Source organism: Myceligenerans cantabricum (genome assembly GCF_054777735.1).
This window is the reverse complement of record NZ_BAAHAJ010000013.1, coordinates 115,343-172,076: the sequence shown is the minus strand read 5'-3', so window position 1 is coordinate 172,076 and position 56,734 is coordinate 115,343. Positions and strand designations below refer to the sequence as shown.

The 56,734-nt window shown below is 73.2% G+C and carries 49 protein-coding genes (2 of these 49 cut by a window edge); 26 read left to right on the top strand and 23 right to left on the bottom strand.

Features of this window, described 5'->3' with window-relative positions; all coding sequences use genetic code 11:
* From hemC to hemL, 4 genes are all read left to right on the top strand, one after another.
* A protein-coding gene (gene hemC, locus ACYU96_RS17955) for a hydroxymethylbilane synthase (RefSeq protein WP_460756612.1) crosses the window boundary here: on the top strand, positions 1-507 show its final stretch. Its footprint begins 585 nt before the window's first position; the window shows 507 of its 1,092 coding nt (coding positions 586-1,092); the start codon falls outside the window, past its left edge; the stop codon is at positions 505-507.
* Complete coding sequence (locus ACYU96_RS17950) at positions 504-1,394, top strand: uroporphyrinogen-III synthase (RefSeq protein ID WP_460756610.1); 891 nt, start codon at positions 504-506, stop codon at positions 1,392-1,394. Before hemC ends, ACYU96_RS17950 begins: the two co-directional genes overlap by 4 nt.
* A 91-nt stretch (positions 1,395-1,485) precedes the next feature.
* Positions 1,486-2,430 carry a porphobilinogen synthase gene (gene hemB, locus ACYU96_RS17945; protein WP_460757057.1) on the top strand — a complete coding sequence of 315 codons (945 nt, stop codon included), beginning with the start codon at positions 1,486-1,488 and terminating at the stop codon, positions 2,428-2,430.
* A 24-nt stretch (positions 2,431-2,454) separates the two neighbouring features.
* Positions 2,455-3,816: a glutamate-1-semialdehyde 2,1-aminomutase gene (gene hemL / locus ACYU96_RS17940; protein WP_460756607.1), complete on the top strand. Its 1,362-nt coding sequence runs from the start codon at positions 2,455-2,457 to the stop codon at positions 3,814-3,816.
* A 108-nt stretch (positions 3,817-3,924) separates the two neighbouring features.
* Here hemL and ACYU96_RS17935 read toward each other — a convergent pair whose 3' ends face one another.
* A complete protein-coding gene (locus tag ACYU96_RS17935; RefSeq protein ID WP_460756604.1) occupies positions 3,925-6,615 on the bottom strand; it encodes a pectate lyase family protein in 2,691 nt (896 codons plus the stop codon).
* Positions 6,616-6,822: 207 nt separating this feature from the next.
* Between ACYU96_RS17935 and ACYU96_RS17930 the strand changes: the two genes are divergently transcribed.
* The 3 genes from ACYU96_RS17930 to ACYU96_RS17920 all read left to right on the top strand — a co-directional run bounded on the left by ACYU96_RS17930 (position 6,823) and on the right by ACYU96_RS17920 (position 10,048).
* Positions 6,823-7,188, top strand: a complete 366-nt coding sequence (locus ACYU96_RS17930) for a metal-sensitive transcriptional regulator (protein WP_460756602.1) — start codon at positions 6,823-6,825, stop codon at positions 7,186-7,188.
* 67 nt (positions 7,189-7,255) lie between these two features.
* Positions 7,256-7,564: a heavy-metal-associated domain-containing protein gene (locus ACYU96_RS17925; RefSeq protein WP_460756599.1), complete on the top strand. Its 309-nt coding sequence runs from the start codon at positions 7,256-7,258 to the stop codon at positions 7,562-7,564.
* A 135-nt stretch (positions 7,565-7,699) separates the two neighbouring features.
* Positions 7,700-10,048, top strand: coding sequence for a heavy metal translocating P-type ATPase (locus tag ACYU96_RS17920; protein ID WP_460757055.1), 2,349 nt, complete (start codon positions 7,700-7,702; stop codon positions 10,046-10,048).
* 105 nt (positions 10,049-10,153) lie between these two features.
* Here the strand turns inward: ACYU96_RS17920 and ACYU96_RS17915 are convergent, their stop codons facing one another.
* From ACYU96_RS17915 to ACYU96_RS17900, 4 genes are read right to left on the bottom strand one after another with little or no spacing between them, the layout of a single operon-like run.
* Positions 10,154-10,948: an ABC transporter permease gene (locus ACYU96_RS17915; protein WP_460756597.1), complete on the bottom strand. Its 795-nt coding sequence runs from the start codon at positions 10,946-10,948 to the stop codon at positions 10,154-10,156.
* Positions 10,945-11,865 (bottom strand): ABC transporter ATP-binding protein, encoded by a 921-nt coding sequence (locus tag ACYU96_RS17910; protein ID WP_460756594.1) that lies wholly within the window; start codon positions 11,863-11,865, stop codon positions 10,945-10,947. Before ACYU96_RS17910 ends, ACYU96_RS17915 begins: the two co-directional genes overlap by 4 nt.
* Complete coding sequence (locus ACYU96_RS17905; RefSeq protein ID WP_460756592.1) at positions 11,862-12,167, bottom strand: transcriptional regulator; 306 nt, start codon at positions 12,165-12,167, stop codon at positions 11,862-11,864. The genes ACYU96_RS17910 and ACYU96_RS17905 overlap by 4 nt, the downstream gene beginning before the upstream one ends.
* Positions 12,157-12,822, bottom strand: coding sequence for a hypothetical protein (locus tag ACYU96_RS17900; protein WP_460756589.1), 666 nt, complete (start codon positions 12,820-12,822; stop codon positions 12,157-12,159). The genes ACYU96_RS17905 and ACYU96_RS17900 overlap by 11 nt, the downstream gene beginning before the upstream one ends.
* A 190-nt stretch (positions 12,823-13,012) precedes the next feature.
* On the opposite strand from ACYU96_RS17900, the gene ACYU96_RS17895 reads away from it, so the two are divergent.
* The 3 genes from ACYU96_RS17895 to ACYU96_RS17885 are packed head-to-tail and all read left to right on the top strand — an operon-like array spanning position 13,013 to position 18,099.
* Positions 13,013-14,536, top strand: a complete 1,524-nt coding sequence (locus ACYU96_RS17895; protein WP_460756587.1) for a S10 family peptidase — start codon at positions 13,013-13,015, stop codon at positions 14,534-14,536.
* Positions 14,537-14,546: 10 nt separating this feature from the next.
* Positions 14,547-15,356 carry a CPBP family intramembrane glutamic endopeptidase gene (locus ACYU96_RS17890; protein WP_460756583.1) on the top strand — a complete coding sequence of 270 codons (810 nt, stop codon included), beginning with the start codon at positions 14,547-14,549 and terminating at the stop codon, positions 15,354-15,356.
* Between the two features lie 46 nt (positions 15,357-15,402).
* A complete protein-coding gene (locus ACYU96_RS17885; protein WP_460756580.1) occupies positions 15,403-18,099 on the top strand; it encodes a flippase-like domain-containing protein in 2,697 nt (898 codons plus the stop codon).
* A gap of 96 nt (positions 18,100-18,195) precedes the next feature.
* On the opposite strand, the gene ACYU96_RS17880 is transcribed toward ACYU96_RS17885, so the two are convergent.
* On the bottom strand, positions 18,196-18,477 hold the full coding sequence (locus ACYU96_RS17880; RefSeq protein ID WP_123816084.1) for an HU family DNA-binding protein: 282 nt from the start codon (positions 18,475-18,477) through the stop codon (positions 18,196-18,198).
* A 194-nt stretch (positions 18,478-18,671) separates the two neighbouring features.
* On the bottom strand, positions 18,672-19,529 hold the full coding sequence (locus tag ACYU96_RS17875) for a copper resistance CopC family protein (protein ID WP_460756576.1): 858 nt from the start codon (positions 19,527-19,529) through the stop codon (positions 18,672-18,674).
* A gap of 126 nt (positions 19,530-19,655) precedes the next feature.
* Between ACYU96_RS17875 and ACYU96_RS17870 the strand changes: the two genes are divergently transcribed.
* Positions 19,656-21,014 carry an MFS transporter gene (locus ACYU96_RS17870; protein WP_460756573.1) on the top strand — a complete coding sequence of 453 codons (1,359 nt, stop codon included), beginning with the start codon at positions 19,656-19,658 and terminating at the stop codon, positions 21,012-21,014.
* 6 nt (positions 21,015-21,020) lie between these two features.
* Here ACYU96_RS17870 and ACYU96_RS17865 read toward each other — a convergent pair whose 3' ends face one another.
* Positions 21,021-23,168 carry an NAD(+) synthase gene (locus ACYU96_RS17865; protein ID WP_460756570.1) on the bottom strand — a complete coding sequence of 716 codons (2,148 nt, stop codon included), beginning with the start codon at positions 23,166-23,168 and terminating at the stop codon, positions 21,021-21,023.
* Between the two features lie 237 nt (positions 23,169-23,405).
* Positions 23,406-23,981, bottom strand: a complete 576-nt coding sequence (locus tag ACYU96_RS17860) for a hypothetical protein (RefSeq protein WP_460756567.1) — start codon at positions 23,979-23,981, stop codon at positions 23,406-23,408.
* 81 nt (positions 23,982-24,062) lie between these two features.
* Here ACYU96_RS17860 and ACYU96_RS17855 point away from each other — a divergent pair, with 81 nt between their 5' ends.
* The 5 genes from ACYU96_RS17855 (at position 24,063) to ACYU96_RS17835 (ending at position 28,807) form a co-directional block, all read left to right on the top strand.
* Positions 24,063-25,298 carry an amidohydrolase gene (locus ACYU96_RS17855; RefSeq protein WP_460756565.1) on the top strand — a complete coding sequence of 412 codons (1,236 nt, stop codon included), beginning with the start codon at positions 24,063-24,065 and terminating at the stop codon, positions 25,296-25,298.
* A gap of 187 nt (positions 25,299-25,485) precedes the next feature.
* A complete protein-coding gene (locus ACYU96_RS17850) occupies positions 25,486-27,027 on the top strand; it encodes a sensor histidine kinase (protein ID WP_460756563.1) in 1,542 nt (513 codons plus the stop codon).
* Positions 27,024-27,695, top strand: a complete 672-nt coding sequence (locus tag ACYU96_RS17845; RefSeq protein WP_460756560.1) for a response regulator — start codon at positions 27,024-27,026, stop codon at positions 27,693-27,695. Before ACYU96_RS17850 ends, ACYU96_RS17845 begins: the two co-directional genes overlap by 4 nt.
* A gap of 151 nt (positions 27,696-27,846) precedes the next feature.
* Positions 27,847-28,158: an SHOCT domain-containing protein gene (locus ACYU96_RS17840; RefSeq protein WP_460756558.1), complete on the top strand. Its 312-nt coding sequence runs from the start codon at positions 27,847-27,849 to the stop codon at positions 28,156-28,158.
* Between the two features lie 163 nt (positions 28,159-28,321).
* Positions 28,322-28,807, top strand: coding sequence for a hypothetical protein (locus tag ACYU96_RS17835; RefSeq protein ID WP_460756555.1), 486 nt, complete (start codon positions 28,322-28,324; stop codon positions 28,805-28,807).
* Positions 28,808-28,890: 83 nt separating this feature from the next.
* Here ACYU96_RS17835 and ACYU96_RS17830 read toward each other — a convergent pair whose 3' ends face one another.
* Together ACYU96_RS17830 and ACYU96_RS17825 are read right to left on the bottom strand one after the other, a co-directional pair.
* Positions 28,891-30,945: a penicillin-binding transpeptidase domain-containing protein gene (locus ACYU96_RS17830; RefSeq protein WP_460756553.1), complete on the bottom strand. Its 2,055-nt coding sequence runs from the start codon at positions 30,943-30,945 to the stop codon at positions 28,891-28,893.
* Between the two features lie 102 nt (positions 30,946-31,047).
* The gene (locus tag ACYU96_RS17825) at positions 31,048-31,746 is read right to left on the bottom strand and encodes a hypothetical protein (RefSeq protein WP_460756550.1); all 699 of its coding nucleotides are present in this window, start codon (positions 31,744-31,746) and stop codon (positions 31,048-31,050) included.
* Positions 31,747-31,914: 168 nt separating this feature from the next.
* Here ACYU96_RS17825 and ACYU96_RS17820 point away from each other — a divergent pair, with 168 nt between their 5' ends.
* The 5 genes from ACYU96_RS17820 (at position 31,915) to crcB (ending at position 36,801) form a co-directional block, all read left to right on the top strand.
* The gene (locus ACYU96_RS17820; protein ID WP_460756547.1) at positions 31,915-34,158 is read left to right on the top strand and encodes a SpoIIE family protein phosphatase; all 2,244 of its coding nucleotides are present in this window, start codon (positions 31,915-31,917) and stop codon (positions 34,156-34,158) included.
* A gap of 120 nt (positions 34,159-34,278) precedes the next feature.
* Positions 34,279-35,295: a sigma-70 family RNA polymerase sigma factor gene (locus tag ACYU96_RS17815; RefSeq protein ID WP_460756545.1), complete on the top strand. Its 1,017-nt coding sequence runs from the start codon at positions 34,279-34,281 to the stop codon at positions 35,293-35,295.
* Positions 35,296-35,342: 47 nt separating this feature from the next.
* Positions 35,343-35,819: a universal stress protein gene (locus tag ACYU96_RS17810; protein WP_460757052.1), complete on the top strand. Its 477-nt coding sequence runs from the start codon at positions 35,343-35,345 to the stop codon at positions 35,817-35,819.
* 77 nt (positions 35,820-35,896) lie between these two features.
* Positions 35,897-36,418: a fluoride efflux transporter FluC gene (locus tag ACYU96_RS17805; protein WP_460756542.1), complete on the top strand. Its 522-nt coding sequence runs from the start codon at positions 35,897-35,899 to the stop codon at positions 36,416-36,418.
* The gene (gene crcB / locus ACYU96_RS17800) at positions 36,415-36,801 is read left to right on the top strand and encodes a fluoride efflux transporter CrcB (RefSeq protein ID WP_460756539.1); all 387 of its coding nucleotides are present in this window, start codon (positions 36,415-36,417) and stop codon (positions 36,799-36,801) included. Before ACYU96_RS17805 ends, crcB begins: the two co-directional genes overlap by 4 nt.
* Before the next feature lie 117 nt (positions 36,802-36,918).
* On the opposite strand, the gene ACYU96_RS17795 is transcribed toward crcB, so the two are convergent.
* From ACYU96_RS17795 to ACYU96_RS17785, 3 genes are all read right to left on the bottom strand, one after another.
* Positions 36,919-37,920 carry a glycoside hydrolase family 11 protein gene (locus ACYU96_RS17795; protein WP_460756537.1) on the bottom strand — a complete coding sequence of 334 codons (1,002 nt, stop codon included), beginning with the start codon at positions 37,918-37,920 and terminating at the stop codon, positions 36,919-36,921.
* A gap of 343 nt (positions 37,921-38,263) precedes the next feature.
* Positions 38,264-39,136, bottom strand: coding sequence for an IS3 family transposase (locus ACYU96_RS17790; protein WP_460756534.1), 873 nt, complete (start codon positions 39,134-39,136; stop codon positions 38,264-38,266).
* Entirely contained in the window at positions 39,133-39,273 is a 141-nt protein-coding gene (locus ACYU96_RS17785; protein ID WP_460756531.1) for a hypothetical protein, read from the bottom strand. Before ACYU96_RS17785 ends, ACYU96_RS17790 begins: the two co-directional genes overlap by 4 nt.
* A gap of 443 nt (positions 39,274-39,716) precedes the next feature.
* Here ACYU96_RS17785 and ACYU96_RS17780 point away from each other — a divergent pair, with 443 nt between their 5' ends.
* Positions 39,717-40,721, top strand: a complete 1,005-nt coding sequence (locus ACYU96_RS17780; RefSeq protein WP_460756529.1) for a 5'-3' exonuclease — start codon at positions 39,717-39,719, stop codon at positions 40,719-40,721.
* 6 nt (positions 40,722-40,727) lie between these two features.
* Here ACYU96_RS17780 and ACYU96_RS17775 read toward each other — a convergent pair whose 3' ends face one another.
* The 3 genes from ACYU96_RS17775 to ACYU96_RS17765 form a co-directional block, all read right to left on the bottom strand.
* A complete protein-coding gene (locus ACYU96_RS17775; protein WP_460756526.1) occupies positions 40,728-41,453 on the bottom strand; it encodes a sirohydrochlorin chelatase in 726 nt (241 codons plus the stop codon).
* A 103-nt stretch (positions 41,454-41,556) separates the two neighbouring features.
* On the bottom strand, positions 41,557-44,250 hold the full coding sequence (locus tag ACYU96_RS17770) for a phosphoenolpyruvate carboxylase (RefSeq protein WP_460756524.1): 2,694 nt from the start codon (positions 44,248-44,250) through the stop codon (positions 41,557-41,559).
* A 59-nt stretch (positions 44,251-44,309) separates the two neighbouring features.
* Positions 44,310-45,248: a DNA/RNA non-specific endonuclease gene (locus ACYU96_RS17765; RefSeq protein ID WP_460756522.1), complete on the bottom strand. Its 939-nt coding sequence runs from the start codon at positions 45,246-45,248 to the stop codon at positions 44,310-44,312.
* Positions 45,249-45,326: 78 nt separating this feature from the next.
* Between ACYU96_RS17765 and ACYU96_RS17760 the strand changes: the two genes are divergently transcribed.
* Positions 45,327-46,115, top strand: coding sequence for a deoxyribonuclease IV (locus ACYU96_RS17760; RefSeq protein ID WP_460756519.1), 789 nt, complete (start codon positions 45,327-45,329; stop codon positions 46,113-46,115).
* A 26-nt stretch (positions 46,116-46,141) separates the two neighbouring features.
* On the opposite strand, the gene ACYU96_RS17755 is transcribed toward ACYU96_RS17760, so the two are convergent.
* Positions 46,142-47,428 (bottom strand): hypothetical protein, encoded by a 1,287-nt coding sequence (locus ACYU96_RS17755; RefSeq protein ID WP_460756516.1) that lies wholly within the window; start codon positions 47,426-47,428, stop codon positions 46,142-46,144.
* The gene (locus ACYU96_RS17750; RefSeq protein ID WP_460756513.1) at positions 47,425-48,024 is read right to left on the bottom strand and encodes a sigma-70 family RNA polymerase sigma factor; all 600 of its coding nucleotides are present in this window, start codon (positions 48,022-48,024) and stop codon (positions 47,425-47,427) included. Before ACYU96_RS17750 ends, ACYU96_RS17755 begins: the two co-directional genes overlap by 4 nt.
* A 258-nt stretch (positions 48,025-48,282) precedes the next feature.
* Here ACYU96_RS17750 and ACYU96_RS17745 point away from each other — a divergent pair, with 258 nt between their 5' ends.
* A complete protein-coding gene (locus tag ACYU96_RS17745; RefSeq protein WP_460756511.1) occupies positions 48,283-49,323 on the top strand; it encodes a glycoside hydrolase family protein in 1,041 nt (346 codons plus the stop codon).
* Here ACYU96_RS17745 and ACYU96_RS17740 read toward each other — a convergent pair.
* Positions 49,308-51,020, bottom strand: a complete 1,713-nt coding sequence (locus tag ACYU96_RS17740) for an outer membrane protein assembly factor BamB family protein (RefSeq protein WP_460756508.1) — start codon at positions 51,018-51,020, stop codon at positions 49,308-49,310. The two genes, ACYU96_RS17745 and ACYU96_RS17740, sit on opposite strands and share 16 nt — an antisense overlap.
* A gap of 125 nt (positions 51,021-51,145) precedes the next feature.
* Between ACYU96_RS17740 and ACYU96_RS17735 the strand changes: the two genes are divergently transcribed.
* Together ACYU96_RS17735 and ACYU96_RS17730 are read left to right on the top strand one after the other, a co-directional pair.
* Positions 51,146-52,636 (top strand): hypothetical protein, encoded by a 1,491-nt coding sequence (locus tag ACYU96_RS17735; RefSeq protein WP_460756506.1) that lies wholly within the window; start codon positions 51,146-51,148, stop codon positions 52,634-52,636.
* 98 nt (positions 52,637-52,734) lie between these two features.
* Positions 52,735-54,444: a hypothetical protein gene (locus tag ACYU96_RS17730; protein ID WP_460756503.1), complete on the top strand. Its 1,710-nt coding sequence runs from the start codon at positions 52,735-52,737 to the stop codon at positions 54,442-54,444.
* A gap of 81 nt (positions 54,445-54,525) precedes the next feature.
* Here ACYU96_RS17730 and ACYU96_RS17725 read toward each other — a convergent pair whose 3' ends face one another.
* The 3 genes from ACYU96_RS17725 to ACYU96_RS17715 form a co-directional block, all read right to left on the bottom strand.
* Entirely contained in the window at positions 54,526-56,151 is a 1,626-nt protein-coding gene (locus ACYU96_RS17725) for a hypothetical protein (RefSeq protein ID WP_460756500.1), read from the bottom strand.
* Between the two features lie 30 nt (positions 56,152-56,181).
* Entirely contained in the window at positions 56,182-56,334 is a 153-nt protein-coding gene (locus tag ACYU96_RS17720; protein WP_460756498.1) for a hypothetical protein, read from the bottom strand.
* A 188-nt stretch (positions 56,335-56,522) separates the two neighbouring features.
* Positions 56,523-56,734, bottom strand: partial view of an ABC transporter permease gene (locus ACYU96_RS17715; protein WP_460756495.1) — the 3' portion only. The gene runs 976 nt beyond the window's last position; the window shows 212 of its 1,188 coding nt (coding positions 977-1,188); the start codon falls outside the window, past its right edge — the gene reads right to left on this strand; its stop codon occupies positions 56,523-56,525.

Genomic DNA, 56,734 nt, shown 5'->3' with positions numbered 1-56,734 from the left:
ATCAGCGAGTACGTCCCCGTCGACGCCATGGTGCCCGCCCCCGGGCAGGGTGCCCTGGCCGTCGAGGTGCGGGCGGCCGACGTCGTCCCCGACGCTTCCGGGAACACCCCGGAGCCGGCCCTCGCCGACGCGCTCGCCGACCTCGACCATCCCGCCACCCGCCTGGCGGTGCTGGCGGAACGCTCGGTGCTGGCGCGGCTGGAGGCGGGCTGCGCCGCTCCGGTCGGCGCCTACGCCGTGCTGTCCGACGGCGACCTGCGACTGCGGGCCACGGTCGCGGCCGTCAGCGGGGCGGGCCGCATCACGCGGACCCTGACGGCGGACCTCGGGCCCTATGCCGTCGGCGACCGCGCCTGCGCAGACCCTGAGCTGGACGAGATCGCCCGGGGCCTGGGCGTCCGCATGGCCGAGCAGCTGCTGGAGCTCGGTGCCGACCGGCTCGCCCCGCTGGGGACGACGGCCACGGTCTCCGTCTCCACCGCGGACGGCGCACCGGAGGGTGCGTGACCACGACGAGGTTCTCGATGACCCCGGAGGTGCTCGTCGCCCGTGGCCCCGACCGTGCGGCCGGGCTGCTCGACCGCCTGCGTGAGGCGGGGATCGAGACGGTCGCCGCACCGGTGATCGAGCGGGCGCCTGTCGAGGACCCCGCGGAGGTGGCCGAGCTGGCTGTCGCCCGGGCTGCGCTGTCCCGCGGGGAGTACGCCTGGGTGGTCGTGACCAGCGTCAACGCGGTGGACACGATGCTGGGATCCCGGCGTGCGGCCCCTCCGGGAACTCGCTGGGCGTGCGTCGGCCCGGCGACCCGGCGGGCGATCGAGGCTCACGGGCTCACCGTGGAGCTCGTCCCGGAGGGCCGCCTCACGGCCGCCGGCCTGGCCGCTGCCTTCCCCGACGCACCCGCCCCGGGCGGTCGGGAGATCCCCGCGCGGCCGGGCGAGGACGTGACCGGCCTCCCGGACGCCCCCCGGCCGTCCGTCCGGGTGCTGCTGCCGCTCGGGGACCTCGCCGGCCCCGCGCTGGCCGACGGGCTGCGGGCCAAGGGGTGGGAGCCGCACGTCGTCGTCGCGTACCGCACCGTGGCGCGGGAGCTGCCCCCGGACGTCGTGGCACGTGCGACGACCCGGGGCTACGACGCCGTGGTCGTCGCGTCGGGCTCGGCCGCGCGGCAGGTCGCCGCGCGGCTCGGGCCGCAGCGGGTCGTCGCGATCGGCGACCCGTCCGCGAGCGCCGCACGGGACGCCGGGCACGACGTCGTCGCCGTCGCCGTCGCGCCGACGGACGACGCGCTCGCGACCGCCGTCGCCCACGCGCTCGGGCTGCCGGAGCAGCACGCGCCCGGGGACCTGCCCTCACCGGGCGGCGCACGCCCTGCGCAGGGCACTTCAGCATGAGTGTCGTCCGATCTGCCAACCGCGAAGGAGTGACCCCGTGAGCACCTCCGGGATCGTGTACCGGCCGCGCCGTCTGCGCGCGACGCCGGCGATGCGCCGTCTCGTCGGCGAGACCCGCCTGCATCCGGCGGACCTGGTCCTGCCGCTGTTCGTGAAGGAAGGCCTGCTGGAGCCGCGGCCGATCAGCTCGATGCCGGGCCAGGTGCAGCACACCGAGGAGACGCTCGGTGACGCGGTGGCGCAAGCCGTCGAGGCCGGTCTGGGCGGCGTGATGCTGTTCGGCATCCCGGAGCGGCGCGACGCCACGGGCTCCCAGGGCGACGCCGAGAACGGCATCCTGCAGCGCGCGATCCGGATCGCGCGGCACGCGGTCGCCGGGGCCGACGGCGGCCGCCCCGGCCCGGTGGTCATGGCCGACACCTGCCTCGACGAGTTCACGGACCACGGCCACTGCGGCGTCCTGACGAGCGACGGCCGTGTGGACAACGACGCGACGCTGGAGCGCTACGGGCGCATGGCGGTGGCGCAGGCCCGTGCGGGGGCCGACGTCGTCTCGCCGAGCGGGATGATGGACGGGCAGGTCGCGATGATCCGCGAGGCGCTGGACGAGGCGGGCCACGAGGACACCGTGATCCTTGCCTACAGCGCCAAGTACGCGAGCGCGTACTACGGCCCGTTCCGGGAGGCCGTCGACTCGGCCCTGCAGGGCGACCGCCGCACCTATCAGATGGATCCGGGAAACGCCCGGGAAGGGCTGCGCGAGGCGGACCTCGACCTCGCCGAGGGCGCTGACCTGGTCATGGTGAAGCCGGCGGGCTCGTACCTCGACGTGCTGCGCGCGGTCGCGGACCGCAGCGACGTGCCGGTGGCGGCCTATCAGGTGTCGGGCGAGTACGCGATGATCGAGGCGGCCGCGGCGAACGGCTGGATCGACCGCCGGGCGGCCGCGCTGGAGTCGGTGACGAGCATCCGCCGCGCGGGCGCCGAGCTGATCCTGACCTACTACGCCCTGGACATCGCGGCCTGGCTCCGCTGAACGGGACGAGGAAAGAGGAGTGACGTGAGCGAGATCGAGGCGCAGGCGGCGGGCAGGGACCCGAACCGCTCCGCGTTCCTGCGGGCGCAGGGAGCCATTCCCGGCGGGGTGAGCTCGCCGGTGCGGGCGTACGGGAGCGTGGGCGGGGACCCGCGGTTCCTGGCCTCGGCGCGCGGCCCGTACGTCACCGACGTGGGCGGGTCGGAGTACGTGGACCTGGTCTGCTCGTGGGGACCGGCGCTGCTGGGGCACGCGCACCCGGAGGTCGTGGCGGCGGTGCAGGAGGCCGCGGCGCGGGGCCTGTCGTTCGGGGCGCCGACCCTCGGTGAGGTCGACCTCGCCGAGGAGGTACGGCGGCGTGTCCCGGCCGCCGAGCACGTCCGGCTGGTCTCCACGGGGACCGAGGCGACGATGACGGCGGTGCGCCTGGCGCGCGGCGTGACCGGCCGGCCGCTGATCGTGAAGTTCGCGGGCTGCTACCACGGGCACGTGGACGCGCTGCTGGCGGAGGCCGGCTCCGGCGTCGCGACGCTGGCGCTGCCGGGCTCGGCGGGGGTCACGGAGACCGCGGCCGCGGAGACCCTCGTGCTCCCGTACAACGACCTCGCGGCGGTGGAGTCGGCGTTCGCGCAGCACGGCTCGCAGATCGCGGCGGTCATCACCGAGGCGAGCCCGGCGAACATGGGCGTCGTCCCGCCGGCCGAGGGCTTCAACGAGGGCCTGCGCCGCATCACCCGCGAGCACGGTGCGCTGTTCGTCATGGACGAGGTGCTGACCGGGTTCCGCGTGGGCCCGTCGGGCTGGTGGGGCCTGGAGGACGCGGAGCTGCGGGCCCAGGGGGCCGACGGCTACACCCCGGACCTCTTCACGTTCGGCAAGGTGATCGGCGGCGGCATGCCCGTGGCCGCGCTGGGCGGCCCGGCGTCGATCATGGACCATCTGTCGCCGCTGGGTCCCGTCTACCAGGCCGGCACGCTGTCGGGGAACCCGGTGGCGGTGGCGGCGGGCCTCACGACGCTCCGGCTGGCCGACGAGGCCGTCTACGCGCACGTCGACCGTGTGGCCACCACGCTGGCCGACGCCGTCGGCGACGCCTGCTCCGCGGCCGGGGTCGAGCACGCCGTGCAGCGTGCGGGTTCCCTGTTCAGCGTGTTCTTCGGGCCGCTGGCCGCTGCCTCCGGGGTGCGCGACTACCGGCAGGCCCAGGCGCAGGAGGTGTTCCGCTACACGGCGTTCTTCCACGCCATGCTCGACGCCGGGATCACGCTCCCGCCGTCGGTCTTCGAGGCGTGGTTCGTGTCCGCGGCGCACGACGACGATGCCGTGAACCGCGTCCTGGACGCCCTCCCGGCGGCGGCGCGGGCGGCCGCCGGAGCGACCCCCTGACCGAGCTCCGGACAGACCGGCGGGCCGTGCGCCCGACCCGCACCTCCTGACCGGCAGGGAGATGCGGGGCCACGGCGCACGGCCCGTCGGCGACCGCGGGTGCGAGGGTCAGGAGAGGTCGACGACGGTGCCGCCGAGGGTCACCACCAGGCGGCCGTCGGATGCGAAGGACCAGTCCAGCGACCCGGAGTACTGCGAGCACCGCGAACCGTCGGAACCGGAGTCCCACTGGTTCCCGCCCGCGTCGTTGCCGATGATCCGGTCGTTCGACCCGCTGTCGCACGACGTGTTGTCCCGGAACACCGAGCTGCCTCCGTCGAAGTTGAAGTTGCGCTCCTCGCTGCCGATGCTCAGGTTGTTCTCGATGGTCATCGACCCGAGGTTCCGGTTGTAGGTGAACCCGTGCTTGCCGTTGTCGACGGCGATGCTGCGCCGCACGGTGTGGTCCACCCCGATGTCCTCGCCGCCGAGCTTGTAGCCGTTGCGGTCGCCGTTGCCGGCCTGCGAGCCGTCGGACAGGGTCCCGTTCTCGTACGAGAGCGAGTCCTCGATGGTGACCGCTCCGATGGGGCCGGTGTCGGTCTTGGTGTACATGTCCCAGCCGTCATCGATGTTGTTGTGGGACACCGTGTAGCGGAAGACGTTGCCCGGCCCCACCGTGAGCTTCGGTGCGAACCCGTCGGCGTCCTCACCGTCGGAGTCGACGTTGTCGTGCGACTCGGAGGACACGACGAGGTTGTTCGAGGGCCACTCGCTGCTGGGCGCTCCGGCGGTGTACCGGGAGAGCTGCAGGCCGGTGTCGCGGTTGTGCCGCGTCACCACCCGCTCGATGACGTTGTCGTCCCCGCCCAGCAGGATCCCGTTGTCTCCGGCGCGCTCGACGATGATGCCGCGCAGGTGCCACCAGTCGCCACCGATGGCGAGCCCGCGGTGGGACGAGTCCTCGCTCTGTGCGGAGAAGTTCAGCACCGGCGTCTCGCCCGGATAGGCGAACAGCTCGGTGCGGTTGCCGGGGAGCCCGTCGTTGCCCGGCTCGATGTGGACCGTCTCCGAGAGCGAGTAGGTCCCGCCACGCAGGTAGATGGTGCCGCCGGGCTCGATCCCGTCGATCGCCGCCGTCAGCGTCGTCGGGTCGCCCTCGGTGCCGGCCGCACCGCTGCTGCCACCCGGTGCGGCGTACAGCGCGTCACCGCTGGGCGGGTCGCCACCGTCGTCGCCGTCGTCACCATCGCCGCCGTCGTCGCCGCTGCCGTCGCCCGGCGTGCCGGCATACGTGCCGAACTCCGCGACGGCCGGGGTCCCGGAGGAGCCCGTGATCACGAAGTCGATCTTGCGCAGCGTCGTGGCCGGGAACGTGATGACGCCCGCGCCCGTCCCGGTCGTCAGGACCGCGCCGTTGTCATGGTTCACGACCTGGTAGGCGCCGATGGTGCCCGCGCTGCCGGCGGCTTCCTGGATGTCGATGGCCGAGACCGTCCGGCTGGAGCTCCACTTGACGGAGATCCGGCCCGTCGAGCCGGTCGGCGACCAGGCCGTGCCCAGGTCGCCGTCGATCACGTCACCGTAGCTGGTCCCGCTCGCCTTGCTCGAGCCGTCCGCACCGGCGCCGATGCTCATGTTCTCGCCGTCAGGCTCACCCGGGTCCCCGGGGTCGCCCGGGTCGGTCGGGTCGCCCGGGTCCGTCGGTTCCGGGTCGGGCTCGGTCGCCGAGCAGCTGCCGTCCGACACCGCGAGGTCGGTGTGCGATCCGGCGGTCGCCGCGAGCAGGTTCGGCACGCACTCCGCGCCGTCCGTCGTGTACGAGTACGGGATGCTCACCGACGTGGTCGACGTCGGGTTCGGCCCGGCCGGGTGGTCGCCGCTGTCCCAGGTGATGTTGTCCCAGATGTTCCCGGAGACCTCCCAGTAGCCCATCTCGTCCGTGTAGAACGTCCCGAGCGGGTTGGCCGAGTCCTGGAAGTAGTTGTTCTCGACCTTCACCTCCGCGCCCAGGCGCGAGTTGATGCCGGACTTGGTGAGGCCCACGAAGTGGTTGTTGTACGTGTGCGCCGTCCCGGCCCGCAGCAAGGGCGTCCGCGAGTCGATGTTCTCGTAGATGTTGTGGTGGTAGGTGACGGGGCCGTTGCCCGTGTCGCTGTCGCTCGAACCCACCAGGCCGCCACGGCCCGAGTTGCGCAGGGTGCTGTAGGACAGCGTGACGTACCGGGTGTCGGCCTTCAGGTCGAAGAGCCCGTCGTAGCCGTCGTCCTCGCCGCCCGAGGCCGCCAGGTCCACGTGGTCCACCCAGACGTTGCTCACGTCGGACTCCATGCCGATCGCGTCGCCGCCGTTCGACGTCGGCGAGCCCGACTTCTTGACGTTCCGGACCGTGAGGTTCTGGATGATGATGTTGCTGGCCTCGCGCACGTGGATGCCGAGCTGGTCGAAGACGGCGCCGCTGCCGACGCCGATCAGCGTGACGTTGCTGATCTGCTTCAGCTCGATCTTGTCCTCGGCCGTGTTGCAGCTGTCGCCGGACACCTTGCTCGTGTTGCCGTGGTTGATCGTGCCCTCGACCTCGATCGTGATGGGCGTGCTGCTGCTCGCCCGCGTGCACAGGGCCTCGTGGATCTGGGTCCCCGTGGTGGCCCGCACCGTCGCGCCCCCGGCGCCCCCGGTGGTCCCGCCGTTCTGGGTCGCGTAGCCGGTAGCGCTCCCAGCGGCCTGCGCCTCCGGCATGAACTGCGTGGCCACGCCGATCGTGGCCGCGAGCGTCACCGTGGCGACCCCGGCGATGATTCGTGCTCCTGGTCGTCTCATGTCTTCCTCACGTCATCGTTGATGTGTGGAACTTCGGCGGCACCCGGACCGGGAACCGCTTTCCGATCAAGATACCGGTTTCTCACGAGGTCGTCCAGGGTCTCGCGGCATCTCGATGACCCGCGGAATTCGGCCGTTTCCCCAGGTGGTCGCCTGGAATCGCGCGAACGGCGCCAGGCCGCTACCCCCATGGGGTATTGTGGTGCCATGACGGAGAACGAGACGCACTGCGGCCCCGGCTCCGCGGTCGCCGTCGAACACGACGAGGAAGGTCTCGGCCCGCACGACGGGCCGCACGGGTACGCCTCCGACAAGGACGCCTACCTCAAGCGCATGCGCCGCATCGAGGGACAGGTGCGCGGCATCGCCAAGATGATCGACAAGGACGCCTACTGCATCGACGTCCTCACACAGGTCTCGGCCGTGACCAAGGCGCTCCAGGCGGTCAGCCTGGCACTCGTGGAGGACCACCTCGGGCACTGCGTCGTCAACGCCGCCAAGGCGTCCGACGACGAGGGCGCCGCCAAGGTCCGCGAGGCGAGCGAGGCGATCGGCCGGCTCATCCGGATGTGACCGCGCCGGGCCGACGGTGTCGTCGGCGAACGACGGACCCGAAGAACACCAGACGAAGGAGACCGACATGACCACCGTGACCACTCTGAGCGTGACCGGCATGACCTGCGGGCACTGCGCGTCGTCCGTGACGAACGAGCTCAAGACCCTCGACGACGTCCAGGACGTGTCCGTCGAGCTGCACGACGGCGGCACCTCCCGGGTGTCCGTCATCTCGAAGCTGCCGCTGACCGAGGCGCCCCTGCGTGACGCCGTCGACGAGGCCGGGTACAGCGTCGAGCACGTCGAGGTGCTGGAGAACGCGGTGGCCGCCGAGTCGAGCGCGCAGGCGCCGGCACGGCAGGCGACCCGCACGCTGCCGGTCGTCGGGAAGTAGGGGGACGGGCGGCGCACCCATGAGGTGCACGCCGCCCTGCGGAGCTCTAGGGAGGGACGGAACGTGACCGTGCACATCGAGCACGAGGGCGGTCGGCAGACCCGGACGGGCGAGGTCGAGCTCGCCGTGGAGGGCATGACCTGCGCGTCGTGCGTGGCGCGCGTCGAGCGCCGGCTCAACAAGGTCGAGGGCGTCGAGGCGACGGTGAACCTGCCGCTGGAGTCCGCGCACGTCGTGCTGTCCGACGACGTCGACGAAGCCGCCCTGCTGGAGGCCGTCGAGTCGGCGGGCTACACGGCCCGCGTGACACGCTCGCGGCGCCAGGGCGGAACCCTGGACGGCGCGACCCGCACCGGTGGCGGCGCGCCGGACCGGAACGTCGACGAGACAGCGGCGGACCGGCCTGCCGATCACTCGAGCACCGACCGGTCGCACGGCGAGGACCTGCTGCGCCGCCTGCGCGTGGCGGCGATCCTCAGCGTCCCGGTCCTCGTGCTGTCGATGATCCCCGCGATCGAGCTCCCCGGGAAGCTGTGGCTCGTCGCCGCCCTCGCGCTCCCGGTCGCGACCTGGTCGGCCTGGCCGTTTCACGCGGCGGCGGCGCGTGCGGCACGGCACGGCACGTCCACCATGGACACGCTCGTCTCGCTCGGCGTGATCGCGGCGACGCTCTGGTCGCTGTGGGAGCTCGTGACGGACGCGCTCGCCCCCACGGCGACGTCGCCGGGTGAGCCGCACGTGTACTTCGAGGTCGCCGCCGTGGTCACGACCTTCCTGCTCGCCGGGCGCTACACCGAGTGGCGCAGCAGGCGCACCGCCGGCGACGCGCTGCGGGCGCTGCTCGCACTGGGCGCGAAGGACGCGGAACGCGTGGAGCTCGGACCGGACGGCGAACCGCTCCGGTCCGCCGACGGCCGCTGGCGCGTCGCCCCCGTCCCGGCGGCCGACCTGCGGGCCGGGGACGTCTTCACCGTCCGCCCGGGGGCGACGGTCGCCACCGACGGCACGGTGGTGGACGGCGTCTCGGCGGTCGACACGTCGCTGGTGACCGGTGAACCCGTGCCCGTGGACGTGACGGTGGACGACGCCGTCGTCGGCGGGACCGTCAACACCTCGGGGCACCTGCTGGTCCGCGCCACGCGGGTCGGTGAGGAGACGACGCTCGCCCGGATCGGCCGGCTGGTGAGCCGGGCGCAGACCGGCAAGGCGCCCGTGGCCCGGCTGGCGGACCGGATCTCCGCGGTGTTCGTGCCGGTCGTGCTGGTCATCGCGGTGCTGACCCTGTCCGGCTGGCTGCTCGCCACCGGCGATCCCGACGCCGCCGTCACGGCCGCGGTCGCGGTGCTGATCATCGCCTGCCCCTGCGCCCTCGGGCTCGCCACGCCGACGGCGATCCTGGTCGGCACCGGTCGCGGCGCCCAGATCGGCGTGCTGGTCCGCGGGCCGGAGGTGCTGGAGAAGACGCGGCGCGTGGACACGGTCGTGCTCGACAAGACAGGCACGGTCACGGAGGGTCGCATGGCCCTGGAGCACGTCCTGGCCCCCGGTGCCCCCGACGAGGAGCGGCGCGAGATGCTGCGGTACGCGGCCGCCGTCGAGGCGCTCAGCGAGCACCCGGTCGCGCACGCCGTCGCCCGGGCCGGCGCACCCCTGGCACCGGGTCCTGAGCACGAGGGCGGGCTCGAGGTCAGCGGCTTCGTCGCGCACCCCGGGGGCGGGGTCGAGGGCCTGGTGCGCAGGTCGCACGTGGGACTCGGCGACGGGCCCGGCCCGGGGGCGGGCCTGAACACACGGCGTGTCGCCGTCGGGCGCCTCACCTGGCTCGAGGGCCAGGGCGTCGCCGTTCCCGCGGACGTGGCGGCCGCCGTCGGACGGGCGGAGGCGACGGGGGCGACGGCGGTCGTGGCCGCGATCGGGGGGACCGCGCGTGGCGTGCTCGTGCTGCGTGACCCGGTGAAGCCGACGTCGGCGGCCGCGATCGACGAGCTCAAGGAGCTCGGCCTGCGGCCGGTCCTGCTGACCGGCGACAACGAGGGAGCGGCCCGGCACGCGGCACGCGACGTCGGGATCTCCGGCGACGACGTGATCGCCCGCGTGCTGCCCGACGAGAAGGCCGCGGTCGTCGCGCGGCTGCAGTCCGAGGGCCGGACGGTGGCCATGGTCGGCGACGGCGTGAACGACGCCGCCGCCCTGGCCACCGCCGACCTGGGACTCGCCATGGGCACCGGGACCGACGTCGCGATGGAGGCGAGCGACATCACGCTGGTGCGCGGCGACCTCCGCTCGGCAGGATCGGCGGTGCGCCTGTCGCGGCGGACGCTGCGGATCATCAAGCAGAACCTGTTCTGGGCCTTCGCCTACAACGTGGCGGCGCTCCCGCTGGCGGCGTCGGGCCTGCTGAACCCCATGATCGCCGGCGCCGCGATGGCGGCGAGCTCGGTCCTGGTGGTCACCAACAGCCTCCGCCTCCGGCGCGCGGGCTGACGGCGGGGCACGGACGGGCCGGGGCGTCGTCGCGGACTTCTGCGCGGACGCCCCGGCCACCGGTGCGGAGCCCGGGCCGTGGCCCACGCCACGGCCCGGCGGGCCTCAGCGGAACTTCCGGCCCTCGTCACGGCGGTACGACCAGACCGCCAGGGCCGCGAACAGGATCGTCCAGCCCGCGAGGACCGGGAGCGCGACCGGGTTCGCCTCGATACCCGTGAGGGCCTGGACCAGCAGGTCACGGCCGGCCCGGGTGGGGGTCGCCATGGAGATGCCGTCGAGCCAGCCCGGAAACATCTGGGGCGGCAGGAACAGGCCGCCGGCGAACGCGAGCGGGAAGAGGATGAGCTGCACCACGGGCAGCGCCGCCTTCGCCGGCAGCGCGTAGCCGACCCCGAGCCCGAGCAGCACGAACGGCACCGCCACGACGAGAATCGTGCCGACACCCAGGACCAGCTGGACGAGCGTCGCTGTCGCCGCGGTGAACAGCACGGCGACCAGGATCAGCGGGACCAGCCCGAACAACGCGAAGATCGCGCCGTTCAGGACGCGGCCCACCATCTGCGGCCCGGGCCCCGTGGGCAAGGAGCGCAGGTACGGGTAGAAGGGGAGCTGGCGATCCTCGGCCACGCCGAGCCCGTACGTGAACAGGCTGGCGGAGCAGACCGCGAACAGCCCGAGTCCGGCAACCGCCATCGTGGCCCACTCCGGGTTGCCGGCCACCTGCTCCTGCGGGACGACGAAGAACGCCATGGACAGCGCGGGGAAGACCATGTTGCCGAGCACGGCGATCGGGATCCGCACCGTCTCGAGGAACTGATACTTCAGGTGCAGCCAGGACAGGGCCCAGAAGGGCCGCATGTTCCGCACGGCGGACCGGGACGGCGTCGACGTGGTCATCGGTTGACTCCTTCGGTGGTGAGGCCGGCGCCCCGCGGTGCGGGTCCCGGCTCCGGGCTCGCGCTGTCCGCGGTGCCCTCGGTGAGCGCGGTGAACGCCTCCTCCAGCGAGGCGTGCCGGATCTCCAGGCCCGTGAACTCGGTTCCCGAGCCCACCAGGTCGCGCACGAACGCGTCCGAGTCTGAGACGACGTGCTCCTGCCGCTGCCCGTCGTGCCCGGCGTAGGAGACCCGGCTGGCACCCACGCGCTCGAGGATCGCCTCCAGGCTGTCGTCCGCCAGGACGCGGCCCTGGTCGACGACGACGACCCGCTCGGCGAGCGCCTGGATCTCCTCCAGGTAGTGCGAGGTGAGCAGCACGGTCACGCCGGAACGGTGGCAGGCGCGGATCGCGTCCCACAGCGCGGTGCGGCCACCCACGTCGAGGCCCGTGGTGGGCTCGTCGAGGAGCACGACGCGCGGCCGGCCGGCCATCGCGAGCGCCACCGCGAGGCGCCGCTTCTGCCCGCCGGACAGCGACCCGGTCTGCCGTCGCGCCAGGTCCTCGATGCCGAACTGGGTGAGCAGCTCCAGGGTCGGCACGGCGTCGGGGTAGTGCCCGCCCACGAAGTCCACGACCTCGCCGACCCGCAGGGTGGCGGGGAGCCCCGTCTCCTGCGGAGTCATGCCGAGGGTGGTGCGTGCCGCGGGGTCGGTCGGGTCCTGGCCGAGCAGGCGCACGGTGCCGGTGTCGGGCCGTCGCAGGCCGCTGACCAGGGAGAGCAGGGTGGACTTCCCGGCACCGTTGGGCCCGAGCAGCCCGACGAGCTCACCCGGCCCCACCTCCAGGGAGACGTGGTCGAGGGCGACGACGTCCCCGAAGGTGCGGGTCACGTCGGTGACGGAGACGACGGCGTGGTCGTGGTGCTCCAGATTCATGCTTCAGCTCCGTTCAGGAGTTCGGCCAGGGCGGTCCGGTAGTCGCGGAACGCCGCGCGGCCGCGGTCGGTCAGCTTGAGGTAGGTGGCGGGGGTGCGCCCCTCGTGGGTCTTGGTGACGTCGACGTACCCGGCGTCCTCGAGCTTGCGGAGGTGGGTGGACAGGTTTCCCGCGGTCATGTCCAGCAGCTTGCGGACCTTGGGGAACGCGACCTCGTCGCCGGGGCCGAGGGTCGCGAGCGTGGCGATGATCCGCAGGCGCGCGGGGGCGTGGATGACTCCGTCGAGGTCGTTATCGGTCATCGCGGGCCCTCCGCCGCCGTGCCCCGACGACGGTGGTCACCGCCCCCATCACGAGGAACCCGCCGCCGCCGAGCAGCGCCATCACGAGATTCGTGCCGGGTAGCCCGACGAACGTCGCGACGCCCGCCGTGACCAACATCCACACGCCGAGCGCGTACAGGCCGTCGTCGTGGAAGACCATGCCGCAGGCGAGGTACATGAGCCCCACGATGAGGCAGGCGATCCCGTTCGCGGCGACGACGACCACCTCCTCGCCGGCGCCCGCGCGGATCAGCCCGGTCATGATCGCCCACATCGCCAGGAAGCCGAGCATCCAGGCCCAGCCGTACATCGCCCCGATCCGCGCCGAGACGCCCCGGGTTCCGGCGGTGCGGCGGATCGAGTGCACCATAGTGAAGGCGATCGCCAGGACGATGGCAGCGGCCAGCGTCCAGCTCGCCCAGATCTCCGGGCGGCTGCCGTCCCGGGAGGTGAACCACATCCCGAGGTAGCCGACCAGCCAGGCCGAGCCCCAGACGAGGTACAGCAGCCGCGCGTCGGGTTCGAGCCCGCTGCGGGTCCGTTCCTGCTGCTCGTCGATCAGCCTGAGGCGCGCGGCGGCGTCGAGCGCCTCCCCACCCCCTGTGTCCGGCGGCACGCCGTGGTCCATCGCCATGATCCGTACTCCCTCCCGCTCGCCAACAAGTTTGCTCTGCAAACCAGTTTGCCCGACCCCACCCTTCCCCCGCAACCGTCACCGCGACTGACTTCCGTTCAACAGGGTCTTGCAGACCTTTCCGGGGCCGATAAATGGATTCGATCCCCTACTGAATTCAGGTCAGCAGGGGGAGGGGTAGGTTTTTGGGGTGAGTGACATTTCCGGTTCCGAGTCCATCAGCACTCCAGAATCCGAGACCTCGGGCACGCACGGGCCGCCGTCGGACAGCGACGGCGCGACGGTGCGGACCGAGCCCTATGACGACCTGGCCACCACCAGCCATACGCTGCACACCCCGGACGGCGACCTCGCCTACACCGCCACCACCGGACGGATCGTGCTGCGGGAGGAGATCACGAAAAACGAGAAGTACGGCGGCCGCAAGCCCAGGGCCGAGATATCGCTGACCTACTACACGCTCGACGACGCGGACGTGACGCAGCGGCCGGTGACGTTCGCCTTCAACGGCGGACCGGGGTCGTCGAGCGTCTGGCTGCACCTCGGGCTGCTCGGGCCGCGGCGCGTCGACTCGGGCGACGTCGGGGCCCTTACCCCGCCGCCGTACGGCCTGGTCGACAACCCCGAGACCCTGCTGCGGGTCAGCGACCTCGTCTTCATCGACCCGGTGTCCACGGGCTGGTCCCGCGCCACCGAGGGCGAGAAGGCCGGGCCGTACCACGGCTTCACGGGCGACCTGGAGTCCGTGGGCGAGGTCATCCGCCTGTGGACGAGCCGGCACGACCGGTGGATGAGCCCGAAGTTCCTCATCGGCGAGTCGTACGGGGGCACCCGCGGCGCGTCCCTGGCGGAGTACCTGCAGCGCCGGTTCGGCATGTTCCTCAACGGCGTCATGCTCATCGCGCCCGCGCTGAACCTGGAGACGCTCTACCATGCGGACGGCTCCGACCTGCCGAACCCGCTCTTCCTGCCGCTCTACGCGGCCACGGCGCACTACCACGGGCTGCACCCCGACCGGTCGGCCGAGGACGTCGTCGCCGACGCGCGCTCCTACGCCGACGAGTACCGCGCGGTGCTCGCCCGCGGCCAGGCCCTGGAAGACGACGCCCGGGCGGCCGCCGTCGCCCGCCTCTCCGCGATCTCCGGGCTCTCCGAGGACTTCCTGGACCGCGCGAACCTCCGTCCCGAGCACACCCGCGCCTACGCGGAGCTGCTCCGGTCCCGGCGGCTCGTGACCGGCCGCCTGGACACGCGGTTCACCGGCCCGGCGGACCACTACGTCCACGAGCAGATGCCGAACGACCCGTTCCTCACCGCGTTCCTCGGGCCGTTCTCCGCCGCGCTGCACCACTACCTGCGCGGCGAGCTCGGGTACGCGAACGACGCCGTGTACGAGATCATGACCGGTGCCGTGCACCCGTGGTCCTACAAGGAGTTCGAGGGCCGGGCGGTCGACGTCGCGGGCAAGCTCTCCGAGGCCATGATCACGAACCCGCACCTGCAGGTCCACGTCGCGATGGGCCGGTACGACGGCGGCGTCCCCGTCGAGGCGATCGAGTACAGCCTCGACCAGATGACGATCCCGCGCGCCGCCCGCGAGCGCATCGAGACCAGGACCTACCCGGCGGGGCACATGATGTACGTGCACCCGGAGTCGCGGCTGGCCCAGTCCGCGGACCTGGCGGCATTCGTGACGCGGGCGTCCCACCGGTGAGGATCGGGGCGTGAGCAACGTGGAGAGCCCCGTGGCGGTCGCCGCGCGCCCGGCCGAGAGCCGGCGCCGGATCGGTGCCGAGATCTGGATCGTGCTGGGCCTGAGCCTGGGCAAGTCGGCCGTCTACTCGGTGGTGAGCATCACGGCGCGGCTGACCGACACCACCCCGCTGGCCGAGCAGACCGCCACGCTCAACGCGAGCCAGTCCGAGCGGCCGTGGCTGGACCTGACGTACCAGGTGCTCGGTATCGGGTTCGCCCTGGTCCCGGTCGCGCTCGCGCTCTACCTGCTGAGCGCGCGCGGCCGGGGCACGCTCGCCCGGATCGGCCTGGACCGGGCGAGGACCGGGCACGACATGGCGTGGGGGCTGGGGCTGGCGGCGCTGATCGGCATCCCGGGGCTCGCGTTCTACGCGCTCGGGCGTGCGCTGGGCATCACCGTGGAGGTCCAGCCCAGCGCGCTGAACGAGCACTGGTGGACGGTGCCGGTGCTCTTGGTGTCCGCGTTGCACAACGGGCTCCTGGAGGAGGTCATCGCGGTCGCGTACCTGTACGAGCGCACGCACGACCTGGGCTGGGGCCGCGTCAGGTTCGTGGTGGCGAGCTCGCTGCTGCGCGGCTCGTACCACCTGTACCAGGGCATCGGCCCGTTCCTGGGGAACGTCGTGATGGGCATCGTGTTCTCGTGGTTCTACACGTCTCGCTGGGGCCGGCGGCGCGTGGTGCCGCTCGTCGTGGCGCACACCCTGCTGGACGTGGTCGCGTTCGTCGGGTATGCGCTGCTTCCTGCGGAATGGCGCGCTGCCTTGGGTGCGGGATAGCCGCATTTCCGCTCGCTTCCCGGGCCACGGTCCTAGACTCCGGAACATGTCCCACGCGACCGACCGGGCCGCCGGCTCCGGCGGTAACGCCGACACCGACCCGTCGGCCCGGACCCGCGCCGGTCCACCGGCGGACGCCCCGGGGGCCCTGGAGGTCCCGGAGAGCCTCGTCCGCGTCGTCGACACCCCGGAGGTCCGCGTCCGCCACCCGCGCGACCTGCTCGGCATCGTGGGCAACGTGCTCGGCGTGGTCCTCGTGCTCGTGATGTCGGTGGCGGCACACGGGACCACAGAGGGCGTCACGGAGGACGTGCGCAACTTCAACGACCTCGTGGCGCAGATCCTGTTCGTGCCCGTCGTGGTGCTCCAGGGCGTGGTGGCCGTGGTGGGACCCGTGGCGGTCCTCACGGAGCTCGGCCTGCGCCGGCTCGGCCGCCAGGTCGTGGAGTCGATCGTGGCCGGCATCAGCGGCCTGCTCATCGGGATCCTGTTCGGCCTGGGCGTGCGCTACCTGGGCAGCGACGAGCTCGTGGCCGGTATGTCGGTCCTGGTGCTCGGCGAGGGCTACCAGCTCATCATCCCGACCTACGCCGTGGCCCTCACCGCGCTGCTCACGGTGGCCGGCCCGGCGACCCGCCGTCGTACCGTGCGGTGGTCGTGGAACCTGCTGTTCGCCGCGCTGCTCATCGTGCTCATCACCGGTCAGGTGTCGTTGCCCGGTGTGCTCGCCGCGCTGTTCCTCGGCCGGACCGTCGGCCAGGCCGTGCAGTACGTTTCCGGGGTGCGGGGCGAGCGGGCCTTCGGCCCGGACCTCGTCGCCGCGGTCCGGCGCGCGGGGTTCCGCCCGCGGTCCCTGGTCCGCATCCGCGACGTGTCCGAGGACGACGTCGACCCCGTCGACGTGGACCCCGTGACGGAGGTGGACGCGGCGGACGACGGCCGGGCCGCCATCGCAGGCGGCGTCCCGGTCAGCGTGCTGAGCGTCCCGCGCACGGTCGGCCGTCCCGGCGACGGGCCGGAGCGAACGGGCTGGGCCGATCCCGCCGACGGACCGGACCCGGCCACGCTCGCCCTGGCCAGGAACAGCGACACGCGGGTGTACGCGCTGCTCACCGAGGACGGCGTGCGCCGTGACGTCGTCGTGCTCGACGGCGACCGGCAGGTGGTCGGCACGCTGACCCGCCTCTGGCGGGCGCTCCGGCTGCGGGGCATCGAAGGGCGCGCGGCGATCTCGCTCAAGGCCGTGGCCGAGCGGCACGCGCTGCTCTCGTACGCCGCGATGGCCGCGGGGGTGCGGACACCACGCCTGCACGGCGTCGGAGTCGCCGACGACTCGGTCGCGCTCGTGCTGGAGCACCCGCAGGGGGCGACGCCGTTCGCGGAGCTGCCCGCGGACGACATCGACTCCGACGTGCTCGACGAGGCCTGGGACCAGCTCGGGCGCGCCCACGGTGCAGGCCTCACCCACCGCGCGCTGACGCCGGACGTCCTGCTCGTGCACCGGGACGACGACGGCGACCCTCACGTGTGGCTCACCGGGTGGGAGCAGGGCGACATCGCCTCGACCCCGCTCTCCCGGCGCCTCGACCTGGTGCAGCTGCTCGCCGTCCTCTCGGTCCGCGTGGGCGCGCGGAGCGCCGTCGCGTCGGCGGTGCGCGCCCTGCCGGACGAGGACATCGCCGCGATCGGCCCCCTGATCCAGTCCATCGCGCTGCCGCGGCCCACCCGCGAGGCGGTGCGCGCGCAGAAGGGGCTGATCGGCGAGCTGCGCGACGCCATCGTGGAGCACCTGCCCGAGGCGGACGTCCAGCCGCAGCGCATCACGCGGTTCGGGGCGCGCACCGTCATCATGCTCACGCTGACGATCGTGGCCGTGGCGATCGTGGTGGGCACCATCAGCTTCGAGCAGATCACCGACGCCGTCCGGGGCGCGAACCCCTGGTGGGTGGGTGTCGCGTACGCGTTCGGTCTCGTCACCTGGTTCGGCGCGGCGCTGACGCTCGTCGCCTTCTCCCCGGCCCGGGTGTCCCTGTTCCGTGCAACGCTGACGCAGGCGGCCGGGTCGTTCGTCGCCCTGGCTGCCCCGGCCGGTATCGGACCGGCCGCGCTGAACCTGCGCCTGCTCACGCAGCGCAAGGTGGCGCTGCCGATGGCCGTCGCGACCGTGGCGCTGGTGCAGGTCTCGCAGTTCGTGGTGACCGTGCTGCTGCTGATCGTGATGTCGGTGTTCACCGGCGAGGGCGTGCTGGTCGAGCTGCCGTCGGCGTCGGTGCTGATCGCGCTGGGCGGCGTGGCCGCGGCAGTCGTCGCGGTCCTGCTGGTGCCGCGGGTGCGGCGGTGGGCGGTGGACTTCGCGCGGCCGCGCGTGCAGCAGGTGTGGCCGCGGCTGGCCTCGATGCTCTCGCACCCCGGACGCCTGGCCATGGGCATCGCGGGGAACCTCGTGATGACCCTGGGCTACGCGCTCACCTTCGACGCCTGCCTGCGAGCGTTCGGCGAGTCGCTCGCGCTGGTCGACGTCGCGCTGGTGTACCTCGTGGGGAACGCGCTCGGCGCGCTGATCCCCACCCCGGGCGGCCTGGGTGGTGTGGAGGGCGCCCTGACGGCCGGGCTCGCGGCGGCGGGGCTCTCCCCGGCGCTGGCCGTGTCCGGCGCGCTGCTGTACCGCGCGGTCACCTACTGGGGACGCATCCCGCTGGGCTGGGTGGCGATGAAGTATCTGGAGCGCAAGGGCGACCTGTGAGGCCGCCGGAGGGCAAGCCGGAGGCCCGGCACCCTCGAGGTGTGCCGGGCCTCCTTCGCCGAGCAACTCAGCATCGCTGAGCAGGTCAGCGTCGCGTCACTTCGCGACAGCCTTCTTCAGGAGCGAGCCCGCGCTGATCTTCACACCGAAGTTCGCGGGGATCTGGATCTCCTCGCCCGTCCGCGGGTTACGACCGGTCCGGGCGGCACGCTCGACACGCTCGGCCGAGAACAGGCCGGTGACCTTGACGGCCTCGCCCTTGCCGAGCGACTCGATCAGCACCTCCTGGAAGGCATCGAGCGCCTTGTCGGCGTCAGCCTTCGTGAGGCCGGACTTGGACGCGATGGCCGAGACGAGCTCGGTCTTGTTGAGCGACATGCGGTTCCCTTCTTCGGACACGAGTCGGCAGTCACGCCGACATCGATGTCCGATCATGCCAGCAGATCGGCAGAAAATCGCGAAGAACCGCATTTCTACCGCGAGTCGTCACGTGACGAAGACCTCACCAACGATTCACGAAGCTCCGCCGGAACTCCCGTGAATCGGCCGGGGAGCGGCTCGTGGCGTGCGTCTCAGTCCCCGCCGCCGCCGCTGCTGCTGCCGCTGTCGCCGCCGCCCGAACCGCCGTCGCTGCCGCCGTCACCGCCGAAAGGGCCCCACTTGCTGCCGTTGTCGCGGTCTCCGTCCGCAGCGCCGCTCACGGCGGAGGCGCCACCGTCATCGCCATGGCCGCGCCCACGCAGGCGCTCGTCGTCCTTCATCTTGCGACGCATGACGACAAGCATCATGATCACGACGGCGATCGCGCCGACCACCGCCAGACCGGTCGGAACCGCCGGAAACTCGCCGGGCGTGTCGGACGCCGCGTCGTCGCCGCCGGCCACCGCATCGGCGTCGGCGGGCGGAGCGTCGGCCGACTCCTCGACCTCGGGCTCCGCGAGCTCCTCCTCGATCGGCTCCGGAGGCTCCACGGCCTCGCCGTCGGCTTCCTCGGGACCGTCGACCGAGAACGTGAAGGCGCCCTCGAGCGGGTGCCCGTCGCCCGAGACGATGTGCCAGGCCACGTCGTAGTCGCCCGCGGGCAGCGTCGCCGGGACCGAGCCGGTCAGGACCGCTCCGTCGGCGGCGAGGTCCTGGAGCGCCAGGTCCGCGCCGTCGTCGCCGGTGAGGACGATCTCGGCACCCGTCTCCAGAGGTTCGCCGGAGAACGTCAGCGTGATCGCCTCGGGCGGGGCGTCGAGCACGTCGCCGTCGACCGGGTCGCTGGACAGGAACTGATCGTGCGCCGCCGCGGGCGGCGCGGTGGCCAGGAACATCGCCGTGAAGGTCAAGCAGGCGGCGAACGCCGCGACGAGCACGGCGACGGCACGGCCGGCCGGGCGTGGGAGGACGGCGACTCGCGGGGTGGCCGCGGCAACAACTTCAGGCATGGTCCGCACCCTACTCCGCGCTCCTGACACCCCCGTGCGGCACCCCGCACACCTCGGCGAGGCCACAGGTGATGTCGGTGGCTGCGTCTACGGTGTGTGAAGTTCCGCCGACCGAGAGCGAGCACCATGACCGAGCAGTCGTCCGCCGCACCACCGCAGAGCCGCCGCAACGTGGCCGCGCTGGTCGCGAGCAACCTCCTGGGCGGGATCGGTGTCGCCTCCGGAGCCGCGGTCGGTGCCCTGCTCGCGGAGCAGCTCGGCGGCACGGCCATGGGCGGCCTCGCGCAGGCGTCGAGCGTGCTCGGCGCGGCCGTGGCCGCCGTCCCGCTGGCGGCCCTGGCGGCCCGGCAGGGCCGGCGGCTGGCCTTGACCTGCGGATATGTTCTGGCGACGGTCGGTGGCCTGCTCATCATCGCCGCGGCCGTCCTGCACCAGGCCATGCTGTTCCTGGTCGCGATGGCACTGTACGGCGTGGCGATCGCCGCGAACCTGCAGTCCCGGTACGCCGCCGCGGACAATGCGAGCGGGGCGGCCCGCGGCCGCACCATGGCGATCGTCATCTGGGCGACGACGATCGGTTCGGTGGCCGGGCCGAATCTCGCCGCACCGGGGGCGGCGCTGGGCCGGCTGATCGCCGTTCCCACGCTGTCCGGTCCGTACGTCTTCGCGGTCGCCGGGTACCTGCTGGCCGGGCTGGTCGTCGGGCTGCTCTACCGCGACCCGGGAACGTCGCCGGTCGCTCCCGGAGCGACCGGATCCGGCCTGGCGGAGGCCGCAGCGGCAGAGGCCGGCACGGCAGGACCGTTCGAGGAGCGAGCCGGGACGGCGCACGCCCCCACCGCCGCGGCCGGGGAACGCCCCGCCACCGCACGAGGCGCGCTCGCCTGGGCCTGGGCTCACGGGCGGGCCCGGTTCGCGGTGGTGGCGATGGCGGTCGCGCACGCCGTGATGATCATGGTGATGGTCATGACGCCGCTGCACATGCAGCACGGCGGGATGTCGCTGGAGCTGGTCGGGATCGTGGTCAGCCTGCACGTGCTGGGTATGTTCGCGCTCAGCCCGGTGTTCGGCTGGCTGGCCGACCGCTGGGGCGCCGTACGGACTGCCGTCCTCGGGCTGGCGATGCAGGCGGTGTCCGTGGCGGTCGGCTTCGCCGCGGCGGTTCTCGCCGACGCGGGCTCGGCCGCGGAGCAGGTGGCGAGCATCGTGACCGCGGTCGCCCTGGTGCTGCTGGGCCTGGGATGGTCGGCTGCGGTCATCGCGACGTCAGCCCTGCTGGCCGGAATCGACGACCAGCGCGTCAGGGTGCCGCTGCAGGGCGCGTGCGACGCCCTGATGAACTACGCGGGCGCGGGCGCCGCCGCGCTCGCCGGGCCGGTGCTGGCCCTCGGCGGCTTCCAGGCCGTCAACGTCGCGGGAGCGATCCTGCTGGTCCCGGCCGTCGTCGCACTCGTCGCACGGGGGCGCACCCGGAGCAGCACGTGAGGCAGTTCAGCCCGCCGGGACGTTGCGCTCCAGCTCGGCCAGCCATGCCGTCGCCCGCGTGTCCGACGGCATCCGCCAGTCGCCGCGGGGGGAGAGCGTGCCGCCGGGCAGCACCTTCGGGCCGTTCGGGATCGCGGACCGCTTGAACTGGTTCGCGAAGAACCGGCGCAGGAAGACGTCCAGCCAGCGCCGGATGGTGACCAGGTCGTAGGCCGTCCGGTCGGCGTCGCGGTAGCCGGGCGGCCAGGCGCCGTCGTCGACGTCGCGCCACGCGTGCCAGGCGAGGAACGCGATGCGGCTCGGCCGCATCCCGTACCGCAGCGTCCAGAACAGCGAGAAGTCCTGCAGCGCGTACGGCCCCACGGACGCCTCCGTGGACTGGGGCGCCTCACCCTCCCGGGTCGGGACGAGCTCCGGCGTGATCTCCTGCTCGAGGATCTCGGCGAGCACCGTGTTGGTCTCCGAGCCCGCAGCCCCGAGCTGCTCCGTGTCGATCGCCCACCGGACGAGGTGCTGGATCAGCGTCTTCGGCACGCCGGTGTTGACCGCGTAGTGCGACATCTGGTCGCCGACGCCGTACGTCGCCCAGCCGAGCGCCAGCTCCGACAGGTCACCGGTGCCGAGGACGATGCCGCCACGGTGGTTCGCGAGCCGGAACAGGTAGTCGGTCCGCAGGCCGGCCTGCACGTTCTCGAAGGTGACGTCGTACTGCTCGGCGCCCGCCGAGTAAGGGTGGTCGAGATCCTTGAGCAGCTGCTCGGCGGCGGGCTTGATGTCGAGCTCCTCGAACGTCACGCCCAGCGACCGTGACAGCCGGGTCGCCCGCTCCTTCGTCGCCGACGACGTCGCGAAGCCCGGCAGGGTGAACGCGTGGACGTCGTCGCGCGGCCGCCCGAGCCGGTCCATCGCCTTGGCCGCCACGACCAGCGCGTGCGTCGAGTCGAGCCCACCGGACACCCCGATGATCACCTTCGGCGAGCCGATCGCCGTGAGCCGCCGCTCCAGACCGCTGACCTGGATGTTGTACGCCTCGTAACAGTCCTGGGCGAGGCGTTCGGCCCGAGAGGGCACGAACGGGAAGCGGTCGACGGTGCGCCGCAGGCCCACATCGCCCGACGGCGGCGCCACGGTGAAGGCGACCTCGCGGAACGTGTCCGGTGACGCGGCGCGCCACGCCGGGGCCACGCCTGCCGTGCTGCCCGCGCCGTCACCCCCTCCGGCCCAGTCCGTACCCAGGCCACGACCGGCGCCGTCCACGATCCCGAGCGCCCCGGCGTTGTCCTCGAACGTCCCCTGCCGGAGCCGTTCCTGCCGGAGCCGGTCCAGGTCGACGTCGACGACCGTACGGCGCGGTCCGTCCGGGAAGCGCTCCGTCTCCCCCAGCAGGTCGCCGCACTCGTAGACCATGGTCTGACCGTCCCAGGACAGGTCGGTGGTGGACTCGCCCTGCCCGGCCGCCGTGTAGACGTAGGCGGCGTTGCAGCGCGCGCTCGCGCTGCGCACCATGAGCCGCCGGTCCTCGGCGCGCGCCACGGTGACGGGGCTGGCACTGAGATTGAGCAGCACGGTCGCGCCCGCCAGGGCGGCACGGGCCGACGGCGGCACGGGGACCCACATGTCCTCGCAGACCTCGACGTGGACGGCGAGGCCTGGCACGTCCTCGGCGCGGAAGAGGAGGTCGGTGCCGAGCGGCACGTCCTGGTCGAGGATCCGGGTCGTACCGCCCCGGACCTCGGAGCCGGGCGCGAAGTGCCGCTTCTCGTAGAACTCACGGTAGTTCGGCAGGAAGGACTTCGGCGCGACCCCGAGGACGCGCCCGCGATGCACGACGACGGCGCAGTTCAGCAGCCGGTTCCCGGACAGCAGCGGCGCGCCGACAACGATCACCGGGGCCAGGTCCGCACCCTCGGTGAGCAGGTGCCGCAGGGCGTCCAGGACGCCGTCGAGCAGCGTGTCCTGCAGCATCAGGTCGTCGATTGCGTAGCCGCTCAGGCACAGCTCGGGGAACACGGCGACGGCAACACCCTCGTCGTGGCAGGCACGCGCCTGCTCCAGGACGGCCGCGGCGTTGGCAGCCGGGTCGGCCGGCGTGACCGGGACGGTGCAGGCCGCGACCCGGGCGAAGCCCTGGGCGTACGCGTTGTAGAAGTCCACGACTCCGAGTCTAGGTTCGGGACTCCCCGGCCGACGCGCTCCGCACCCCGGCCGCCCCGTGGACACCACCGACCCGCCCCCCGACCACGCCATCCCGGCGACCACGCCATCGTGCGCCGTGGGAGCGCAGCCACCACGCACGATGGCGGGTCGCCGTCCGGATCGGGCTGGTGGGCGCGGTGGGGCGGTGGGCGGTGAGGCGGTGGGGCGGTGGGGCGGTGGGGCGGTGGGGCCGGCCTACGGCTGCGCCGGCGCCGGCTTGCGGCGGAAGGAGCGGAAGAACGGGTAGGCGAAGGCCAGCGTCCAGACGAGGAAGAACACGGCGAGGATCACGTTGCCGGCCGGGCTGTAGTCGGCCTTCTCCTCGGCGTCGGTGACCGCCATGACCGTGCCGCCCGGGTCGGCGGCGTCGTACACGACCTCGAACGAGCCTTCGTAGGGGGCGGGCGCGGGCGCCCAGGTCTCCTGGTACGCCGTCTTCGGCGCGCCCTCGGGGGCGTTGAGGTCGAGGGTCTGCGTGCCGTCGGGGAGGCTGACCGACGCGCGCACCTGCGGGTCCATGATCTCCCGCTTGTCGGGGGCGTCGCTCCGGTTCCGTTCGCGGACCGGCGCCTGCCCCTCCGCGGCCGTCGCGGTCACGCGCTCGCCGTCGGAGAGGAGCCCTTCGGCGTTCCTGGCGTCGCGCATCCCGAACGGGACGAGCGCCAGGAGAGTCACCATCAGGACGGCCCCGACCACGAAGAGCAGCCGGATGATGCGCGTGCCCCAGGTGTCCCCGAGGAACGTGCCGAGGTTGGAACGTCGGGATGCCACGTCGAGTCTCCTTCGAGTAAAAAATCCGCCCGGCGGATCCTATCGACTGCGTCCCGCACGGGCTGCGCGATGATGTTTCCCATGACCACTCGCTCCAGCGTCGCCATCACCGGCGCCCACGTCGTCCCTGTCGCCTCCGCACCCATCGAGAGCGGCACCGTGCTGATCCAGGACGGCGTGATCACCGCTGTCGGACCGGACGTCGTGGTTCCTGAGGGCACTCCCACCGTCGACGGGCGCGGGAAGTGGCTCCTTCCCGGCTTCGTCGAGGCGCACGGGCACATCGGCATCCACGAGGAGGGCGTCGGTTGGGCCGGCGACGACACCAACGAGATGACCGATCCGAACGGCGCCGCGCTGCGCGCGCTGGACGCGGTGAACATCGAGGACGAGGGCTTCCGCGACGCCCTCGCCGGCGGTGTGACCAGCGCGGTCATGAAACCGGGGTCCGGCAACCCGATCGGCGGCCAGACCATCGCGATGAAGACCTGGGGCGGCCGGGTCATCGACGAGCAGGTCATCAGCGACTCGGTCTCCGTGAAGTCCGCGCTCGGCGAGAACCCCAAACGCGTCTACGGCGAGAAGAAGACGCTGCCGTCCACCCGCCTCGGCACGGCCGTCGTGATCCGCAAGGCGTTCGTCGACGCGCAGAACTACGTCGCGAAGCGCGACGCCGCCGCTGCCAAGGGCGAACCGTTCGAGCGCGACCTGGGCAAGGAGACCCTCGCCCGCGTGCTCGCGGGCGAGCTCGCCTGGGACCAGCACGCCCACCGGGCCGACGACATCGCCACGGCCATCCGGCTGTCCGAGGAGTTCGGCTACCGCCTCGTGGTCAACCACGGCACCGAGGGCCACCTGATCGCCGACGTCCTCGCCGAGAAGGACATCCCTGTCATCTACGGCCCGATGTTCACCTCGCGCTCCAAGGTCGAGGTCCGCCACCGCACGAACGCGAACATCGCGAAGATGGCCGCGGCCGGCGTCCGCGTCGCGATCACCACCGACCACCCGGTCATCCCCATCGACTTCCTGGTGCACCAGGCGTCGTTCGCGGCCCGCGACGGCCTCCCGCGCGACACCGCGCTCCAGGCGATCACCACGAACCCGGCGTCCTTCCTGGGGCTGGGCGACCGGGTCGGCGCCATCCGGGAAGGGCTCGACGGCGACGTCGTCCTCTGGTCCGGCGACCCGTTCGACTCCGGCCAGCGCGCCGAGCAGGTCTTCATCACCGGGACCGAGGTCTACCGCTGGGACCAGGAGGCCGACGACGGCCGCGGCGACCGCCGCGTCACGGAGCGCACGGCCCGCTTCGCCTGAGAAGCCGGCGCCGGAGCCCGGTGCGGAGGCCGTGCCGGGCACCGGCACGAATCCGTAGCCGGGCGACGTCCCCGGGCCCGCGGCCGGACGCGTGCGCGGCATCCGCGGCGGAGCACCTCCGCGGTACCGGGCAGGACGGCACCCCAGGGTGACGCGTCCGGCCCGGTACCCGGCTAGCGTGGCGAGCATGTCGCTCGACCAGGGACGCCGCCCGCTTCCGGCCACCGGGGACCGCGGGCCGCTGGACCGGCGCCGCGGACGGATCTTCGTCGCGATCGCCCTCCTGGCCGTGACCACGCTGGGCAGCCTGGCCTCCAGGTCGGTCCAGCCCGAGGCCCGGCCGCCAGACGGCGGAACCCTGGCGCTGCTCCTGGTCACGCCGACCGTGATCGTCTTCCTCCTGCCCCGCCGCCCTGCCACCGCAGCGGCAGTCTCGGTCGGCGCCACCGGTGCCTACCTCCTCGCCGGCTACCCGTGGGGCCCGGTGATCGCCGGACCCGTCGTCCTGCTGGGGGCGATCGTCCTCAGCGGCCCCGCACGGCGGGGCCGCCTGATCGCCTGGTCCGGTGCCGCGCTGCTGCTCGGCGCGGTCGTGACCGCGGGGGTCCTCGCGCCACCCGTCTGGCAGGAGTCGGGCTTCGGCGGGCCGGGCCGCTCGGGCGGCTGGGGCCCGCACGGCGGTCCTTCCCGCATCCCGGCCGGCGACGGCGTCGGCGACGCCCCGGCCACCACGGTGGGTCTCTCCCCGGTCGGCCTCGGTGCGGGCACCGCCTGGACCGTCGTCGCGCTCCTCGTGGCGGGCGGCATCCGGGACCGGGCCGCCCGGCGGGCCGCTGCCCGCGCCGCCGAGCGGGAGACCGCCGCCGAGCGGGAGCGCACCGCCGTCACGGCAGAGCGCCTGCACATCGCCCGCGAGCTGCACGACGTCCTCGCCCACTCGCTGTCCGGCATCAACGTGCAGGCGGGCGTCGGCCTGCACCTGCTGGACCGCGACCCGGGCCAGGCCCGCGGCGCCCTCACGTCGATCCGCGACACCAGCCGCGACGCCCTCGCCGAGGTCCGTACCGTCCTCGGGATCGTCCGCAGGGAGCCGGACGAGGAGCCTCCGCCGGCGACCGCGGGCACGAGCCGCGCCGCCGGGAGCGCCGAGACCGGCCGCGACGGGCCACCTGAGGACCCCGGACCGCCGTCGTCCGCCGACGCCGGCGGCCCGCCGCTCGCCCCGACCTGGAACCTGTCAGGGCTGGAGCGGCTCGCCGCGCAGACGCGCGCCGAAGGGCTGACGGTGACGCTGGAGGTCGAGGCACGCGGGCTCCCGGACCCGGTCACGGGTGCGGCGCACCGCGTGGTGCAGGAGGCGCTGACCAACGTCCGGCGCCACGCGGCCGGCGCCACACGCGTCGCCGTCTCGGTACGGCGCAGCGGCACGTCGTGCCTGGTCGTGGTGTCCGACGACGGGCGCGGCGAACCCGGCACCCGCGGTGGCGGGTACGGCCTGCGCGGCATGCGGGAACGGGTCGAGGCGCTCGGGGGCACGCTCGAGACCGGCCCCGACGACGTCGGCTGGCTGGTCCGGGCGTCGTTCCCGCTCCCCGGCGACCGTCCCGGCCACCGGGCGACCGGCGTCGAGACGGCGGGCGGCACCGCACCCGTGCACCACCCGCCGCGGCCCGACACACCTCGGCACCACACACCTCAGCACGACCCGACAGCCGAGGAGACCGAGTGATCGACGTCCTGCTCGCCGACGACCAGGCCCTGGTCCGCGGCGGATTCCGGGCCCTGGTGGACTCCGAGCCGGACATGCACGTCGTGGCCGAGGCCGCGACCGGCGACGCCGCCGTCGCCCTGACGCTGGAGCACCTGCCCGACGTCGTCCTCATGGATATCCGGATGCCCGGCGCCGACGGCCTGGCCGCGACCCGCCGGATCGCCGCGGACCCGCGCGCGGGCGCCGTGCACGTGGTCGTGGTGACCACCTTCGAGCTCGACGAGTACGTCACCGAGGCCATCCGCGCCGGGGCAGCGGGCTTCCTGGTGAAGGACACCGACCCGGCCGACCTGGTGCGGGCGGTGCGGGTCGCGGCGTCGGGGGAGGCGCTGCTGTCGCCGAGCGTGACGCGCCGGCTGCTCGCGCGGGTCGCCGGGGCGGCGCGGGACGTCGAGGCGCCGGCCGGGCTGGACGACCTCACGCCCCGCGAGCGCGAGGTCCTGGTGGAGGTCGCGGGCGGGCTGGCGAACGACGAGATCGCCCGCAAGCTCTACCTGTCGGAGTCCACGGTGAAGACGCACGTGTCGCGGGTGCTCACGAAGCTCGCCGCGCGGGACCGCGCGCAGCTCGTGGTGGTCGCGTACGAGTCCGGCCTGGTCCGCCCGGGCTGGGAAGCCAGGCCCTGACCGCGGTACGCACGGGGTACCCGGGACGGTACGGAGGGCGGACGACGGCGGGCCCCGCGCGGACGACGCTGGTGGTGCGGCCGGAGATCCGGCCGCCGGTGCGGACAGCACCGTGGTTCGCGGCCCAGGGCCGCACACTCCGGAGGTCGACATGATCACGATGACCGAGGTGGCCCAGGTCGCCACTCACATGCCGCACGGCGGCTGGGGCGGCGGCCCCGGCTGGTTCATCATCTTCCCGATCCTGTGGTTCCTGCTCGTCGCGGCGATCGTCTTCATGGTCGCCCGCGGCGCCCGGCGGGGCTTCCGCCAGGGCCCGCCGTGGGCGCGGCAGGGCGCGGGCCCCGACCCGGTGGCGATCCTCGGCGAGCGCTACGCGCGCGGCGAGATCGAGGAGTCGGAGTACCGCAGCCGTCTCGCGGTCCTGCGCCCGTCCACGAACCCGGGCGAGGGCAAGGGCTGACGCGGCGCGTCCACGGACCGTCGCCGGCGCGGCGTCGTGAGCGAACGACGACGCCGCGCCGGGACGTCGGGCCGGGAATCGGCAAGGAACGACCGTGCGGCTGGCATGAACCCGCCATCCAGAAGGTTTGGAGACGTAACACGGTGGGGTGAGAATTTTGCCCATGCGTACCCCCATCATCGCTGCGGCCGTCGCGGGCACACTCCTGCTCAGCGGCTGTTCCGTGTCGGCCGCCTCAGCAGACGGCACGACCAGCACCCCCGAACCCTCTTCCTCCGGCGAGAGCCGCCTGGACCTCGCGGCTCCGGACACCGCGATCGCCCTCTCCCAGGAGTACGACGTCATCGGCGCGTGCGACGCCTTCTTCGGCGGCAACCAGCCGTTGTCGATCAAGGCGCGCACGCTGGCACCGGTCGTCGCCAAGCCGCTCGACCCGGCCACCACGCTGGGCAAGGTGTCCAAGGTGAGCAACCAGATCTCCTCGTTGATCGGTCTCTCCCCGGCCGGCATCTCCAGGCACCTGGAACGGATCCGGACCCCGTTCGACCAGGCGAAGCAGGGCGCCACGGCCCGCCCGCAGGACGTGGTGACCGGGATCGAGGCCTTCAAGGCCGAGTGCGCCCAGGAAGGGTGGACACCCGGCTCCTGACGCGACGGGCCGAACGCCGGGGCCCTCGACCCGGCACCGAGCCCTCGACGCACGCCGTGCGTCGAGGGCTCTGCCGTTCGCCGTCAGCTCCCGGTCAGGAAGTCCCGCATGATCGGGCCTGCCGTCGTCGAACCGAAGTCGCCGTCCTCGACGAACACGGCCACCCCGATGTCGCCCTTGACCGCGACCATCCACACGTTGGTCAGGCCGCCGTTGCCCTCGGCGCTGCCGGTCTTCGCGCCGACCACGCCGGGCACGCCGCTGAGGGCGTCCCTCGCGGACCCCACCTCGACGACCCCGGCCATGAGCTCGCGGAGCGTGGCGGCCTCGTCACCGGTCAGGCTGCTCGGCGACTCCTCCACGTCCTCGGTGTCGTCCGTGACCACGAGCGACGGCGCCACGGTCCGCCCGCCGGCGACGCTCGCCCCGACCGTCGCCATCGCCAGCGGCGAGGCGAGCACCCGCGCCTGCCCGATGAACGACGCCGCGTGGTCCGCGTCGCCGGAGTCGTCAGCGGGGATCTCGCCCAGGTAGCCGCTCGCCCCGAGCCGCGCCCCCTCCAGCCCGAACCCGAGCGACGCCGCGGCGTCGTGCAGGTCCTGCTGCGAGACCAGGTCGTGCTGCCCCACCATCGCGGTGTTGCACGAGTGCGCGAACGCGGTGCGGAACGGCACCTCGCCGGTGGCGCTCTGCGGGTAGCCGTCGACGTTGTCGAACTCCTTGCCCACCACGATCCTGTCCGGGCAGGAGACCTCGGTGTCCGGTGTGAGCCCGTTGCGGAGCATCCCGAGTGCGGAGGCGATCTTGAAGGTGGAGCCCGGCGGGTACTGGCCGAGCATCGCCGTGTTGTACCCCTCGCTCCCCGGCCCGGACGCCGCCGCCAGCACGCCACCGCTCTTGCCGTCGACGGCGACGATCGCGCTCGGCGACCTCTCGTCGGCGTCGGCCAGCACGCGTTCGGCGTGCTCCTGCATGGCCACGTCCAGGGTCAGCCGGACCTGCTCCCCGTCCTGCGCCTCGACCGACCACAGCTCGCGGGGATCGTCGTCGCCCTCAGGATTCTTGGCGGAGACGCGGATGCCCGGCGTGCCGCCGAGCTGCTCGTCGTAGGCGGCCTGCAGGCCGGAGACGCCGACGACGTCCCCGACGGAGATCCGCCCTTCGGAGTTCTCGATGATCTCCGCGGTGGCCTCGCCGGTGGTGCCGAGGATCGGCCGGGCGAAGTCTGCGGTCGGCGCGAGCGCCCGGGTCCCCGGGATGAGCAGGACGCCCGGGGTCGCCTCGAGTGCGTGCACGTTGTACCCCGAGTCGTTCTTGCGCAGCACGATCGCCTGCACGAACGCCTTGGCGCCGGACTGCTCGGTGCGCCGCACGAGGTCGTCGCTCGCCGCGCCGCCGAAGTCCAGCAGGTTCGCCAGCGTCCGCGCCGTCGACTCCCACTCGGACGGCTCCACCCGCGACTTGTCGACGCCGACCGTCAGCACGTCACGCTCCGTCACGATCGTGTCGCCGCCGGCGCCGACGATGTCCGCACGCACGGGATCGACCCGTTCGACGGCCAGCCGCTCCCCGCCCTTCAGCCCGGGTGCGAGGATCGACGGTGCCCAGGCGGCACGCCACGTGCCGGGCTCCTGCCCGTCCGCGCCCGGGTAGATGAACTCGACGTCGGTGGTGTACTCCCAGGCGTCCTTGTCGGTGACCGGCCAGGACCAGGCGTAGGTGGCGGTGAAGGACGCCGTCCCGTCGTCGTTCCGCTCGACCGGCGTCGTCTCCCCGAGGGTGACCTGGGGCCCGTCGGTGGACTCCTTCAGGTTCGCGAAGACCGCGGCGTACTGTTCCTCCGGCACCACCGAGGTGCTGGTGGTCACCGGGACGTCGACGAGCTCACCCGAGGCCAGCGCGGCACCGAACGTCTCGGCGGGCTCGGCCCCGGGCGGAACCGGGGGCTCGCGCAGCAGGAGCCACGCCGACACGCCGAGCGCGGCCAGCGCCAGCACCGACGCGATCCCGATCACGATGCCCGTACGACGCCGCTTCGGCGCCACCACGGGCGGCGGCACGACGTACGACGGGGGTTCGTCGGCGGGCGGCGGGACGGGGTTCGGCTCGGTCTCGTTCGGTCCGTGTGCGGGCTCCACGGTGCGAGGCTAGTGGAGCACCCTGATCAGTTCATGCACCAGCGCCGAAGATTCCCGGGTGAAACCGTGGCACGTGCCGCGCGGGGCCCGCACGTCGCGGCGTCACACCGCCCGGGCCTCCTTGACCACTTCGCGCCACTCGGCCGGGTCCAGCGCGGCGCCGTCGTACGCGGCTCCCGCCCAGCGGCGGGTGTCGTCGACGGTGGCGGCGAGCAGGTTGCGCAGCCGCGCGTCGACGTCGGGCACGAACGCCTCGGAGATCCCCTGGACCGCCGTGGACACGACGCTCGGGGCGGCGTCCCGCACGAAGCGCTTGGGCCGCACCGTGGTGCCCGCACAGAACCGCTCCGCCCACGCGGCCGTCCTCGGGACCGCCTCGAGCGCCTCGGCCGACTCCGGCGCGAGGGTTCCGGGCGGCCGTTCGTCGAGGACGTCGAGCATGCGCTCGGCACCGTAGACGGCGACGGCGAGGGTCTGCTGCCGGTCGGCCGGTGAGATCGGCAGCGCGGTCTGGGCGGCGCGCAGCGCGATACGGACGTCCCATCGCGGGTCGTCGCTGGTCAGGCCGATCACGGACGGGATCAGTGGAGCCAGTTGCGGACGTGCGTTGTCCGAGGTCAGGTCGTTGACTGCCCGCGCGAGCATGGCCACCAGCGGATGGGTGCACGACGGGTGGTCGCTCCATCTCTCTCCCGCGAGGAAGGATGCGAGCTCCATGAAGCAGGCACCCTTCTTGGGGTTCCGGTGCTTGCCGCGTCCGAGCATCGGCAGGATGTCAAAGGTTCCAGCGCTTCCGGTCACGATCCACCCCCACTGTGGTTCGATGCTTCGTCCAGTGTGCGCGCGGTGTGACGTGGATCGCAATACCTAGACAAACGTTCGGCCCGTCGTCGGCCGCTCCGGGCGCGCCATCCTGCGGCTCCACGTGGTCAACAGGCGAGACCGGATGTTTCCCGGAATACTGGAAAGATGCCGACGGACCTCCAGGCTGTGAACGACCTGGCGCACGTCGGCCTCGGTCTCCAGGTCGCCGACGAAGCCTTCGACCGATTCGCCCGGCTGGTGCGCCGTCACCTGGAGGTACCCGCGGCCGCCGTGGCGATCCTGGCCGATGACGACTTCGCTCCCGCCGACGCCGACGGCACCGTGGACCGCGCGGGGAGCTCGACCTCTCCGGGGGACGAGGCCCTCCGCGTCCGGAACGAGCTGGTGCTGCCTGTCGTCAAGGCGGATGCGCCGGTGGTCGTCGAGGACGTGCGTGAGGACCCGGCGTTCCGCGACTGTCCCGTGATGCGGGAGCTGGGGGTCGTCGCGTACGTGGGCTTCCCGGTGCACGACCTGCGACGGCGCCCGATCGGCGCCCTGATCGCGGTGGACGAGCGCCCGCGCGCCTGGTCCGAGGACGCCCTCGCGACCCTCGAGGACCTCGCCGCCGCGTGCAGCGCGGAGGCCCGGCTCCAGGCCGAGCGGCAACGCGCCCGCCGGGTGCAGCACGCGGCGGTCCGCGCGAACCGGCGCAGCCGCTTCCTCCTGTCCCTCAGCGAGGCGTTCGCCGGCGCGCAGTCCGTGAACGACGTCGACGCGATCATCGCCGACATCGGCACCACCGGCGTCGGCGCCCGCTACTGCGGCCTCGCCCTCGTCGACACCGACCGACGCGGGATCACCTACACCTCGCTGGCCCACGTCGAGCCCGGTTTCCCCGCGGCGCACCGGCACGCGAAGCTCTCCGAGGCGCGCCCCGCCTGCGAGGTGGTCCGTACCGGCAAGCCACAGTTCTTCGCGTCGGAGGAGGAGATGGCCGACGCCTTCCCGTCGGTCGCTCCGTACACGGGCCAGGGGATGGGCGCACGCGCCTTCCTCCCGGTGCTCTCGCCGAGCGGCACCGCGTTCGGTATCCGGCCGGGCGGGGTGGTCGGTGTCGTCGTCTTCGTCTGGGAGCGGAACGCACGCAACGACCAGGACATGTTCGCGCTCGGCGCCGCCCTCGCCCAGTACGCGGGAGACGCGCTGGAACGCGCCTGGCTGCTCGACGAGCGCCGCCGGGCCGCGACCACCCTGCAACGCTCCATGCTCAGCCGGCTGCCGCAGATCGCCCGCCTCGACCTCGCCTGCACCTACTCCCCGGCCACCCGGTCGGACCAGGTGGGCGGGGACTGGTACGACGCCGTCCGGCTGGACGACGACGCGTCCATCCTCATGGTCGGCGACGTCACCGGGCACGACATGCACGCCGCCGCCACCATGGGGCAGCTCCGCTCCCTGCTCCGCGCCCTCGCGTGGAGCCACGACGCCACGCCGTCGGAGCTCCTGCGCCTGCTCGACAAGGCCAACGACGGCCTGGGCCTGCACGCGTCCGGCACGGGCGTGCTCGTCCGGCTGGACCGCGTCAACGGCGGGGGCGGCACCTACGAGATGACGTGGTCGAGCGCCGGGCACCCACCGCCCCTCGTGCTCCGCCAGGACGGCCACGTGGAGCGGCTCGACGCGCGCAGCGACATGATGCTCGGCGTCGTCCCGGGCCACCTGCGCACGGACCACGCGACGCTGCTGCGCCCGGGCGAGACCCTCCTGCTGTACACCGACGGGCTCACCGAGCAGCGGTCCGCGTCCGAGGACGAGGCGCTCGCCCGCCTCGAGAAGACCTTCGCCGCGCTGGCGGACACGGCGACCGCCGCTCTCCCGATCACGCTCGTCCGCCGGCTGATCGGGCAGGAGCAGCACGACGACGTCGCCGTGCTCGCCGTGCGCGTGCGGGCCCGGGTGACGGCGAGCAACCGGGCGGAGCCCGGGACCGCACGGGCGGGGCGCAAGATCGCCGACCTGTCGGACCTCGCCCCGGCCCGGCTCTGGATCGACGACATGCTCGAGACCTGTGGCGTCACGCTGGCCCGACGCCGCACGATCACGCTGCTCGCGTCCGAGATCCTGACGAACGCGCTGGACCACGGCACGACGCCGATCACCGCAGAGGTCGACGTGGACGCGAAGCGGGTCCACATCGGCGTGCGCGACGCGTCGCCCGAGCTGCCGCAGCCCCGGTCACCGGCCGCACGGGAGCTCGGCGGGCGCGGGATGCAGCTCCTGGAACGTCTGGCCTCCCGCTGGGGCGTCGAGGAGCACGTCGACGACGGGCCGGACGGCGGTGCCGCGGACAGCCGGCGGGGGCGCGGGCGGGGCAAGACCGTCTGGTTCGAGATCGACCGCGGGTAGGTCGCTGCCGGGCCGCCGCCGGCCGCGCCGGGCCGCGGGATCACGGGGCGGGAGCCGCCCGCACCAACCAGTGGAGCGAATCTCTCGGCAATGTCAGACCCTCGGCGTAGCGTGTGATTCATGGCACAGACGACGGGCGTCGCACTCGGCGCCGGCGAGATCGATCCGGAGCTCATCGCGGGGCTGGAGAAGCACCGCCGCGAGCTGACCGGCTACTGCTACCGCATGCTCGGCGGCGCGTTCGACGCCGAGGACGCGGTCCAGGAGACGCTGCTGCGCGCGTGGCGCTCCTACGACCGTTTCGAAGGACGCTCGTCGCTGCGCACCTGGCTCTACCGGATCGCGGGAAACGTCTGCCTCGACATGCTCGGCTCCGCCCGGGCAAAGCGCGAGAGGCCGATGGGCCTGGGTGCGGCGTCCGCGCCGGTGATGGAGAGCCTCGCGGCCGAGCTGCCCGAGGAACGGTGGATCGAGCCGGTCCCCGACGATCGGGTGCTGCCCGGCCCCGGCGACCCGGCGAACACGGCGATCGCGCGCGAGTCGGTCCGCCTCGCGTTCGTCGCAGCGCTCCAGACGCTGCCGGCGAAGCAGCGCGCCGTGCTGGTGCTGCGCGAGGTGCTGCGCTGGCCGGCCGTGGAGGTCGCGGAGCTGCTGGAGACGTCGGTCGCGTCGGTGAACAGCGCGCTCCAGCGGGCCCGGGCCACGCTGGCGGACCGCGCGCTCGACCTGGACGCGGCGACCAGCGCCCCGCAGACCGAGCGGTCCGAGGCCGAGGGCGCCCTGCTGGAGCGCTACATCGACGCGTTCGAGCGGTACGACATGGACAGCCTCAGCGCGCTGCTCCGCGAGGACGCCGTGATGAACATGCCGCCGTACGCCATGTGGCTGCAGGGCGTGGCGGACATCAAGGCCTGGATGCTCGGCGTCGGCTCGGGCTGCCGCGGCTCCCGGCTCGTGCCCGTGCGCGCGAACGGCTCGCTCGCCTACGGGCAGTACCGGCCCGACCCGGGCGGCGGCTGGTTCCCGTGGGGCCTCGCGGTCCTGGAGAACGACGGCGAGAAGATCACGGGCATCACCACGTTCCGCTCCCCGGAGCGACTGTTCCCGCTGTTCGGCCTTCCGGAGCATCTCGACTAGGGCATCCTGGTGACGCGGGTCACACGGCCCGATAGCCTCGGGGCGTGATGATGAGATCCGTGGTGGTCGGCGTGGACCACCGGCAGCCGGACCTCCCGCGCCGAGCAGCGTCGCTCGTGCAGAGCCTGGGAGGTTCGCTCGTGGAGATCGTCTGCCTGTGGGTGGACGAGACCGCGGTGACCGAGACGAACGGCTTCGTCGTGTCCGTCGACCCAGACATCGTGATGTCCGACGACCAGTACGCCGCCGACGTGCTGGACGGGCTGAACCGGTCGATGGCCGACGTCGGGCTCCCCTGGTCGGCCGTCCGCGGCGCGGGCGACCCGGCACGGGAGCTGTCCCGCGTCGCCGACGAGGTGGACGCCGCGATGATCGTGATCGGCGCCCGCCGGGCGGGGCTGCGGGGCTGGGCGACGAGCGTGGTGGGTGGCACGGTGGCCGGGCACCTCGTCCACGACCAGCGCCGTCCGCTGGTGGTCCTCCCGGAGCAGCACCGGGCGGCGGACGATGCGGGGGACGCGTGAGCGTCACACCCGGACGACGCGAACCCGGCACGGGCACCACAGCGGGGATCGGCGCGCATGCGGCATCGTGGTCCTCGATGAACGGACAGCGCCCTGGGACCTCCCCGGCGCCCCCGCCCGTGGCGGACGGGCGCCGCAGACGGCCTGCCCACCGGCGCCCTGCGCTGATCGGCCTGGTCGCCCTCGGCGGCGGTCTCGGCTCCGCCGCGCGGTACGGCGTCGAGGCCCTCCTCCCTGCCGACGGCGCGACGGGCGGCTGGCCCCTGGCCACGCTCGCGGTCAACCTTCTCGGTGCGTTCGCCCTCGGTCTCGGCCTGGAAGCGCTCGCGCGGCTCGGCAGGGAGACTCCGCTGCGACGCAACGTGCGCCTCGCGGGCGGCACCGGGTTCCTCGGCGGATTCACGACGTACTCGGCCCTCGCGCTGGAGACGGAACGCCTGCTGGCCGGCGGCCAGGCGGGCGTCGCCGTCGCCTACGTGCTGGTCACGCTCGCGCTGGGCGCGACGTGCTGCCTGGCAGGGGTCGTGCTCGGTGACCGGGCCGGAAGCGCCTACCTGCGCCGCGCCGGCGCGACGGCGGGGACGGAGGCAGCAGGATGACCGGCCTGCTCCTCGTGGCAGCCGGCGGCGCGGTCGGAGCCGCCGCGCGGTTCGTGCTGGACGGCGAGATCCGCACCCGCCACCGCGGCGCGTTCCCGTGGGGTACGTTCACGGTGAACGTGCTGGGTTCGCTGCTCATCGGCGTCGTGGCCGGGTTCGTACTGTTCGGCGGGCACGGCGCGGACGCCGTCGAGCCCTGGCGCCTCGCCCTGGCCACCGGGCTGTGCGGCGGATTCACCACCTTCTCCACCGCCATGGTCGAGACGGTGCGCCTTGCCCGGTCGAACCGGGCCCGACAGGCGCTGGTCAGCGCGGTCGGCACACTGGTGGCCACCGTCGCCGCGGTCGCGTGCGGGATCGCCGTCGTCGGCCTGGTCGCCTGACCGCTCCGCACGCCCAGGGCCCCGGGCACCCGACCGGCCCGCACACGCCCCGTGCACGAGGACGGGCGGGCACTCGCGCATCGCGGGCGCCCGCCCGTCGTCACCGGTGACGCATGCTCAGGAGGACGAACAGCTCGCGCTCGGCGTGCTGGTGTTCCCGTTCGAGTAGAGCGTGATCCCGAAGTTGTTGCCGTTCCCGTTGGGTCTGGCGGTCAGGGTGCCGGAGGTGCCGCTGACGCTCGCGTTCCACGAGTTCTGCAGCGACTGGCCGGAGCCCGTGTTGATCGTGACCACCCAGTTGTTCGAGCCGGTCACGTTGAAGGTGGTGTTGAAGCGGTCGCCCCACGACTCGGTGCGGGTCGTGGTGACGTTGCACGACCCGTCGCCTCCGCCACCCGGGTTGCCGCCGCCCCCGCCGCCGGAGCCCTCGGACACCGAGACGTTGGAGCTGCCGCTGGACTGGTAACCCTCGGTCGCCATGATCTGGTAGTAGTGGTTGCCCAGGTTGAGGCCGTTCTGGGCCCACGCGTTCGCGTGGTTCTGGAAGCTGATCGTGCCGCTGGTCCGCTTCGACGTCCGGACGCTCCAGTACTGGTAGAAGGTCGCGGTCCCGTCGATGGACGGCTGGTTGACCCGCTGGGTGCGGTAGATGTCGTAGGTGCCGCCGTCGCTGTTGACCGTGCCGTAGTAGTTGGCGTTGCCCGGCGGCCGCCAGGAGCCCCAGGACTCGATGACGTAGTACTCGACCAGCGGGTTGCGGGTCCAGCCGTACAGGGTGAGGTAGGAGTTGCCGCTGGGGTTGTACTGGGCCGAGTAGTTCACCACCCGGCTGCTGCTGCCCGGGTTCCAGCCCTTGCCGGCCACGAAGTTGTTGGTGCCGTTCCACTGCGTGGAGTAGTTGCCACCCGAACCGAGGTTCATCGAGACCGAGCCCTGCGTGTCGGTCCAGAACGAGTAGAAGTACCCGCCGTGGTTGCCCTCCTCGTTCGTGTCGACGGCCGCGGCGGGGTTGCCCGCGGTCACGACCAGTGCGAGCGCGGCCGCCGCGCTCGCCAGCGCCTGGGCCAGACGGCGACGCCGCCCGGGTCCGGATCTGGTGTTAGTAAACGATTTCGACATCGTCTCGCACTCCCTTGTGCCGCATTGGATGAATCGCGTCCGCCCTTCCGCAGTGGTCAGTTTTCGATCCGCTTGGTGGTCGGGTCAAGAATTCAAACGTTTAGCATGCATGATTCGATAGTTTTAGGTACTTTCGTGAAACGGCCGATCGGTCGGCATGGGCCGCCCGGTGGCAGGCTGGGGACCATGAGCCTGATGCTGCTCGACACCGCGAGCGTCCGCCTACCTGATGGGTGCAGCTATCGGCTGAGCCCGCCGGAGCCGTGTGCGACGGCGGTCGTGGTGCCCCCTCGCGCCGATCCGCGGCCGGTCCGTCGGCGGTCCCCGTCAGAGCTCCCTCTCGTCACGGCTCCATGTCGTCGTGGAGCACCACGCGGGACAGCTCGTCGCCACCGCCAACATCACTCCCCGGCGAACCTCTCGCTGCAATAGGTCTCACCGCTCTGACCACCCGTCCCGATGCCGAACCGGCCAAGGGTCTCTTGGGACTGCACCGTGCCCGCCTCCGATAGGTACTCGACCTGCAACCGAGCGATGATCCGACGTAGTCCGCCTCATCCTCGACGACAGCACTGCCAGCCAGAACGATGCCATCAGGACGCACCAGCGAGACGTCCTGGATCTCGATCGCTGTGTCGCCGCCATTGCTGATCGGGGTGCCGAAGGTGACCGTCGTACCGCCCTCCCCCGTATGACACGCCCCCCACGGAGCATCTCCCATGGCAAGCGCATCACCGACGGCCGGGCTCCCGGTGCAGCCTGAGAGAACAGCAACTGCGAGGGCAGCCCACGTGGCGGCAGGAGGTCTCACCGACGAGCTTCCGGTGGGGGCGTCCGCGGTGAAGTCCCGTTCCAGCAGGTCAGGAACCTTCGGAGCCTTTTTCGCGGGCACGGTGGTGCGGACCTTCTTGCGCAGGTGCACCCCGATGATGCCGTGCTCGCGCATCACCCGGGCCACCCGTTTGACGTTCACCACGACCCCGGCCCCGCGCAGTTCCGCGGTCACCCGCGGGGACCCGTAGGTCCCGTCGAACTCCGCCGTGGTCGCTGCGGCCCTCGCCGCCACGGCGGCGTCAGCAGCCTGCCGCTGCTCGCGACGGGCGGCCCCAGCGAGCCACTTGTAGTAGGAGGACCTGCCGATCTGCAGGACCTGACACAGCCGCTTCACCCCGTAGGCGTCGTGGAACTCGGCGACGAGCTGGAAGCGGCTGCTCACCAGGTCGTCTCGCCCGCGAAATACTTCGCCGCCTTGCGCAGGATCTCCCGCTCGGTCTCCAGCAACGTCTTGTCCGCTCGCAACTGCTTGACCTCGCCGCGCAGCCGCTCCAGCTCCTCGGCCGGCGTCTCGGGCACCCCCCGACCCGGACGTCCCCGCACCACCATCGCCGTCCCAGCCGGCGCCCGGCGCCGTCCTCACCCCGCCGCACGCAACCACGCCGACAGGGTTCCCTCGTGAATTCCCAGGTCAGCAGCGATCTTCTTGATCGTCGCCCCCGGCGTGCAGGAGTACGGCTCAACAGCATCAGCCTCGAACCCCTCCGGTAGAACCTCCGCACCATGACGGCAGACTCGCTTCCTCCGGACCAAACCAGGTCCAGTCTCTCGCGTGTCCACTACTCAGAGGGAAGCCCCGACGACGTGCGCGTGGAGCTGCACTCGCGGGCACACCCTGCGCCGCACGCTCACGCTGGTAGAGGTGCGAACGATGACGACGAGCTCGGAACCCATGGGGTACCTGCTTCCCTGCCGTGCCCCGACATGACGTGCCGGAGCGGATTCGTGGCTAGGGTCGGACCGTGAGCACCCACACGGGCACCAAGTTGCTTTTGCTCGACACCGCGAGCCTGTACTTCCGCGCGTTCTTCGGCGTGCCCGACTCGCTGCGCTCGCCGCGCGGCGAACCTGTCAACGCCGTCCGCGGCCTGCTGGACACCATCGCCTGGCTGATCACCGAGCGCCGGCCGGACCGCATGGTGGCGTGCTGGGACGACGACTGGCGCCCCGCCTTCCGGGTCGCGGCGATCCCCTCCTACAAGGAGCACCGCGTCGCGGACGCGGAGGCGGGCACCGAGGTGGTCCCCGAGGCGCTGGCGCCCCAGGTCCCCGTCATCGTCGACGTGCTCGCCGCGCTGGGGATCGCCCGCGTCGGCTCGCCCGGTTACGAGGCCGACGACGTGATCGGCACCCTCACCGAGCGCGAGGTGACCAGAGCGCGCGCCGCGGTCACCGCCGTCGGCAGCCCGCCGCCCGCGGACGCCCCGACGCGCGTCGACATCGTCACCGGCGACCGCGACCTCTTCCAGCTCGTCGACGACGCTGCCGGCGTCCGGGTGCTGTACCCGGCCCGGGGCGTGCGCGACCCCGACGTGATCGACCAGGCGAAGCTCGCCGAGAAGTACGCGGTGCCCACCGGCCAGGCCTACGCGGACATGGCCACGCTGCGCGGCGACCCGTCCGACGGGCTGCCGGGCGTCCCGGGGATCGGCGAGAAGACCGCCGCCAGGCTGCTCGACCGGTACGGCGACCTCGCCGGTGTCCTCCGCGCCCGGGACGACGCGTCCGACAAGGGCCTCACCGCCACCCAGCGCCGGCGCCTGCTCGACGCCGCCGACTACCTCGACGTCGCCCCGCTCGTGGTCCGGGTGGCCCGCGACGCCCCGATCCCGCACGTCGAGGATGCCCTGCCCACCGAGCCCGCGGACGAGGCGGCCCTGCTGGCCCTCATCGAGCGCTGGGGGCTCCGTTCCAGCGTGAAGCGGGTCGGCGACGCCCTGGCCGCGCACACCTCCCCGGCCGGCTGAGCCCCGTCAGCCCGTGAGGCGCGCCGCCGCGGCGTCGTAGCGGTCGAGGACGATCCGGACCAGCCGCTCGTCCGGCTTCCCCGACGGCGCCAGCGGGGCGGTCGCGACGTCGGCGCCCGACTCCAGGACCCGGTCGTGGAAGTACCCCGGAGCGAGCAGGTAGGAGGCGACGACGACGCGGTGGCCGCCGGGCACGTCCGCGCGGGCCGCCGCGACCGCGGCGGGGACGCGCGGTTCGGCGCCCGCACCGTACGACGGCGTCACCGGGCGGCCCAGCCGTTCCGCGAGGCCCGCCGCGACCTCCTCGACCGCGACGGCCGCCGCCGCGACGGACGAGCCCGCGGCGGCCAGCACCACGACGTCGTCGGGCCGGAGCCCGGCGTCATCGTCGATCTGGGACAGCCGGTCGGCCAGGAGGTCGACCAGGCGCGGGTCCGGGCCGAGCGGGTCCGCGGCCGTCGCCACGTCCGCGTGCGCCGCGACGGCCCGCGCGATGTCGTGCCGCACGTGATAGCCCGTCGACAGCAGCAGCGGGACGACGACGGCGGCCCCGGCGTCGGCCACGGACCCGGCGAGCACGTCGTCGACCTCCGGGGTCTGCACGTCGACGAACGCCTCGCGCACGTCGAGGTCGGGCCGCGCGGCCCGGACACCGTCGAGCAGCGCCCGCACGGCCGCCTGCCCCGCGCCGTCGTCGGTCCCGTGGGATGTCCCCACCAGCACTGGTGTCATGCCCGTCCTCCGTCCTGCCGCTCTGGTCCGTCCGGCGAGCGCACGGGCCGGCGGAGCCGGTAGTGTCCGGCCCCTCCGACCCGTGCGCTCGCCGGAGCGCGGGTCAGCCCGTGTTCTGCAGGCCCGCCGAGACGCCGTTGACCGTCAGGAGCAGCAGGTGCTGCAGGCGGCCGCGGTAGTCACCGTCCACGGTCGCGTCGCCGTCCGTGCCCGTGCGCAGGCCGCGCAGCGCGCGGACCTGCAGGAGCGAGAGGGCGTCCACGTAGGGCGACCGCACCTGGACCGCTCGGCCGAGCACGCGGCGCCCGGCCAGCGGGTAGGCGTTGCCCGAGATCTTCAGCACCCACTCGCGGGTGAGCCGCAGCTCGTGCAGCACCAGTTGCGCGAGGTCGTCACGGTCACCGAGCGCCAGGTACATCTCCGCGATCCGCTCGTCCGTCTTGGCGAGCGACATCTCGACGTTGTCCAGCAGCGTCGCGAACAACGGCCAGCGGGAACGGGCCTCGCGCAGGCGGTCGAGACCGCCGTCGGACTCGCCGAGCTCCCGCAGCGCCGTGCCCAGGCCGTACCAGCCGGCCAGGTTGATGCGGGCCTGCGACCACGAGAACACCCACGGGATGGCGCGGAGGTCGTCAAGGCTGTTCACCGACAGCCCACGCTTCGCCGGCCGGGAGCCGATCGGCAGCATGCCGACCTCCTCCAGCGGCGTGACCTGGGCGAACCACTGCGGGAAGCCGTCGGCCTTGACCAGCTCGTGGAACCTGGTCCGGGAGGCCAGGTCGAGCCGGGCGGCGAGTTCGGTGAACTCGGCAGCGGCTGCCGCGTTGCGCCGCTCCACCGACGGAGCCGAAGCCAGCAGCGTCGCCGCGGCGACCTGCTCGATGTGCCGGGCGGCGATCGTCGGGTCCCCGTAGCGGGCCAGGATGACCTCGCCCTGCTCGGTCAGCTTGAACCGGCCGTCCACCGAGTGCGGCGGCTGCGCGAGCACCGCGCGGTTCGCGGGGCCGCCGCCACGGCCGAGCGCGCCGCCGCGGCCGTGGAACAGCGTGAGCGTGATGTCGTGCCGCTGGGCCCACTCCGCGATGCGCGACTGGGCCTGGTCGGTCGCCAGCGTGGCGGACACCGGCCCGACGTCCTTCGACGAGTCCGAGTAGCCGAGCATGACCTCGACCCGCCGCTCGTTGTCGGCGAGGCGCTTCTGCACCGCCGGCAGCTCGAGCATCGACTCGAGGATGTCGACGGAGTTCTGCAGGTCGGCGAAGGTCTCGAACAGCGGGATCGCGTCGATGACCGGAGCGTCGTCCGTGCTGTCGAACGCGAGCGCGGCCAGCTCGTAGACGGCGGCGAGGTGCGCCGGCTCCTGCGTGAAGGAGACGATGTAGCGCCGGGCCGCCTGCCGCCCGAACCGCTGCTGGACGGCTCCGAGGGCGCGGAACGTGTCGAGCACCTCGGTGGTGCGCTCGCTCAGGTCTCCGTGGACTCCCTTCTCGCGGATCTCCTCGAGCGCCGCGGCGTGCACCTGGGAGTGCTGCCGGATCTCGAGCTCCGCGAGGTGGAAGCCGAAGGTCTGCACCTGCCACATGAGGCGCTGCAGATCGCCGAAGGCGGCCCGGGGCGCGCCCGCGGCGACGAGGGAGTCCTGCACGACCCGCAGGTCCTGCTCCAGCTCCTGGGCGTCGGTGTAGGCGAGGTCGGCGTCGCGGGTGCGCGTGGCGGCGATCCGCTCCGCGACCGCGAGCATCGCGGCCCGGTGCGGTTCCCGCGGGGACGCGGCCGAGGCCTTGTCGGCGAGCTCGCCCGACAGCTGCTTCTGGCGCTGCAGCAGGCCGGTCAGCTCCGCCGACGGCGCGGTGTCGACCTCGTCGAGCGTGAGCCGGCGCCCTGCCTCGACGGCGACCCGTTCCAGCGCCGTGAGGGCGTGCTCGGAGGCGATCGTGGCGGCCTTGCGGGTGACCTCGGCGGTGACGTTCGGGTTCCCGTCGCGGTCACCGCCGATCCACGAGCCGAGCCGCACGAACGGCTGCGCCGCCGGGGCGACCCTGCCGGCGTCGTCGGCCAGCAGCCAGTCGTCGAGGCGGCGGTACACGTCCGGGAAGACGTCGACCAGCACGGCGTCGAACACGCCCATGATGGTCTTGACCTCGTCGAGCACCGACGGCTTCGACTGCCGGATCGGCGACGTGCGCCACATGGTGTCGATCTCGGCGAGGAGACGGCGCTCGTTCTCGGCGAGCGAGACGCCGCCGAGGTGCTGTGCGTCGCGCTCGGCGAGCAGGTTTCCGATGCGCCGGATCGTGCCGCTGATGGCGCGGCGCCGGGCCTCGGTGGGATGGGCGGTCAGGACGGGCCGGAACTCCAGCTCGTCGAGGCGGCGCAGGGCCTCCTCGCGGCCGACCTCCTCCGTGAGCTGCGCGAACGCCTCTGGGAGGGTGTCCTCCAGGACGGCGGGGCCGCTCGTCGTCTTCGCTTCACGGGTGCGCAGCACGCGCACCCGGTGGAACTCCTCGGCGAGGTTCGCCAGGTGGAAGTAGCAGGTGAAGGCTCGGGCCACTTGTTCGGCGCGCTCCAGCGTGAAGCCGTCGACCAGCTCCGCCGCCTCGGCCAGCGCACCGTCGTGACCGTTGCCGTAGGCGTGGATGGTCAGCTCGCGCAGGCGCTCGACGTCGTCGAGCAGCTCCTGCCCGCCGGCTTCGCGCAGGATGTCGCCGAGCAGGCCGCCGAGCAGTCGGACGTCGTCTCGCAGCGGGTCGGGAATCTCGTGAGGTGCCGAGCCGCGGGCAGTCGTTGTGTCGCTCACGGTCTAGAGACTATTCGTAACTGGCGTTGAGACGAACTTTGCGTCCGAACCCCGAACGGTCACGAACCTTTCGGGAGGTGGATCTGGCCGCGTCCAGCCAGTTCGGTCCAGCGACGCGCCTCCGGCACGCGTTGCACGAGGATCTCGGCCGGCTCCCCGTCCGACGGCGGCTGCGGCGCGGTCCCGAGGACGTCCGCGGTGAGCAGGGGGCCGAGGTCTATCGATGTGAGCGATCCCACGTCGACCACGGGCACCTGGTAGGTGCGGAACGGGCCGAGCGGCGGAACCTGGGCGCGGGCGAGCGCCTGCGTGGTGATCTCCGCGAGCTCGGCCTCGTCGAGCTGCGGGGTCTGGTCGAGCACGAAGGCGGCGGCCCAGAGGCGCGTCGCCGAGGACGGGTCCGCGTCCGGAGCGCCGTCGTCCCCGGCGCCGTCGTGCGACGACGCCCAGGCCACGACCTTCCAGAACATGCGGGGGATGCCGACGTCGCGGTAGACCGGGTCGTCCTCCCCGAGGACGGGGCCGGTGAGCACGATGATGCGGTGGTCGTGGGCGTCCGCGTACTCCAGGATGTGGTCCTCAAGGCCGTTCCACAGCTCCTTGGACTGGTTGAAGGCGTCCACCTGCGGCGCGGCGTTGGTGAAGGTGAACGTGTCGGCGTTGGCCTGCTCCGCGGACGTGGCGTCGCCCCACACCGGGTCGAGGCGCCGCACCAGATGCCCCCGGTCGAACGAGTTGTTCTCGTAGAGCCCTTTGCCGGCCTGCTCGCCGGCGGGGATGCGGGCGTCGAGCCGCCAGCTACCGGTGCGGGGGAGCTCGACGAGCTTGCCGCCGTCGACCACGCAGGCGGTGGCGGCCGCGAGCCGCCGGACGGGGTCGAGGAGCACGCTGAAGTGGGTGTAGTCGAGCCGCCGGACGTCCTGGGCGGGGACGGGAAGCGGGACGGCGAGCTCGCCGGGGCCGATGAACTCGGCGTCGTATCCGATCACGGACGACATCTCAGCAGATCACGGCGAACGGCGGGTGCGGACGGCCGGTCCCCGCCCTCCGGGAGGTCACGCCGTAGGCTGGTCGGCATGGTGAAGATCGGTGCGCACGTGGGGCTGGCCGGGGCGGTCGCAGAGGCGACGACGCTCGGGGCCGACCAGGTGCAGGTGTTCCTGAGCGATCCGCAGCGGTGGAAGGTCCCCGACCTCCCGTACGAGGGCGGTACCGAGGCGTTCCGGGCCGACGTCGCGGCCGCCGGGCTGGACGTGTACGTGCACGCGCCGTACGTCATCAACGTCGCCTCCACGAACAACCGTATCCGCATCCCGAGCCGCAAGCTGCTGCAGGCCACGGTGGACCGCGCGGGCGAGGTGGGCGCCCGGGGCGTCGTCGTGCACGGCGGGCACGTCACGGCCGACGACGACCCCGCCAAGGGGTTCGACAACTGGCGCAAGGCCGTCGACGCGCTCGAGACCGACATTCCCGTGCTGCTGGAGAACACCGCGGGCGGCGACCACTCCATGGCACGGCGGCTCGAGCGGATCGAGCAGACCTGGGCGGCGATCCAGCAGGCCGACGGCGCGGACCAGGTCGGCTTCTGCCTCGACACCTGCCACGCCTGGGCGGGCGGGCTCGACCTGACCGAGGCCGCCGGCCAGATCCGCGCCATCACCGGCCGGATCGACCTGGTACACGCCAACGACTCCCGGGACCAGGCCGGTTCCGGCGCGGACCGGCACATCAACTTCGGACAGGGCACCATCCCCCAGGAGCAGCTCGTCGCGGTGATCTCGGCCGCCGGGGCACCGGTGATCTGCGAGACCAAGGGCGACATGGCACCCGACATCGCCTGGCTCCGCGACCGCCTGCCGGCCTGACAGGCAGCCGGGGCCAGTCGGTCGGCCTAGCCGGCTGGGGTCAGGCGGACGCTCACCTGGGCCACGGTGTCGTCGACCTCCGTGAGCGCGACGCCCACCTCGCCGTCCACGGAGAACGCGTCGCCGGTGTAGACGAGCTGGGAGAGCAGGACGTGCTCCGCCCCGTCGCACACCAGGCCGACCGGCTCCGCACCGGACGGGACGCTCCAGGACCCGCGCAGGTCGGCGAGGGCGAGGTCGGCCCCGTCACCCTCGGTCCCCGGCCTTCCGGTGGTGGTGCAGCGGGCCCGCACCTCGAATTCCGTCCCCTCGATCGCGAGCTGCTCCGCCGCGGCCACGTCGCCGAGGTACGCGACCCGGCGTTCCCGTTCGCCGGTGCGGTCCAGGATGACGCTGTTGATGCCGCGCTGCGCGACGATCTTCTCGTCGGGGCCTTCCGGGAGACTGATCGGCTCGGCTGCCTCGACCCCGCCGTCGGCCGTGGTCGGCTGACCGTCGACCATCACCACCCGTGCGGCGGGACCCGCGATCAGGGCGTCGTCAGGTTCTCGGACGGTCATGGCCCGGACCTCGTAGGAGCCGTCGGGGAGCGCTCCGCCCGGAGCGTCGGGTGCGCACTCGTTGACGTCGGCGGAGCTGGCTTCGGTGACGCCCGAGGCGTTCTCCGGGTTGGTGAACATCCACGGGGCCCAGTCCCCGACGTCGACCACGGTGCCCCCGGCGTCCGTCCAGACGAGCGTCGGCCAGTTGAGGTCGTCCGCGCGCACGTCGCTGCCGGCGCCGTCGACGGCCGTGACCGGGACGGAGAGGAAGTGGGCCCACCCACCGTCCTCGCGGAGCGCCGTCGTCCGCGGGTCGTCTCCGTACGCCAGCCGGACGTCGTCGGACACGACCACCTCGGACCACGCCAGGCCGCAGGCCAGGCTCGTGCCCTCGAGCAGCTCGGGCTGGTGGCCCGCGTCGACCCGCAGCCCGTCGGCCGGATCGCTCGGCTCCGGGCTCTGCTCGGCACGCGCGGAGGCCGACGACGACGGGCCCGCCGGCAGCACCGGCGACGCGTCCTGAAAGGGCACGAGCTGTGTCGCGCCGAAGGCCAGCACGCCGGCCACGGCCAGCGCTCCGCCGGCGGCGCTCAGCTTCGCCGTCCGGTGCCGCCGCACCCGGCCCGTCATGTGACCCAGCATGGCGGCAGGTCCCGTCGGGGAGCCGGGGTCGACGCCGGCCGCCATCGCGGTCAGGGTCTCGGCCAGGACCCGCCTCTCGTCCGGGTCGGCCCAGCCGTCGGCGGGGTTCTTGTCGTTCTCGTGGCTCATCGGGTGCCTCCTTCACTCGCGCTGATCGTCGGTCCGAGCACGCCGCGCAGGACACGCATGCTGTCGTGCAGGTAGCGCTTCACCGTGCCCGGCGCGGTGCCGAGCGTCTGCGCGACCTGCGAGACGGTCATGTCCTCGAAGTACCGCAGCACGACGGCCGAGCGCTGCCGCGGCGTCAGCTCGTCCAGCGCCCGCACGACGTCCGCGCGGGCGGTGATGCCCGAGTCGGGGAAGCGCACGTGCGTGGCCTCCGCGACCCGCGGCTCGAGCGCGGTCCAGCGCTTCTTCCGCCGCCAGCCATCGAGGTAGAGGTTCAGGATCGTGCGGCGCACGAACGCCTCGACCCTCTCCACCCGGGCCAGGGGATCCGGCCGTCTGGCGGCGCTGCCGTCCAGCGGGACCGTCCGCATCCCCGAGTCGTCGGACGTGCGCCCGCGCACCTCGCGTGGCCGCACCAGCCGCGAGCAGTACCGCACGAGCGCCTCCTGGACGAGGTCCTCGGCCTGCCGCACGTCGCCGCAGAGCGTGTACGCGTACCCGGTCAGCGCACTGCCGCGCTCTCTCGCAAGCGTCTCGAGCTCTTCATGCCAACCCATCGTCGGCTCCCGTCCCTGGCATCGCTGGCCTCATACCCCTCCCGACGAACCTCCCACGGAAAGTGTTGTGCGGGCGTCCCGCCGGGATCCTTCACCACCGGCCGGCGCGGCGCCGGGCTGGGCCGGTACGGGCATTCCCCCATGTACGTGCGGCACGTGCTGCCGTAGGGTCTCCGGTGCTTACTCGTCGGAAAGTTCCGTGGAGAGCCGCGCGAGCGTGCTTTCCCGGCCTGCCACCAGCTGCGGATCGAGCTCATCATGACCCCCAAGATCTCCCGTCGCGGATTCCTCGGCGGCACCGCCGTCGTGGGCGCCGGCGCGCTCGGCGCCGCCGTCCTCGGGACCGCCTTCCAGCCGCAGGACGCCGCCGCGGTGCGCGCGGCCGCCCGGTCGGAGCCACGGCGCGGCCTGTCCGCGAACACGGCGAAGCCGACGCCGTCGCCGTCCGCGTCGGAGGCGGAGCCGTCACCGTCGGCGTCGTCGAAGGAGCCCGCCGGCCCGTCGGAGGCCACGGAGCCCGCCGGGCCCGCGGAGCAGACCGAGCCGACCAGGCAGCCTCCCACCCCGTCCGCGGGGGGCGGCAAGGGCGTCAGCGTCACGCCGTTCGGCGGTGCGACGGCGGCCATCACCGGCGTCGGCGCCTCCTGGTACTACACGTGGGCCTCCACCACCGGCGGAACGGCCCGGCCCGGCGGCAGCGAGTTCGTCCCGATGATCTGGGGAGCGGACGCCGTCAACGACACGGACCTCGGCAACGCCACCCGGGAGGGGTCCCAGCTCCTCGGGTTCAACGAGCCGGACTTCGCCGCCCAGGCGAACATGTCGCCTACCCAGGCACTCGACCTGTGGCCCCGGCTGGAGGCGACCGGGCTGCGGCTCGGCGCGCCGGCCGTCGCGCACAGCGGCGACCGGGCGGGCGGCTGGCTCGACCAGTTCATGAGCGGTGCCGCGGGCCGCGGCCTGCGTGTCGACTTCATCCCGCTGCACTGGTACGGCGGGGACTTCTCCGCGGCCGCCGTCGGGCACCTGCGCAACTACCTCGAAGCGGTGCACGCGCGCTGGCCCGGCAAGCCGCTCTGGCTCACCGAGTACGCCCTCATCGACTTCAGCAGCGGTGCGCCGCGCTTCCCCTCCGAGGCCGAGCAGATCGCCTTCGTGGGTGGCGTCGTCCCCATGCTGAGGTCGCTGCCCTACGTCGAGCGGCACGCCTGGTTCACGCTCTCGCGCGACGCCCACGAGACCGGCCTCGCGTCCCCGTCGGGCGTCAACGCGACCGGGCGGGCCTACCGGGACGCGTGACCCACCAGCGCGCCGTCGTCCGTGACCGAGACCAGGCGGCCGTCGATCGAGAGCCAGGTGGCGTCGTCGTGCTCGGCCTGCCAGCGGACCGTGCCGCTGCGCACGTCGAGGGCGACGAGCTCCGCCGGGCCGTGCGGGCCGTCGCTCCCGACCTCGCCCGTCAGCGGGCCGGTCGCGTCCCCCGCCCCCTCCACGAGGACCAGCAGCACGGTGTCCCCGTCGGTGAACGCGGTCGCGCTTGATGCGTCGGAACCGTCCTGTCCCCACTCCCACCGTTTCGTACCGGTGGGCAGGTCGAGTGCCAGCACGCCGCCGCCGTCCCCGTCGACCAGGACGACGTCGCCCACCCTCGCGGGCACCGTGCCCGGGATCATCGCGTGGTCCTCGTGACCGTCCGGCCAGGCAGGTGTGCCGTCCAGGTGGTGGCCCCGGACCCCGGACGGTCCGGAGAGGAGCACGATCTCCCGCGTCCTCCCGTCCGACGCCTTGACCAGGACCGGGTAGTCGGTGGTGGTGAACAGGTCGTCGCCGGCGGGGGAACGGACGATCATCTCCCACTCCGACGCACCGGTCGGCCCGTACGTCCAGCCGTCGGACGCGAACGACCAGGCGGCGTCCTCGGTGGTTCCGTCGGACCAGATGGTCCGGGACACGCCGCAACCGCTGACGGTGACGCCCCTGTCGCCGAAGGCCCGCACCTCCAGCGCGTTCGGGTCGACCACGGGTTCGCCGTCCCCCGGATCGAGGCCGTCGGGCATCACGACGCACCCGTCCCGATAGCCGCTCCAGCTCACGGTCTCGCGCCAGACCTCTTCGCCGGTCGTGGCATCCTCGGCGCGGACCACCGCCGCCCGGTCAGGGTCGACGCGCCGCGTCGTGCAGCCCCACCCGCCGTCGTCCTCGAAGGAACAGTCGACCTGGGGCTCCACGCCCTCGAAGCGCGCCCGGACGACCAGCCCGTCCGGCGCGGCCACCGGGTCGCCGTAGCTTTCCGCGTCCCGGGCTCGCAGCGGACGCGGTGCCGAGACGGCGCCGTCCGCGTCCACGACGACCGCGCTGCGCGCCCCGGGGTCCCCGGACAGGCAGGTGATCCGCTCGGGAGCCGGCATCTCGCCGGAGGCGACGGCCCCGCCGTCGTGCAGCACCGTGCAGTCCGGGTCCGTGCCGAGCGGGACGCGCCAGGCCTCGGAGCCGGACTGCACGTCCACGGCGACCAGATAGGCGTCGGACCAGGACGGCACCGCCCCGTCGGGGTCGTCGCCGTCGGTGGTCCTCTCGCCGGCGAGGAGCACGAGGTTCCCACCCAGCTCCGCGGCCCCCGTGGGCGGGCCGCCCCAGACCGACCGCACCAGGCCGATGCTCCCGTCCGGCTCGTACCGCCACTCCTCCACCGGCGGCCCGGCCAGCGAGGTCACCCCGCCGGGCGCGTCCCGCAGCAGCTCGATGCGCTCCCGCTCCCCGACCGTCTCGAGAACGGCCAGCCCGAGCACGACCGCGGCCGCGACACCGACGGCGACCCCGCTCGCCACGCGGTGGCGCGCCACCCGTCCCCGCACCGTCAGGACGCCTGACAGGAATGCCGGGCCGAGCCCGCGCAGCGGCACGCCCGCACGGGCCGGCGGACGCGTGCCGCCGCCGGCGCCGATCTCGTGATCGTCCTCGACCAGGTCGAACACGACGCGGTCCCGCTTCGCCACTGTGACCCCCTGGGAACATGGTTGCTCGCAGCACCGTAACCGTCGGGGGGACCGGAGCCGGCGAGAACGCGCCCGGCGGCCGGAGGACCAGTGACTTGTCGCCCGTCACCGGGGAGAATGACGGGATGGGCCGGCCAGGTGCCACGGACCGCGTCGTCTTCGAGCTCGATGACGACGACGGGCTCGCGCCCCCGGACGGCTCCGGGACGGACCCCGAGTTCGAGGACGGTGACGGGCCCGTCCGCTTCTCGTTGCCGTCCCGGCCCTGGTGGCGTCGTCGGCGCTGGTGGCTGGTGGCCGCCGCCGTCCTCGCGCTGACGGGCGCCGGCGCGGTGGACGAGGTCCGCGACCACCGCGACCGGGCCGAGCACCTCGTGGCCGCGCCCGGCGGCGTGCTCTCCCTGGCGGAGCCGCCGAGCGAGCGGTGGCGGGTGTCCGGCACCGCCGACGTGTGGCCGTCGGCGGAGCTCGTCGTCGCGACGATGAACGGTACGGTCGTCGGTCTCGATCCGCAGACGGGGCAGGTGGAGGAGGATTTTGGGGCGGCGGTCGCGACACGGTGCGGTCCGGTGGTGGGCCGCCCGCGCCTCCCGGTGTGCCTCGCGAAGCCCAGCGGCGGCACCGACGACGGCGTCGACCCGGCGGCCGTCGTCGAGCCCGGACCGGACGGCACGTACCTGACGGCCTCCCGGATCGGCCCCGACCCGGCGGAGTCTCCGGTCAGCTCGGCCTGCGACGGCGGGAGGTGCCGCTGGTTCGGCGCGATCACCGACGCCCGCGACGTGCGGGTGCAGGCCACGGACGCGGCCACGGGGGACGTCCGGTGGCGCCGCACCGTGGAGTTCCGGACCGTGAGTCTGGCGGAGCGGTGCGTGGACGACGACGTGCTCGACATCGAGTCGGTCTCGATGACCACCACCGCGCACACCGTGCTCGTGGAGGGCTGCGGGATCGACTCGTGGCTGGCCGCCAACGGTCAGGTCATGGAGCGGGCGCGGTCGGTGCGCGGCGACGTCGAGGTGCTGCCCCGGCCCGACGGCGGCTACCGCGCCCTGGCCCGTCAGGGTGCCCTCGGCACCGGACTGACCTTGATGTTCGGGCCGGACGGCACCGGTGAGCGGGACGCGTCGGGCACGGTGCTGGACCCGGTCACGACCGACGGGTCCGCCGGGTCCGTGAACCTGGTGCAGCGTGGCGCGGCGCTGCTCCGCGTCGGCGAGGACGGCCGGATCCTGTGGGACACGGAGCGGACCCCAGCGCTGTTCCTGGCGCGGACCGCCCGGGAGGGCGTGCTGCTGGACGACAGCGGGGTGGCGACGGGGATCGACCTGGGGTCAGGCGAGACCCTGTGGACGACCCAGGTCGGCGTGCCCGGCGACGGCGCCTGGTCCGGCTACGGGCCGGAGGTGGCGTTCACCGATGGGAGGCGCGTGATGGTGCTGGTCAGGGGAGATTCCAGCGGGGCGGACGGCGCCGGGGGCCTGCGTGCGGTCACGCTCGACCTGCGCACCGGTGAACGGCGGTGGGCCTGGGACGTGCCTGACGGCTGGGAGGTCCGTGCGGTGGGCGGGCGGCTGGTCGCCCAGACGGGCGACGGACTCGTGGGGCTGGACTGACCACGGCTGGGGTGGGCAAGATGTCGAGTCCGTCCGATAGATTTCCCTCTGCTGTGCTGGGGATCCACGTGGAACGAACGTGCTGAGGGGGGGGTCACGTGAAGAAGCGGGAGCAGATCGTCTTCGATCTGGTCGATGGTGAGCACGAGGCCGACCGGGCCGACGGCGGTCCCGGCCCCCGGCCAGGCCCGGGTGGCGGCCCGCTCCGGGGCCTCGGACCGGCGATCGTCTCCGGCATGGTCCGCGCCCGGGACGGCGTGTCCCGGCACCGCACGGCGAGCCTGATCACCACCGGGGTGGCCTCCGTCGTCGTCCTCGCGCTGGCCGGGGTGGGGACCGCGCGGGAGCAGGAGCGCGTCGAGCTGCTGCGGGCGGCGCCCGGCGGCGTGGAGTCGCTGGCCGCGCCGCCGGCGGAGACGTGGCGGTACGCGCCCGACGGCGACACCAACCTCCTGGGCCGCTACGGGCTCGGCACCGACGGCATCGAGATGGACGGGAACGTGGTGTTCTTCGAGGGTGAGCAGAGCCGACTGCTCCGCGCCCGCTTCGACGCGCCGAACGCGCCGGTCAGGTGGAAGGAGGCGGACCTCGTCGCCCTCGACGCCGGGACCGGGGCGGAGGCGTGGCGGGTCCCGCTCGGCGCCGATCCGCAGTGCACGCCCGCGGAGGCGACGTCCCTCGGAATCGTCAGCGCCGAGGAGCTGGTCTGCCTCGTCGGGAACGGTGACGACCGCAGCGCGGTCGTCGTGACCGCGGACGGTGGGACCACCGAGCCCCGGCTGCTGGCGGAGGACGGCTTCGAGCGGGTCGGCGAGACGATCCCGGGGCCGGGCGGCCTCGTCGTCCGAGCCTGGTTCGACGGGGACGCCCCGGAGATCGACTGCGCGAACCCCCTCCTGATCCCCGACTCGTGCCGGACGACCACCGAGCCCGACCGGGTGGTGATCGTCAGCGCGGTGGACGCCCGTACGGGGGACGAGAGGTGGCACGGTACGGCCCCTTGGACCGGGGACACGTTCGCGTGCGTGCGGGACCGCCGAGGCAACGGGACGCCCGAGCTCGACGTGAGCGCGCTGAGCGTGACGGTCTGGAGCGGACGGATCCACGTGCAGGGTTGTGGCGTCGACGAGGCGTTCCTGCCGGACGGCACAGCCGTCCGGACCGGGAGCCTCATCTCCCGGTTCGACGACCTGGTCGTCGAGGAGAACTACGCGGCGCAGGTGAACGGCCCGACCACGACGGTGCGCACCGCGGACGGAGCGAAGTTGTTCTCCGCGGCAGGCTGGGTGACGACCGGCGAGGCCGGCGACGGGACACCGGCGGAGATCATCGTCGTCGCCGATCCGCAGGGCGGTTCGGCGCAGGGCTTCCGCCGCGACGGGACGGTGGCCTGGAAGTCCGAGGACGCCTCCGGAACGATGGTCGCGCGTACCGGCGAGACGGGGCTGTTCCAGCCGTTCGACTCGAACGTGCTGGGCATCGACCTGAGCACCGGCGAGCGGGTGTGGGAGTGGACCGGCAAGGAGGCCGGGCTCGGCGCCGGCGCCACCCGGATGCCGGGAGCCTTCACCGACGGGGAGACCGTGCTGATGGTCTACAACCCCGGGCCGCTGGAGGCCGAGCCGGACACGGCGGCGGAAGGAGCCGCGGACGGTGCGGGCAGGCAGGTCGACCTCGTCGCGCTCGACGCCCGCAGCGGCCACATCCGCTGGAACACCGAGCACGACGACCACACCTGGTTCGCCGTCGGCGGCCACCTCCTGTCGCTCGGGAGCGACGGGTCCCTGGCAGGCCACCAGGCCGGCTGACCGGCCGCGCGCCGCAGGTCGGCCGCACGCCGCCGTCCCAGCCTGGTCAGCGGACGGCCGCGCGCGGCACACCCGCCGCGCTCATCGTTCCGGAGACGTCGCGAGGCCGGCGACGCCGGTGCCCGTGATCTGTACCAGGTTCCCGTCCACGGCCGCGATCTGGGCGTACGGCTCGCCCTGGTCCTCGTCCCACGTCGTCGCGCCCGACCCCAGGTCCAGCGCGACGAGCCGGAGCTGGCCGGAGCCGCCGGTCGACGGGCCGTCGACGACCAGCAGCACGGACCGGCCGTCGGTGTACGCGCCGAACACCGCGCTCCCCGCGACCGCGGCGGCGTCCGCGCCGAGCACGTCGGCGGTCCAGCGAGTGTCGCCGGTCTTCACGTCGTATGCCTCGACCTGCCCCTCCACCGTCAGCACGACGGCGACGTCCGCCGTCTGCGCGAGCACGTCGGCGGTGTCCTCGCGCTCGGGCACGAGCGCCGGGTCGAGCTCCGGGTCGTCGGTCGCCCACGGCGTCCGCACGCGGTCCTCCAGCTCGACGTCCGGCACGGGCCCCCCGTCGGCAGTCACGAGCCGGGCCGCGATCCCGCAGGCCGCGACGCTGATCTCGGCCTCGTCCGCGGACCAGGTGAAGTCGTTGAGCACCTCGATCTCCGGGCCGTCGTCGCCCCACGTCAGGCAGGAGGACTCGTCGGCCGCCGCGTCGAAGTCCACGGTGACGGGACCCCAGCGGACGTCGCCCGTCGCGGCGTCCTCCACCTGGATCGTCACGCCCGGGGCGGAGGCGATCGTGCCCTTCACCCAGGCAACGCCGTCGTCGTCCTCGAGGACCTGCGCGTCGCCCAGGTCGACGCGGCCCTCGTCACGGGCGATGACGGCGAGACCGCCGCCGGGCAGCGGAGCGTGCACGGTGGCGGACCCGGCGTCGCCGGCCGGTTCGAGCGCACGGCGTTCGACGGCACCGTCGGCGCCGATCACCACGGCCTCCCGCGCGGCGCCGTCCTCCGTCACGCAGACCAGCGGGGCCGACGACGGCGCGGCGCGCACCGCGACCGAGCCGACCGTCCGCAGCGACGGGCCGCAACGGAGCTGCGCCCCCTCGGCGACGGCGTCGTCGTCCAGGACCTCGACGCTCCAGCGCTCCACGCCGGTCACCGGGTCGAGCCCGAGCACGCTGCCCCCCGCGGTGACCGCCGCCAGCCCGGCCACCGGAGTGATGCGCGGCTGGACGGCACCGTCCAGGTCGACCGCCCACGCCTCGTGCGCGGCCTCCTCCAGCGTCAGGACGCCGCCGGGAGCGGCACGCAGGTTCTCGTCGCGCTGGTAGGCCTGCACGGCGAGCACTCCCACGACCACCCCGGCCGCGACGACGGCGGTCCCGGACACCAGGATCGCGCGCCCCTTCGTGCTGGTGGGCAGTGCCGCACGGGCGGACCGGCCCGCCCGGCCGATCCCTCCCGCGGAGGCCGTCCCGGCCCGCCGGACGCCGGCCCCCACGCGTGCCAGGCCCGCACCGGTGCGCTCACGCGCCCGGCTCAGCGGGCCGGCACCGGCGCCGCCGTGGTCGGAGAGGTCGTCGCGGGGCTCGTCGCCGGCGTCGGCGCCGGACTCGTCCGGCGCCGGCTCGGAGAGATTCCTGATGTACTCCGGCACGCCGTCGAGCAGCGCGCCGTCGTCACCGCGTAGAGCGTCCTCCTGCTTAGGCATGGCCAGGAGTTTTCCACAGAACGCGCCGGTTCAGATCCCCCGCTTCGCCGCCGTCTCGACGACCAGGTCCAGCAGGGCGGCGTGGGCGCGACGCTTGCGGTCCTGGGGGTCGCAGGTCAGCGCGTCCCCCGCCTCCCGCGAGTCCGCCGGGCCCAGCTCGTGCCCGCCCTCCGGCGCGGACATCTGGGAACGGTCACGCTCGGCGGCTGAAACGATTGACCTCATCCGGGTCACGGCATCCATGGTCGGCCTCCTCAAGCTGGGCGGCGGGCGGTACACCCGTGGTGACCATGCTGCGGCCGAGGAGTTTCACCGGTGTTGCCGACTGGCCACAATCAGATGAAGCGCGTTCGGTTCGCCCCACGACACGGTCACGTCGCGCGCAACGCCTGCTTCCAGCCCAGGCGACCGTCGGTCTGCAGCAGCGCCCGACGGTACGCCTTCTCCGAGACCAGCACCGCCCCGACGGCGGACGCGGCCAGCAGCACGAGCGCCACGAAGGGCTCCCACCAGTCCGTGTCCCCGGACAGCACGCGCACCGGCATCGACACGATCGAGGTCAGCGGGACGAACGACAGCACCC

What these genes read in the sequence shown, in the direction of transcription:
- ACYU96_RS17935 (WP_460756604.1), bottom strand. Translation starts at nt 6,615, where the DNA reads ATGAGACGACCAGGAGCACGAATCATCGCCGGGGTCGCCACGGTGACG.
- ACYU96_RS17850 (WP_460756563.1), top strand. Translation starts at nt 25,486, where the DNA reads ATGTCGCTCGACCAGGGACGCCGCCCGCTTCCGGCCACCGGGGACCGC.
- ACYU96_RS17910 (WP_460756594.1), bottom strand. Translation starts at nt 11,865, where the DNA reads ATGAATCTGGAGCACCACGACCACGCCGTCGTCTCCGTCACCGACGTG.
- ACYU96_RS17900 (WP_460756589.1), bottom strand. Translation starts at nt 12,822, where the DNA reads ATGGCGATGGACCACGGCGTGCCGCCGGACACAGGGGGTGGGGAGGCG.
- ACYU96_RS17870 (WP_460756573.1), top strand. Translation starts at nt 19,656, where the DNA reads ATGACCGAGCAGTCGTCCGCCGCACCACCGCAGAGCCGCCGCAACGTG.
- ACYU96_RS17875 (WP_460756576.1), bottom strand. Translation starts at nt 19,529, where the DNA reads ATGCCTGAAGTTGTTGCCGCGGCCACCCCGCGAGTCGCCGTCCTCCCA.
- crcB (WP_460756539.1), top strand. Translation starts at nt 36,415, where the DNA reads ATGACCGGCCTGCTCCTCGTGGCAGCCGGCGGCGCGGTCGGAGCCGCC.
- ACYU96_RS17880 (WP_123816084.1), bottom strand. Translation starts at nt 18,477, where the DNA reads ATGTCGCTCAACAAGACCGAGCTCGTCTCGGCCATCGCGTCCAAGTCC.
- ACYU96_RS17735 (WP_460756506.1), top strand. Translation starts at nt 51,146, where the DNA reads ATGGGCCGGCCAGGTGCCACGGACCGCGTCGTCTTCGAGCTCGATGAC.
- ACYU96_RS17725 (WP_460756500.1), bottom strand. Translation starts at nt 56,151, where the DNA reads ATGCCTAAGCAGGAGGACGCTCTACGCGGTGACGACGGCGCGCTGCTC.
- ACYU96_RS17805 (WP_460756542.1), top strand. Translation starts at nt 35,897, where the DNA reads ATGAACGGACAGCGCCCTGGGACCTCCCCGGCGCCCCCGCCCGTGGCG.
- ACYU96_RS17930 (WP_460756602.1), top strand. Translation starts at nt 6,823, where the DNA reads ATGACGGAGAACGAGACGCACTGCGGCCCCGGCTCCGCGGTCGCCGTC.
- ACYU96_RS17915 (WP_460756597.1), bottom strand. Translation starts at nt 10,948, where the DNA reads ATGACCACGTCGACGCCGTCCCGGTCCGCCGTGCGGAACATGCGGCCC.
- ACYU96_RS17750 (WP_460756513.1), bottom strand. Translation starts at nt 48,024, where the DNA reads ATGGGTTGGCATGAAGAGCTCGAGACGCTTGCGAGAGAGCGCGGCAGT.
- hemB (WP_460757057.1), top strand. Translation starts at nt 1,486, where the DNA reads ATGCGCCGTCTCGTCGGCGAGACCCGCCTGCATCCGGCGGACCTGGTC.
- ACYU96_RS17765 (WP_460756522.1), bottom strand. Translation starts at nt 45,248, where the DNA reads ATGTCGTCCGTGATCGGATACGACGCCGAGTTCATCGGCCCCGGCGAG.
- ACYU96_RS17795 (WP_460756537.1), bottom strand. Translation starts at nt 37,920, where the DNA reads ATGTCGAAATCGTTTACTAACACCAGATCCGGACCCGGGCGGCGTCGC.
- ACYU96_RS17925 (WP_460756599.1), top strand. Translation starts at nt 7,256, where the DNA reads ATGACCACCGTGACCACTCTGAGCGTGACCGGCATGACCTGCGGGCAC.
- ACYU96_RS17920 (WP_460757055.1), top strand. Translation starts at nt 7,700, where the DNA reads ATGACCTGCGCGTCGTGCGTGGCGCGCGTCGAGCGCCGGCTCAACAAG.
- ACYU96_RS17905 (WP_460756592.1), bottom strand. Translation starts at nt 12,167, where the DNA reads ATGACCGATAACGACCTCGACGGAGTCATCCACGCCCCCGCGCGCCTG.
- ACYU96_RS17760 (WP_460756519.1), top strand. Translation starts at nt 45,327, where the DNA reads ATGGTGAAGATCGGTGCGCACGTGGGGCTGGCCGGGGCGGTCGCAGAG.
- ACYU96_RS17775 (WP_460756526.1), bottom strand. Translation starts at nt 41,453, where the DNA reads ATGACACCAGTGCTGGTGGGGACATCCCACGGGACCGACGACGGCGCG.
- ACYU96_RS17810 (WP_460757052.1), top strand. Translation starts at nt 35,343, where the DNA reads ATGATGAGATCCGTGGTGGTCGGCGTGGACCACCGGCAGCCGGACCTC.
- ACYU96_RS17745 (WP_460756511.1), top strand. Translation starts at nt 48,283, where the DNA reads ATGACCCCCAAGATCTCCCGTCGCGGATTCCTCGGCGGCACCGCCGTC.
- ACYU96_RS17720 (WP_460756498.1), bottom strand. Translation starts at nt 56,334, where the DNA reads ATGTCCGCGCCGGAGGGCGGGCACGAGCTGGGCCCGGCGGACTCGCGG.
- ACYU96_RS17840 (WP_460756558.1), top strand. Translation starts at nt 27,847, where the DNA reads ATGATCACGATGACCGAGGTGGCCCAGGTCGCCACTCACATGCCGCAC.
- ACYU96_RS17855 (WP_460756565.1), top strand. Translation starts at nt 24,063, where the DNA reads ATGACCACTCGCTCCAGCGTCGCCATCACCGGCGCCCACGTCGTCCCT.
- ACYU96_RS17835 (WP_460756555.1), top strand. Translation starts at nt 28,322, where the DNA reads ATGCGTACCCCCATCATCGCTGCGGCCGTCGCGGGCACACTCCTGCTC.
- ACYU96_RS17755 (WP_460756516.1), bottom strand. Translation starts at nt 47,428, where the DNA reads ATGAGCCACGAGAACGACAAGAACCCCGCCGACGGCTGGGCCGACCCG.
- ACYU96_RS17820 (WP_460756547.1), top strand. Translation starts at nt 31,915, where the DNA reads ATGCCGACGGACCTCCAGGCTGTGAACGACCTGGCGCACGTCGGCCTC.
- ACYU96_RS17885 (WP_460756580.1), top strand. Translation starts at nt 15,403, where the DNA reads ATGTCCCACGCGACCGACCGGGCCGCCGGCTCCGGCGGTAACGCCGAC.
- ACYU96_RS17815 (WP_460756545.1), top strand. Translation starts at nt 34,279, where the DNA reads ATGGCACAGACGACGGGCGTCGCACTCGGCGCCGGCGAGATCGATCCG.